This window comes from Longimonas halophila (assembly GCF_002554705.1).
Lineage (GTDB): Bacteria > Bacteroidota > Rhodothermia > Rhodothermales > Salinibacteraceae > Longimonas > Longimonas halophila.
Genome location: NZ_PDEP01000002.1, coordinates 230,686 through 287,041 on the forward strand (window position 1 = coordinate 230,686; position 56,356 = coordinate 287,041).

General features: G+C 60.1%; 53 protein-coding genes, 3 tRNA genes and 1 other RNA gene (2 of these 57 running past the window's edge). 29 read left to right on the forward strand and 28 right to left on the reverse strand.

Annotated elements, in window-relative coordinates:
* Both dnaA and dnaN read left to right on the forward strand, forming a co-directional pair.
* On the forward strand, positions 1–354 hold the end of the coding sequence (dnaA, locus tag CRI93_RS03450) for a chromosomal replication initiator protein DnaA (protein WP_098061216.1). Its footprint begins 1,197 nt before the window's first position; 354 of the gene's 1,551 nt are visible here — the last part of the coding sequence; its start codon lies off the left edge, out of view; the stop codon is at positions 352–354.
* 180 nt (positions 355–534) lie between these two features.
* The gene (gene dnaN, locus CRI93_RS03455; RefSeq protein ID WP_098061217.1) at positions 535–1,674 is read left to right on the forward strand and encodes a DNA polymerase III subunit beta; all 1,140 of its coding nucleotides are present in this window, start codon (positions 535–537) and stop codon (positions 1,672–1,674) included.
* Positions 1,675–1,792: 118 nt separating this feature from the next.
* Here the strand turns inward: dnaN and CRI93_RS03460 are convergent, their stop codons facing one another.
* Positions 1,793–2,908 (reverse strand): hypothetical protein, encoded by a 1,116-nt coding sequence (locus CRI93_RS03460; protein WP_098061218.1) that lies wholly within the window; start codon positions 2,906–2,908, stop codon positions 1,793–1,795.
* A 728-nt stretch (positions 2,909–3,636) separates the two neighbouring features.
* Positions 3,637–4,272, reverse strand: coding sequence for an RNA polymerase sigma factor (locus tag CRI93_RS03465; protein WP_098061219.1), 636 nt, complete (start codon positions 4,270–4,272; stop codon positions 3,637–3,639).
* Between the two features lie 407 nt (positions 4,273–4,679).
* On the opposite strand from CRI93_RS03465, the gene ffs reads away from it, so the two are divergent.
* The 5 genes from ffs to CRI93_RS03485 all read left to right on the forward strand — a co-directional run bounded on the left by ffs (position 4,680) and on the right by CRI93_RS03485 (position 8,312).
* An RNA gene (gene ffs / locus CRI93_RS03470) (signal recognition particle sRNA small type) lies at positions 4,680–4,779 on the forward strand.
* A gap of 174 nt (positions 4,780–4,953) precedes the next feature.
* On the forward strand, positions 4,954–5,292 hold the full coding sequence (yajC, locus tag CRI93_RS03475; RefSeq protein WP_098061220.1) for a preprotein translocase subunit YajC: 339 nt from the start codon (positions 4,954–4,956) through the stop codon (positions 5,290–5,292).
* Positions 5,293–5,426: 134 nt separating this feature from the next.
* On the forward strand, positions 5,427–6,644 hold the full coding sequence (ribB, locus tag CRI93_RS03480) for a 3,4-dihydroxy-2-butanone-4-phosphate synthase (protein ID WP_098061221.1): 1,218 nt from the start codon (positions 5,427–5,429) through the stop codon (positions 6,642–6,644).
* Positions 6,645–6,672: 28 nt separating this feature from the next.
* Positions 6,673–6,849: a hypothetical protein gene (locus tag CRI93_RS15290; RefSeq protein WP_176521661.1), complete on the forward strand. Its 177-nt coding sequence runs from the start codon at positions 6,673–6,675 to the stop codon at positions 6,847–6,849.
* Positions 6,850–7,037: 188 nt separating this feature from the next.
* Positions 7,038–8,312, forward strand: a complete 1,275-nt coding sequence (locus tag CRI93_RS03485) for a glucose-6-phosphate isomerase (protein WP_098061222.1) — start codon at positions 7,038–7,040, stop codon at positions 8,310–8,312.
* A gap of 742 nt (positions 8,313–9,054) precedes the next feature.
* On the opposite strand, the gene CRI93_RS03490 is transcribed toward CRI93_RS03485, so the two are convergent.
* Positions 9,055–11,511: a DNA internalization-related competence protein ComEC/Rec2 gene (locus tag CRI93_RS03490; RefSeq protein ID WP_141491546.1), complete on the reverse strand. Its 2,457-nt coding sequence runs from the start codon at positions 11,509–11,511 to the stop codon at positions 9,055–9,057.
* Positions 11,512–11,721: 210 nt separating this feature from the next.
* On the opposite strand from CRI93_RS03490, the gene nusB reads away from it, so the two are divergent.
* From nusB to ychF, 3 genes are all read left to right on the forward strand, one after another.
* Complete coding sequence (gene nusB, locus CRI93_RS03495) at positions 11,722–12,204, forward strand: transcription antitermination factor NusB (RefSeq protein ID WP_098061224.1); 483 nt, start codon at positions 11,722–11,724, stop codon at positions 12,202–12,204.
* Between the two features lie 278 nt (positions 12,205–12,482).
* Positions 12,483–13,160, forward strand: a complete 678-nt coding sequence (locus tag CRI93_RS03500; protein WP_098061225.1) for a metallophosphoesterase family protein — start codon at positions 12,483–12,485, stop codon at positions 13,158–13,160.
* 185 nt (positions 13,161–13,345) lie between these two features.
* Entirely contained in the window at positions 13,346–14,443 is a 1,098-nt protein-coding gene (gene ychF, locus CRI93_RS03505) for a redox-regulated ATPase YchF (RefSeq protein ID WP_098061226.1), read from the forward strand.
* 88 nt (positions 14,444–14,531) lie between these two features.
* Here ychF and hmgB read toward each other — a convergent pair whose 3' ends face one another.
* Entirely contained in the window at positions 14,532–15,872 is a 1,341-nt protein-coding gene (gene hmgB, locus CRI93_RS03510; protein WP_098061227.1) for a hydroxymethylglutaryl-CoA synthase, read from the reverse strand.
* 228 nt (positions 15,873–16,100) lie between these two features.
* On the opposite strand from hmgB, the gene CRI93_RS03515 reads away from it, so the two are divergent.
* The 8 genes from CRI93_RS03515 to CRI93_RS03545 all read left to right on the forward strand — a co-directional run bounded on the left by CRI93_RS03515 (position 16,101) and on the right by CRI93_RS03545 (position 20,189).
* Positions 16,101–16,952 carry a hypothetical protein gene (locus tag CRI93_RS03515; RefSeq protein ID WP_141491547.1) on the forward strand — a complete coding sequence of 284 codons (852 nt, stop codon included), beginning with the start codon at positions 16,101–16,103 and terminating at the stop codon, positions 16,950–16,952.
* Positions 16,953–17,029: 77 nt separating this feature from the next.
* The gene (locus CRI93_RS03520) at positions 17,030–18,295 is read left to right on the forward strand and encodes an ABC transporter permease (RefSeq protein WP_098061229.1); all 1,266 of its coding nucleotides are present in this window, start codon (positions 17,030–17,032) and stop codon (positions 18,293–18,295) included.
* Between the two features lie 184 nt (positions 18,296–18,479).
* Complete coding sequence (rpmB, locus tag CRI93_RS03525) at positions 18,480–18,716, forward strand: 50S ribosomal protein L28 (protein ID WP_098061230.1); 237 nt, start codon at positions 18,480–18,482, stop codon at positions 18,714–18,716.
* 94 nt (positions 18,717–18,810) lie between these two features.
* A complete protein-coding gene (rpmG, locus tag CRI93_RS03530; RefSeq protein WP_098061231.1) occupies positions 18,811–18,975 on the forward strand; it encodes a 50S ribosomal protein L33 in 165 nt (54 codons plus the stop codon).
* Between the two features lie 2 nt (positions 18,976–18,977).
* Positions 18,978–19,121: a DUF4295 family protein gene (locus CRI93_RS15040; RefSeq protein ID WP_141491548.1), complete on the forward strand. Its 144-nt coding sequence runs from the start codon at positions 18,978–18,980 to the stop codon at positions 19,119–19,121.
* A 64-nt stretch (positions 19,122–19,185) separates the two neighbouring features.
* Positions 19,186–19,260: transfer RNA gene (locus CRI93_RS03535), tRNA-Pro, on the forward strand.
* Between the two features lie 237 nt (positions 19,261–19,497).
* Complete coding sequence (locus tag CRI93_RS15585; RefSeq protein WP_098061232.1) at positions 19,498–19,911, forward strand: group I intron-associated PD-(D/E)XK endonuclease; 414 nt, start codon at positions 19,498–19,500, stop codon at positions 19,909–19,911.
* Positions 19,912–20,118: 207 nt separating this feature from the next.
* Positions 20,119–20,189 (forward strand) — tRNA-Cys (locus CRI93_RS03545).
* Between the two features lie 374 nt (positions 20,190–20,563).
* On the opposite strand, the gene dnaB is transcribed toward CRI93_RS03545, so the two are convergent.
* The 13 genes from dnaB to rplM form a co-directional block, all read right to left on the reverse strand.
* Positions 20,564–23,206, reverse strand: coding sequence for a replicative DNA helicase (dnaB, locus tag CRI93_RS03550; RefSeq protein ID WP_245850292.1), 2,643 nt, complete (start codon positions 23,204–23,206; stop codon positions 20,564–20,566).
* A gap of 135 nt (positions 23,207–23,341) precedes the next feature.
* Positions 23,342–24,121, reverse strand: a complete 780-nt coding sequence (locus CRI93_RS03555; protein WP_098061233.1) for a uracil-DNA glycosylase — start codon at positions 24,119–24,121, stop codon at positions 23,342–23,344.
* Complete coding sequence (coaBC, locus tag CRI93_RS03560) at positions 24,118–25,407, reverse strand: bifunctional phosphopantothenoylcysteine decarboxylase/phosphopantothenate--cysteine ligase CoaBC (RefSeq protein ID WP_098061234.1); 1,290 nt, start codon at positions 25,405–25,407, stop codon at positions 24,118–24,120. Before coaBC ends, CRI93_RS03555 begins: the two co-directional genes overlap by 4 nt.
* A 104-nt stretch (positions 25,408–25,511) precedes the next feature.
* Positions 25,512–25,799, reverse strand: a complete 288-nt coding sequence (locus CRI93_RS03565; protein ID WP_098061235.1) for a DNA-directed RNA polymerase subunit omega — start codon at positions 25,797–25,799, stop codon at positions 25,512–25,514.
* 89 nt (positions 25,800–25,888) lie between these two features.
* The gene (gene gmk, locus CRI93_RS03570; protein ID WP_098061236.1) at positions 25,889–26,455 is read right to left on the reverse strand and encodes a guanylate kinase; all 567 of its coding nucleotides are present in this window, start codon (positions 26,453–26,455) and stop codon (positions 25,889–25,891) included.
* 58 nt (positions 26,456–26,513) lie between these two features.
* Positions 26,514–27,398 carry a YicC/YloC family endoribonuclease gene (locus CRI93_RS03575; RefSeq protein WP_098061237.1) on the reverse strand — a complete coding sequence of 295 codons (885 nt, stop codon included), beginning with the start codon at positions 27,396–27,398 and terminating at the stop codon, positions 26,514–26,516.
* Between the two features lie 105 nt (positions 27,399–27,503).
* Positions 27,504–27,592, reverse strand: a tRNA-Ser gene (locus CRI93_RS03580).
* A 116-nt stretch (positions 27,593–27,708) separates the two neighbouring features.
* A complete protein-coding gene (gene frr, locus CRI93_RS03585) occupies positions 27,709–28,278 on the reverse strand; it encodes a ribosome recycling factor (protein WP_098061238.1) in 570 nt (189 codons plus the stop codon).
* Between the two features lie 76 nt (positions 28,279–28,354).
* Complete coding sequence (gene pyrH, locus CRI93_RS03590; RefSeq protein WP_098061239.1) at positions 28,355–29,119, reverse strand: UMP kinase; 765 nt, start codon at positions 29,117–29,119, stop codon at positions 28,355–28,357.
* A gap of 101 nt (positions 29,120–29,220) precedes the next feature.
* Entirely contained in the window at positions 29,221–30,048 is an 828-nt protein-coding gene (gene tsf / locus CRI93_RS03595; protein WP_098061240.1) for a translation elongation factor Ts, read from the reverse strand.
* Positions 30,049–30,139: 91 nt separating this feature from the next.
* Entirely contained in the window at positions 30,140–31,153 is a 1,014-nt protein-coding gene (gene rpsB, locus CRI93_RS03600; protein WP_098061241.1) for a 30S ribosomal protein S2, read from the reverse strand.
* 176 nt (positions 31,154–31,329) lie between these two features.
* Complete coding sequence (rpsI, locus tag CRI93_RS03605; RefSeq protein ID WP_098061242.1) at positions 31,330–31,728, reverse strand: 30S ribosomal protein S9; 399 nt, start codon at positions 31,726–31,728, stop codon at positions 31,330–31,332.
* A gap of 48 nt (positions 31,729–31,776) precedes the next feature.
* Entirely contained in the window at positions 31,777–32,220 is a 444-nt protein-coding gene (gene rplM, locus CRI93_RS03610) for a 50S ribosomal protein L13 (RefSeq protein ID WP_098061243.1), read from the reverse strand.
* Positions 32,221–33,421: 1,201 nt separating this feature from the next.
* On the opposite strand from rplM, the gene CRI93_RS03615 reads away from it, so the two are divergent.
* The 6 genes from CRI93_RS03615 (at position 33,422) to CRI93_RS03635 (ending at position 38,877) form a co-directional block, all read left to right on the forward strand.
* Positions 33,422–34,669 carry a carboxypeptidase-like regulatory domain-containing protein gene (locus CRI93_RS03615; protein ID WP_176521662.1) on the forward strand — a complete coding sequence of 416 codons (1,248 nt, stop codon included), beginning with the start codon at positions 33,422–33,424 and terminating at the stop codon, positions 34,667–34,669.
* 443 nt (positions 34,670–35,112) lie between these two features.
* Entirely contained in the window at positions 35,113–35,664 is a 552-nt protein-coding gene (locus tag CRI93_RS03620; RefSeq protein WP_141491549.1) for a hypothetical protein, read from the forward strand.
* 176 nt (positions 35,665–35,840) lie between these two features.
* A complete protein-coding gene (locus tag CRI93_RS15045; RefSeq protein WP_141491550.1) occupies positions 35,841–36,095 on the forward strand; it encodes a hypothetical protein in 255 nt (84 codons plus the stop codon).
* Positions 36,096–36,173: 78 nt separating this feature from the next.
* Positions 36,174–37,274 carry a 6-bladed beta-propeller gene (locus tag CRI93_RS03625; protein ID WP_098061246.1) on the forward strand — a complete coding sequence of 367 codons (1,101 nt, stop codon included), beginning with the start codon at positions 36,174–36,176 and terminating at the stop codon, positions 37,272–37,274.
* 144 nt (positions 37,275–37,418) lie between these two features.
* Positions 37,419–37,676 carry a hypothetical protein gene (locus CRI93_RS03630; protein WP_098061247.1) on the forward strand — a complete coding sequence of 86 codons (258 nt, stop codon included), beginning with the start codon at positions 37,419–37,421 and terminating at the stop codon, positions 37,674–37,676.
* A 100-nt stretch (positions 37,677–37,776) separates the two neighbouring features.
* The gene (locus CRI93_RS03635) at positions 37,777–38,877 is read left to right on the forward strand and encodes a 6-bladed beta-propeller (protein WP_098061248.1); all 1,101 of its coding nucleotides are present in this window, start codon (positions 37,777–37,779) and stop codon (positions 38,875–38,877) included.
* 267 nt (positions 38,878–39,144) lie between these two features.
* Here the strand turns inward: CRI93_RS03635 and priA are convergent, their stop codons facing one another.
* Entirely contained in the window at positions 39,145–41,610 is a 2,466-nt protein-coding gene (gene priA / locus CRI93_RS03640; protein ID WP_098061249.1) for a replication restart helicase PriA, read from the reverse strand.
* Positions 41,611–41,823: 213 nt separating this feature from the next.
* On the opposite strand from priA, the gene CRI93_RS03645 reads away from it, so the two are divergent.
* From CRI93_RS03645 to CRI93_RS03660, 4 genes are all read left to right on the forward strand, one after another.
* Positions 41,824–43,731, forward strand: a complete 1,908-nt coding sequence (locus tag CRI93_RS03645; RefSeq protein ID WP_098061250.1) for an ABC transporter ATP-binding protein — start codon at positions 41,824–41,826, stop codon at positions 43,729–43,731.
* Positions 43,732–43,735: 4 nt separating this feature from the next.
* Positions 43,736–44,986 carry a nucleotidyltransferase domain-containing protein gene (locus tag CRI93_RS03650; RefSeq protein WP_098061251.1) on the forward strand — a complete coding sequence of 417 codons (1,251 nt, stop codon included), beginning with the start codon at positions 43,736–43,738 and terminating at the stop codon, positions 44,984–44,986.
* A gap of 15 nt (positions 44,987–45,001) precedes the next feature.
* Positions 45,002–45,442 carry a lasso peptide biosynthesis B2 protein gene (locus tag CRI93_RS03655; protein WP_098061252.1) on the forward strand — a complete coding sequence of 147 codons (441 nt, stop codon included), beginning with the start codon at positions 45,002–45,004 and terminating at the stop codon, positions 45,440–45,442.
* 75 nt (positions 45,443–45,517) lie between these two features.
* Complete coding sequence (locus CRI93_RS03660; RefSeq protein WP_098061253.1) at positions 45,518–45,835, forward strand: PqqD family protein; 318 nt, start codon at positions 45,518–45,520, stop codon at positions 45,833–45,835.
* A 98-nt stretch (positions 45,836–45,933) separates the two neighbouring features.
* Here CRI93_RS03660 and CRI93_RS15295 read toward each other — a convergent pair whose 3' ends face one another.
* From CRI93_RS15295 to CRI93_RS03675, 6 genes are all read right to left on the reverse strand, one after another.
* Positions 45,934–46,083 (reverse strand): hypothetical protein, encoded by a 150-nt coding sequence (locus CRI93_RS15295; protein ID WP_176521663.1) that lies wholly within the window; start codon positions 46,081–46,083, stop codon positions 45,934–45,936.
* A gap of 65 nt (positions 46,084–46,148) precedes the next feature.
* Positions 46,149–46,316 carry a hypothetical protein gene (locus CRI93_RS15300; RefSeq protein WP_176521664.1) on the reverse strand — a complete coding sequence of 56 codons (168 nt, stop codon included), beginning with the start codon at positions 46,314–46,316 and terminating at the stop codon, positions 46,149–46,151.
* Between the two features lie 105 nt (positions 46,317–46,421).
* On the reverse strand, positions 46,422–47,396 hold the full coding sequence (locus tag CRI93_RS03665) for a phosphoenolpyruvate carboxykinase (ATP) (RefSeq protein WP_098061254.1): 975 nt from the start codon (positions 47,394–47,396) through the stop codon (positions 46,422–46,424).
* 65 nt (positions 47,397–47,461) lie between these two features.
* Complete coding sequence (locus CRI93_RS15050) at positions 47,462–47,617, reverse strand: lasso RiPP family leader peptide-containing protein (RefSeq protein ID WP_141491552.1); 156 nt, start codon at positions 47,615–47,617, stop codon at positions 47,462–47,464.
* Positions 47,614–49,605: an asparagine synthase-related protein gene (locus CRI93_RS03670; protein ID WP_098061255.1), complete on the reverse strand. Its 1,992-nt coding sequence runs from the start codon at positions 49,603–49,605 to the stop codon at positions 47,614–47,616. The genes CRI93_RS15050 and CRI93_RS03670 overlap by 4 nt, the downstream gene beginning before the upstream one ends.
* Before the next feature lie 177 nt (positions 49,606–49,782).
* Positions 49,783–50,979, reverse strand: a complete 1,197-nt coding sequence (locus tag CRI93_RS03675) for a TolB family protein (RefSeq protein ID WP_098061256.1) — start codon at positions 50,977–50,979, stop codon at positions 49,783–49,785.
* Between the two features lie 185 nt (positions 50,980–51,164).
* On the opposite strand from CRI93_RS03675, the gene CRI93_RS03680 reads away from it, so the two are divergent.
* Complete coding sequence (locus CRI93_RS03680) at positions 51,165–51,956, forward strand: lysophospholipid acyltransferase family protein (RefSeq protein WP_098061257.1); 792 nt, start codon at positions 51,165–51,167, stop codon at positions 51,954–51,956.
* Between the two features lie 35 nt (positions 51,957–51,991).
* On the opposite strand, the gene CRI93_RS03685 is transcribed toward CRI93_RS03680, so the two are convergent.
* From CRI93_RS03685 to CRI93_RS03700, 4 genes are all read right to left on the reverse strand, one after another.
* Positions 51,992–53,989: a TonB-dependent receptor plug domain-containing protein gene (locus CRI93_RS03685; RefSeq protein WP_098061258.1), complete on the reverse strand. Its 1,998-nt coding sequence runs from the start codon at positions 53,987–53,989 to the stop codon at positions 51,992–51,994.
* Positions 53,990–54,177: 188 nt separating this feature from the next.
* Complete coding sequence (locus tag CRI93_RS03690; protein ID WP_098061259.1) at positions 54,178–54,690, reverse strand: DUF4019 domain-containing protein; 513 nt, start codon at positions 54,688–54,690, stop codon at positions 54,178–54,180.
* A 193-nt stretch (positions 54,691–54,883) separates the two neighbouring features.
* Positions 54,884–55,573 carry an OmpA family protein gene (locus CRI93_RS03695; protein ID WP_098061260.1) on the reverse strand — a complete coding sequence of 230 codons (690 nt, stop codon included), beginning with the start codon at positions 55,571–55,573 and terminating at the stop codon, positions 54,884–54,886.
* A gap of 37 nt (positions 55,574–55,610) precedes the next feature.
* Positions 55,611–56,356: the 3' portion of a DUF368 domain-containing protein gene (locus CRI93_RS03700; RefSeq protein ID WP_245850293.1), read on the reverse strand. It continues 127 nt past the right edge of the window; only the last 746 of its 873 coding nucleotides appear in the window; the start codon falls outside the window, past its right edge; its stop codon occupies positions 55,611–55,613.

Here is a 56,356-nt window from a genome sequence, read left to right on the forward strand (position 1 = left end):
CTGGACCTCGACCTTGCCAAGGAGGTGTTGCGCGACCTCATGCAAGACGTGCAGGTGAACCTCACCATCGAAGAGATTCAACGCATTGTGTGCGAGTACTTCGACATCAACGAGGATCTCATTCGCGCAAAGACGCGCAAGCGCGAGGTGGTGCGTGCTCGTCAGATTGCCATGTACTTCTGCAAGGAAATGACGCAGCATTCGCTCAAAACCATTGGGCTGCACTTTGGCGGACGCGACCACTCCACGGTTATCCACGCCGTAAAAACAGTGGAAGATCAGGTCGACACCGATACGCAGTTTCGGGATGCGGTCGACCAAATCGGACGCAAAATCGAACTACGTTCCCGATAGGATGAGTTGGCACAGCCCCTCCCACAAAGCCCCCTGCGAAAGCACCTACGCAACTCCTTTCCACCTAACGTCCCCCCGCAACGAATCTGCACTGATATTGCGTCTTAGCGAACGGATCTGTTCGCCACCCCCACGGTATACATCGTTCCGAATCTCCCGCGATCTCACGCCGACGTCGCCATGAAATTTTCTGCCTCCAGCGCCGATCTTTTGGACGCCCTCAACACCGTAAAGGGGGCTGTGCCATCCAAGAGCACGTTGCCCATCTTAGAATGCATCTTGTTCGAGCAGAGCGATGACGGCAGTGCGCTGCTGCTGAGCGCGACCGACCTGGAGATTTCGATTGTACGGCGCGTGCCGGTGCAGTTCGCCAGCAACGGTACCAGCACGCCTACACGGATCGCCGTGCCCGCAAAGCGCCTTATCGACACGCTGCGTGCCCTGCCCGACCTGCCGATCTCGTTCACCGCCGACGGCGACTTTGAGATTCAGCTCGAAACTGACCAGGGCCACTACAAAATGGTGGGCCACGACGGCGACGACTTCCCCGACCTCCCCGAAGTGGACGCGGCACACACGCTCTCGGCAGAGGGCGCGCTCGTGCGCGATGCTATCGACAAAACCAGCTTTGCCGTCAGCAAAGATGCGCTTCGTCCAGCCATGATGGGCATCTACTTTCAGCTGGATGCCGAAAACAGCCGCATCGTAGCTACCGATGGGCATCGCCTCGTAAAGCTCGACCGCCCCGCACTGCAGACTGATGGCGACGATGTCTCCTTCATCGTTCCCGAGAAGGCGACCAAACTCGTAAGCCGTATTCTTGATGACGATGCGCTCTGTACCATTGGCGTGAGCGACGGGCACGTGAGTTTCACGATCGACGAGGCGCGCATCATCGCCCGGCTCATCGACGAAACCTACCCGAACTATAATGCGGTTATCCCTGACGAGAACGACCGCCAACTGGTTGTAAATCGTGAGGCGCTGCTCAGTGCCGTAAAGCGTGTCGGGCTCTACTCCAGCAGCATGACCAATCAGATTCGCCTGGCGCTCTCTGAATCCGAAATGACGGTATCTGCAGAAGACATCGAGCGCTCCAGCGAAGCGGAAGAGGTGATTCGCTGCGAATACGATAGCGAAGCCATGGAAATTGGGTTCAACTCGGAGTATCTCACCGAGGTGCTCGGGAATGTAGATAGCGAGGAGGTGCTCTTTCGCCTAAGCTCGCCGAACCGCGCCGGTATCGTTGTCCCCAACAACACCGACGACCCCGACATCTTGATGCTGATTATGCCCGTCATGCTGAATACCTACGCCTAACTCGGGCCGCTCTACCTGCCAAGGACCTCGAACGCAGACATCCTGCCAGCTCTTTACAGATCCCAGCGCGCCTTGACCGGATGCACTGGGTTTTCTTTTGTCCTCACCACGCGAACGCCTACAACTGCGCCCCCTCAGGCAGCGTAGGTTCTTCCATCGGATAATGACGCTGCAGCGATTCGAGCATGCGCGTTGCCTCATCGATACGCCGCCCCTCCCCCATCACCACGCGCTTGAGTGCTTGCCGGGCCGGTTCAATCTCTGACTGTGCCAGGTGGGTCTTTGCGAGAAAGAACGATGCTTCTAACTGCAAAAATGACCCTGCTTCTTCGTTATCCACAACCGTTGTGAGGAGGTTCTGGGCTTCCTGCACCTGGGCTTCGTTGAACTGCGGGAAGAGCCCAAGCGGCGCACTATGAGATGCACGCAGCACCTCAAGAGCCTGTAAGAACCGTTCGTCGTTACTGCGCGGCGCAGCGGTCGCACTGCGCGTGCGCACCTGATATCCTTCAACGTGCATCTCATCGGGGTTGAGCACGGCCATGCGCTCGGCGGGCGCCTGTGTAGCAATGCTTATGCCAAGCAGAACACCATATGCGACAAGGAGAACGGCTGCAATCATCGCTGCATATCGAGCTGCACGCCACACTTGGCCGGATGCGCGGTGCGGCGGCTCGTTCTGCCCTTTGCGTGGTGTTGCCCCGCGACTATCACGCGACGACGATGCGGTGCCCACGCTCGCGTGCCCATTTGTACCGAGCGCGGTGGTAGACGGCCCGTCGTCATTCTCGTTGTTGGAGTCGGACGTGTCGTGAACCGGCACCGCCTCCAGATCAATACCGGTCACTGATTGCAGGTGGTTGGCAACATCGAAGGTGTCGTCGAGCTCCTTCGCACGGTCTATCATCGGCTGCAACCGACGCTGCAAGTCTGTATCATGAGCAAGACGTGCTTCTACCTCTTCAAAAAACGGCTGCAGGGCCTCGCGGTCTGATGCCCGTGCAGAACGGGCTCTGTCGATGGCGTATAGCGCCAATAGCGACAGCGGCACGGATTCGCCCCCCTCTTCCGAAACGTTGGGAAGACGCACGCGACGCAACTCTGCTTCTAACTGTTTGACCTCGGCGAGCAGCGCCTCGTACTCAGGACGCTCGGCCACACGCTTCTCTACGGCGCGCTGCTCTGCATCCGAAAGATCTACATACCGAAAAATATCGTGCTCAAGCGTATTCATGGTCCCTTAGCCGAACTGACCGTTTGTGCCTGAAAGTCGAAATGCCGCTCTCAGCGCGTTCTTGCCTGCGCTCATCGTTCTGTACGCCTCCGATCTGGATGCCGTCAAGGTTATGTGTATTATCATAACTCAGGTTGCCACTTCTGGATTGTTATTCTAAACGTATCCTGACAGCTGCCAGGGGACATCGAAAAATCTTCTATTACGGTGCATGGTCCTCATTGCAGGAAATCCTTCGCCGCTTCGTTCCTTCCAATGACATAGAACGGCAGGTTGATGGCATACCCCGCACCTTTAGTCATCATATATAACGCAAGTTGCCTATAACGAAAGTTGCCACACAGGACTGCCATTTTGTAGTTGGGTCAAAGTATAAGCGTCTACTATGATGCCCATTATTGATCTGCCTATTATCCTCTATCGGCACGAGCTCTTGTCATCAATCAGACGCTCCAAGCCCCTTCACAAGTACCATAAATGCGGAGTCAGGCTGCTTAGAGACATCGTTTCTTGCTATGTGGACGAAGATCTCACATCTACGAAGGTACCTGAAGGTCACAACGTGCCTGAAAACATAACGTCTATCGTTACGCAACACACTTTTTTACGTTATGCCCCGACTGGCATAGAGGAACGCTTTCTTTTCGGTACCCTCCTTGGGCGGATCCTTGGAGACCCGTTCGCGCCCATATCTTCTTTACGGCACACGCTACTTGTAGCCCATTCAGCTATAACCCATCCAGCACGGCCTGGAGTCGCGTGTCTTCGCGGAGTGCTTTGAGCGCACGCGACTTGTATGTGCGAACCACAGGCACGTCTTTGTCGATGCACTCTGCGATTTCTTTGAACGTGCATTCTTTGAAGTAATACAGCTCGGCCACGCGACGAAGGTAAGGCGGCAAGCGCCGAATAGCCGCCTGCAACTGGGTGCGCATCAGTCCCACGTTCGCATCAATCTCCTTAACCGCATCCGCTTGTTTCAGCGTAGGTTGTTGCGGCTCGTGGATCGACGTGGTGTCTACGCGGTGTCGATTCACGTAGTTGATAAACGTGTTCTTGGCAACCACGCTCACCCAGTGGGCATACTTGTCCGGATTCCGGATGCTGTCGCGCCCGTTCTGCACCTTCTCGTAGACCGCCGAGACAAGCTCATCCATATCGGATGTCTGGCGAATGCTACCACCTGCGTATTTTGCAGCCATGTAGCGATATATGTACCCGTAGGTCCACAACTCAATGTATTGCTTTTCGCGCCGCTTCCGCGCCTTGTCACACGATGCATACAGCGCATTGACGGCGTCCGCGTCATCAATAGCGAATGGCAGCCGCTCAGTAATCAGCTGTAGATTGGTTCGGTCAGGCATTCCGCTGATAGGCCGTCTTGAGAGAAACTCTACGGTGGAGACGCCAGCGTACAAAAAGAGCAACGTACAACCTATAAAAAGGTTGATCCGCTGTTTAGTTTTACCTTCATATCACACTACTACGCCCCGAAGCGAACGGCAAAGAATGGTGGTACCATAAGCTATGTGGGAGACGTGGTAGGTGCCAACGTTGGAGGAATCGCTCCAGGCGTCCGGGATCGTGCTCACGCACGACTTCCGTTCCGTGTCCCCGCCTCCAAGCCGTCTATCTTCCATTCCTCATCCCTCCCCCACTTAACGCAATTTTGCTCCGTGGCGCGGTGGGCACGTCCACCAAGGCGGGAACACAGCGCATCCGCAAATAATATGAGTTGGTACCTTTGCGCGGGGACACCCCGCAACGGATTGGGCAAGTCCCACACGGCCAGCTCCCTCTGAACTCCGTCAGGGCCGGAAGGCAGCAGCGGTAGGAGGTCGCAGCGGCGCGATGTGGGTCGCTTGCCCATTTTTTTGTTGCCCTTCTGTTCAATCGCCCCTCTCTTCGCTGAACACCACCCGCCTCCCCTGCACGCAGAGCGTTCGCACGTGCACCCATTTTCGCAGCGCCTGTGCGAACCCGCCTGTGCCCCTTTCGTTTAGGCGGCGGTTGCGTACCGTTTTCCCTTGTGTCTGATGCTTTCTATGATCTCTACGTTGCTTGTTGGGTTGCCTTCGTTCCTGCTCACCGGTGGTGGTACCGATAGCAGCGGCGGTATCTTCGGACTGCTGCTGCCGTTTGTGCTCATCTTCGGCGTATTCTACTTCTTTATCTATCGCCCGCAGCAAAAGCGCGAGCAGGAGCACAACGAAATGGTTGACCAGCTGCAAAGGGGGGACCAGATCGTGACCATCGGCGGGATTCATGGTACCGTGCGCCGCGTCGATGACGACAGCATCCTGGCCCAGGTGGATAGCAACGGCGTTAAGCTACGCATCGACAAGCAAGCCATCTCCAGCGTAGGCGGCCAAGACAACGAGTAGCGTTCTCGGATGCGAATGCGCTGCCCTGTTGCCCATTCGGTCGCAGTATTGCAGCTTGGTTGCACCGCTCCTGAACAGCCTACTTTGTCGCCTCGTTACCCCTATCCGCCGTTTGCCCACGCACACCCGTAGCCATGGCTTCGCCCTCCGCTTCCAACCCGCATGCCTCCGACTTCGACGCCATTGAAACCGCCCTGGCTGCCTTGCAGCGCGGTGAACTTATCATTGTGGTCGACGACGAGGACCGCGAGAACGAGGGCGACTTTATCGGCGTGGCCAGCGAGATTACGCCTGAGCAGATCAACTTCATGGCTACGCGGGGGCGTGGGCTCATCTGCACCGCCATCACGCCCACGCGCGCCGAAGCCCTCGACCTGAACCTGATGGTGGAGTCCAACTCCGAGATCCATCACACGTCGTTTACTGTCTCGGTGGATTACAAGGAAGGCACGACCACCGGCATTTCAGCCAGCGACCGCGCCATCACGATCCGCGCGCTTTCTGATGATAGCGAGCCCGGCCACGCCTTTGCGCGTCCAGGGCATGTCTTTCCACTCATTGCGCGTACCGGGGGCGTATTGCGCCGCGCCGGGCACACCGAAGCCGCTGTCGACCTGGCCCGCCTTGCGGGGCATCCGCCCTGCGGGGCGCTCGTCGAGATCATGAACGAAGACGGCACCATGGCGCGCGTGCCCCAGCTCCTGCCATTGGCCGAAGAGCTGGACATGCCCATCATCACGATTCAGGACCTCATTGCCTACCGCATGCAGCACGAGCGGCTGGTGGAGCGCGTGGGCGAGCACACCCTCGACACCGCGTTTGGCACCTTCCGCATTGTGCCGTTTCGCGATCAGCTGACCGATGAGGTGCACCTGGCGCTCACCAAGGGCCAGTGGCGCGAAGACGAGCCTGTGCTCGTGCGCGTGCATGCGCAGAACGTACTGGGCGACGTGTTCGCCGCGCGCCGCGATCCGCACAGCGAACAGCTTGCCGCCTCCCTTATGATGGTGGAAGATGAAGGCCGTGGCGTGGTGCTCTACATGCGCCAATCCGCCCAGTCATCAACGCTGCTGCAGCGCCTGCAGGCCCTCGACACGCCCGAGGCCGATACCGAAAGCACGATGGACCCGCGCGACTACGGCATCGGCTCGCAGATTCTGCGCAACCTGGGCCTCCGCAAATTGCGCCTGCTTACCAACAACCCGAAAAAGCGCGTGGGCCTGCGCGGCTACGGACTCGAAATGGTCGAAAGCGTGCCCATTGAGGTCCCCGATTCCGCCTCTGAACATCTACTGAATGCTCCCGCCGCAGAACGGATTGTGCACGCACTGCGCCTGCCAACGGCTTCGTAATCTGCCGATCATTGCCCACGACGATGCCATGTCAAATCCACGCCGCTTCTTACCGCTCATCTACCTCCTCATTGCAACGTTTGCAGTCTTCATGGCCGGGTACCGCATCATGGCTGGCATGTGGGGCCGCGGACTGCTCATGGCAGCAGCGGCTGCATTCTGCGCCTATCGGTTCCACCGGCTGCGGACCGAATCCGAAGCGTAGCCGCCCTCTCTCTTCTATTCTCAGTTCTGGTGGATGCGCAGGGCCGTATCCTATCCGCTATACTCGTCTAACTGTAGAGGCACCACGCCACCTGCCGAGTCAGAATCGGCTCCGGAATGGACCTCTTGCTGTTTTGTGCGTTGAGTGCAATACCTATTGTGTTCACTCACTCGACTCCCGCACACTCCATGATTCGCTTAGACGACACCCATGTGCGTCCCTTTCTGGACGACTACAGCAGCTCCGACCTCCCCGAAGCCATCCAAACCGCACACGCCACGGTGCAGCGCGGCGACGGACCCGGTAGCGATTTCTTGGGCTGGCGCACCCTTGCCGAGTCGCCCAACGAAGACCTCATCAGCGAGATCGAGACGCACGCCGAGCGCCTCCACAGCGACGCCGATGCGCTGCTCTGCCTGGGCATCGGCGGCTCCTATCTCGGCGCCAAAGCCGTCATTGATGCCCTTACGCCGTACTTCCCTGCTGGTGATAACGACACCCCCGACGTCTATTTTGCCGGGCACCAAACCAGCGGCGCGTACCTGAAGCAGCTCCTGGCCCACCTCGACGGGCAGTCTGTGTTTGTGAACGTCATCTCAAAGAGCGGCACTACGCTGGAAACGGCGCTGGCTTTCCGCATTGTGCGGCAGTGGATGGAGGAGCGCTTTGACGATGCCGACGACCGCATCATCGCAACGACCAGTCCCGAAGGCGGCGCGCTCAACGCCCTGCGCGAAGACCACGCCTACACCCGCTACGTCATTCCTCCGGATGTAGGCGGACGCTTTTCGGTACTTACGCCGGTCGGTTTGCTCCCCATTGCTGCAGCCGGTATCGACATTCGTGCGCTCATGAACGGCGCATCGGAGATGCACGACCATGTGAACGGTACCACGCCCAACGCTTCGCTTCAGTACGCCGCACTGCGCTATGCGCTGTTGCACGCAGGATACGATGTGGAGGTACTCGCTACATTTGAGCCCAGCCTCGCCAGCATCGGAGGGTGGTGGCAACAGCTCTTTGGCGAAAGCGAAGGGAAAGACGGCAAAGGGCTGTTCCCAGCCAGCGTTGAGTACACCACCGATCTGCACTCGCTTGGCCAGTACATGCAAGACGGCCAGCGCATTGTGATGGAAACCTTCCTGATGGCTGAAGACGCTGGCGAGGATCTGACCGTGCCCACCAGCGAAGCCGACCTCGACGGACTCAACTACGTGGCTGACCGCCCCATGCGCGCTGTTACGCAAGGCGCGTATGAAGGCACCGCTCAGGCTCACACCGATGGCGGCGTACCCAACTGCACGCTCTGGCTCGACGACATCAGTCCGCGATCCGTCGGGGCGCTGATCTACTTCTTTGAGCACGCGGTGGCCGTTAGCGGATATGCCCTTGGCGTCAACCCATTCAACCAGCCTGGGGTGGAAGACTACAAGCGTGAGATGTACCAGCGCCTGGGTCGCTAACCTCAAAGTGCCTGTGCTGAGAAGTGATATACACAGGCCCTGTCTACATGCCGTACGCGTCGCTGAAGCCCCTGAACACCCCGCACATCCCTTCATTTCTGGCCTTCAGCGGCGCTCAGCGGTGATTCCCAAAGTTATCCACAAAATCTGTGGATAACCTGTTGATAACCCGGGGATAACTTGGGGATAACTGCCAAGTTACCAACATCCGATTTCGGCCTGTGGATAAGTGCCGGGTTATCCACAAATGATACCAAGTTATCCACAGTGTGGATAGCTGTGGATAACGTTATCCACAAAACAGCCATTCTACGCCCCACGCTGTGGATAACTACTCAGAATCACCGTTTGCAGGCGTATACCGACTTTGGGAACGCCTTACGCTGTGGATAACCTGTGGATAAGCGCCGTAAGTTATCCACAACCGGCCGATCACGATGTGCATAAATCGGTTATCCACATATCCACAGTCCCTACTACTACAACAACCTTTTATTTTTAAAAACTCAGTATCTATAATATAGGGATGTGGAAAACTTAAATGGACGGCCTAATCAAACCGATCATCACCATTATCCAGATCGGTCAACACGACTATATCAGTCAGAGGCCAACCTGCTCTGGTATGCTGCAACATATCAGAGCATCAGAGACTGGTTTATCTTAAAGGAATATACGGGGCCAATGTGAGAGCGTGGCATTGCTATTGGGGTGTACGTGCTCCTGCCAAGTCGTTGGGTGCCTACCAATCCACACGCCACACGCAATTGCCATCTGTGCGAAGCCACACGGCCCGGTCGGCTGTTTCGTGAACTGCATCAGCCCGATTGCGCCATCGGCCAACAACAGCAGGATTAGGGAAGTCAAACTGATTCTGATCTCCAGCGCTGATCACCGCGTGCGTTTCAGCATGTGTTGTTGCCTCCAAGAACGCAGGCGTACTACTTGTGGAGGATCCGTGATGCGGAACGGTAACCACATCACTGCGAAGCGCATAGCCGTATGTTTCCACAAGCCATCGTTCTGCTTCTGCTTCCACATCCCCAGCAAAAAGCATCTGTACATCGCCGTATTGCAGCGCTGCAACAGCCGAGCGATTATTGGAGGACTGAAGCACTGCATTTGCCTCTGCTGATGGAGGTGCAAAAGCAACAACACGTGCGTGTTTTCCGAGCTGTAGCGTGTCCCCCTGTTCTATGGAGCGATACGGGACATCTGCTACATTAGCCAGATGTGCTGCTTCTTCCTGCAGAGGGCGAGCGGGCAACTGTCCGTTGTCCCATACAGCCTTGGCAACACCGGCACGCAAAAGGGCAGGCAACCCACCCATGTGATCGGTATCGGGGTGCGTAATGAGCACCGCATCGAGCACACTCGTGCCGGTGTAGCGCAGGTGCGGGAGTAGTGCAGATGTTGCGGCGTTGAAATGCGGGGTGCGGTATCCCGCATCAACGAGAAGGTGCTGGCCATCGGGTGTCCGGACGAGCGCGGCATCCGACTGACCTACATCAAAGAAGAGCACATCGAGTGTGGGAGAGAGCGGGCGGGACGTGAGCGGAATCCACACAAGAAAAACCGCTACTGCAAGTCCGGCAGCAAGCCCGTGCCACAGACGCCATGTGCGCATCCCGCCGAATATCAGAAGGCCAGCCACCATAAACGCGACAGCACTGCTCGAAACGTGGGGAACTGCCCACTGCCAGTGCCCAAACCATGCGGCACCTGCTTGGGCAATCAGGAGGAGCAACTGCGTTAGGATGTCAGCAGCCCCTCCAAATAGATGGGCCACCTGTGGAAGTGCACTGGTCGCAACGGTGAGCACGCCCGCGGCCAGGGCAAGTGCTGTAAGTGGGATAGCAGCCACGTTTAGCAGCAGCCCTGCGCCAGAGGCAAATCCAAAGTGTAGGAGCAGAAACGGCGTGGTGCCCAGTAACGCTGCCGTTGACACAGTGACCGACTGGGTGAAAAAACGCCGGGCGGTGCCGTGCGTGAATGCACCGGGGAGAAGACCCATCAGCTTGGGGTTGAACAGCACGATGCCAATGACGGCGGCAAACGAGAGTTGAAAGCCGGGATCGTAGAGCGCTGCAGGACGCATCCACAACAGTACCAGAGCAGCGGCTCCAAGTGCATTGAGCGAGGCGTACACGCGGTTGGTGAGCGTGCCGCCAATGAGCAAGGCCGCCATGAGCGTAGCACGCACAACAGAGGGACGTCCGCCTGTAATGGCCATGTAGGTGAGCAGCAGCATTAGCGTGAATACGGCACGCACGGCATCAACGCGCCGGCGTGACCACCCCAGCCGCATGAGCACAGGACGCAAAAGTTGATACGCAAGCATGCCCACCAAGAGCACATGCAACCCCGACACCGCAAGCAAGTGCATCAGACCCGTGTGCGCAAATGCGGTGCGGTGGGCATCGTCGACTTCGCTCCGGTCGCCCAAGAGCAGCGCGTGCTGAATGCTGCGAGCCACCTCGGTAGGCACATGAGTCTGCAGCGTACGGGATACGTAGCGCCGTGCCTCGTGCACTGTGCGAGCGTATCCCAAAGGAGCTTCCGCCTGCTGCTCTACATCCGCCGGACGATCCACGGCGAGCGTCCAGTGGATGCCATGCTGGCGCAGGTACGCCCCGTAGTCAAAATCGGCCGGATTGCGTGGGGGAGGCGGGGGCTGCAGGCGACCGGTCATGGTCCAGCGATCCCCCGCCACCACGTCGGGAAACGAGGGGGGATCATCGTCCCAAAGTGAAGTCTGCCATCGCACCTGGATGCGGTCGCGGATGTGCAGCGTATCAGTGGAGGTAAGCAATCGTTGAGCTGCAAGCACGAAGCGCGTGCCAGTATCAGCAGAGAAGACCGGCCCTTCTACCGTGCCAACTACTTGCACCGCAGGGGCATCGTGGAGCAGCGAGTCGGGCAGAGTGCGCAGACTGTTTGGAGCAGCGTCTTGCCACGTCAGGTAGCGCGCGCCGCCGGCGGCACACATCACCACGAGCAGTGCCAGCGTGTGGATGAGCGGACCCAGGCTTACAAGGTGATGGCACTGCCAGAGCAGGCCCAGCACACAGGCTCCTGCTGCCCCGAGAAACACGACGCCCCAGAGCATGAATGAGCCCCAGCCCGCTGCTGCCAGGGCAACTCCTGTACCGCACGCCACGGCACATGCTAAGAGTGGAATGGTGTTGAGGTCAGACACAGCAGCACGTTGAGAAGAACCAAACGAATGGAGAAGCGCCACGCGCTACCGTTTACGACACGGAACGACAGGAAAACGCAACGTATGTATCCGTGCCGCTGCGAATCGGATGTGAAACCGAACCGTTTGGCCCCTTGACGTGAATCTGTTTGCCAACACAAAAGATAGCATAGGTCTGCACATGTCCTATACCTGCCAGCCCATCCTTCTATGAGCTCTCGACGAGACGCCCGCGAGCGTGTTATGCAAGCGCTGTACGCTCGCGAATTGGCCGGTGGAAAGCCCCGCCACCATGTGTACACGCTCATTGAACCCGAATTCGAAGACGATCCCGATACGCTCGAATTTGCCCAGTCGTTGTTTGAAACGACCGCCCGCAGCGAGCGGCAGATTGACAATTATCTCGAAACCCATCTGCAGAATTGGGAGCTTGACCGCATCTCAGCCATCGACCGGGCGGTGCTGCGCATGGCCACGTGCGAGCTGCTCCACTTCGAGGACGTGCCGCCCAAGGTAACGATCGACGAGGCTATTGAGATTGTGAAGCGCTTCAGCACCCTCAAAAGCGGTGACTTTGTGAACGGTGTGCTGGATGCTGTGCTCATGGAGCTGTACACGTCGGGAGATCTCAACAAAACAGGTCGAGGTCGCGTGGGGCTGGATGCTATTGCTGAGCGAGCTTCGCAGACATGAGCGAAGGGGGCGACGCAGAAAGCAGTTGTTCGTACCCTGGACGTCTATGTGCTGAAAAGGAAGATTCGAAAACCTTGGTATCTGTTGAACCGAGCCGTCCAACTCTCGTACGAAATCGCCATGCACGTTAAATCAAATCATAACCGTTTTTTATTTTAGCGTGCCAGCGGCTATCTTTAGTACCCGTTGATCATAATCTCCTGCCACCTGCGTGTGCGTTGTAGGAACGCCGTTCGCGCCCACTCCGCCAGTCGCCCGCGCGCAGTTTCCCTGACACTATGGGCCTTATCGCTATCGGAGACATCCACGGATGTGCCGCCTCGCTCGATGCTCTACTCGACGAGATCGACCCGTCAGAAGACGACCACCTCTTGTTTGTTGGCGACTACATTGATCGGGGCCCGCGTTCGAAAGGGGTCATCGACCGGCTTCTGGAGCTGCGTGAAACCTACGAATGTACGTTTCTGCGCGGCAATCACGAGGCGCTCATGCTCGACTATCTCGACATTGGCGCGTTCAACCTGTGGCGCATCAATGGCGGCATTACCACCATGCAGAGCTACATCTCAGAAGACGGCTCGGAGGTTGTCATTCCGGAAGCCCATGAGCAGTTCGTGCGGGATACCAAGCTCTACTACGAAACGGACGACTTCTTCTTTGTGCACGCCGGGCTCAAGGCCGACAGATCGATCAAGCAAAACATCGAAGAGTTTGGCGAAGAGGTGTTCTTGTGGGAGCGTAGCCACCTGGAGGCCAACGACATGGCCTGGGAGAAGCCGGTTGTATGCGGACATACCCCCCATGCCGATCCTATCGACCGTGATAAGCTGCTGATGATTGACACTGGGTGCGTGTATCATGAAGAGCCCGGCATGGGCGTGCTCACTGCGGTACGGCTGCCCGAGCGCACGTTCGTGACGGCCCAGTACGCCGATGGCACGCCCGCTGTGCAATAAGCGCATGCAACGCAGCCGGTAAAGCAAAACGCAGCGTAGAACCGTGCAGCGGGGCACAATCCCGATGAAGATTGTGCCGCAGGGAGGCACGGGGGGAGGCAAAAGGGCACAATTAGCCCGCGGCCTCGTCCGACGTACGTGCGCCTTTCAGCGCGCTCGTATGTTTGAAATCCATCTGCCAGTCTATGTCTCTCCGTTGTGGATTCGTCGGCTTGCCAAATGTAGGCAAGTCTACGCTGTTTAACGCGCTAAGCGATGCCGGGGCCGAATCGGCCAACTATCCGTTCTGCACCATCGAGCCCAATGTGGGCGTGGTACCCGTGCCCGACGACCGGCTGCAGACGCTGGGCGAGCTCGCCGAATCGGCTGAGGTCATTCCGGCCAGCATCGAGTTTGTCGACATTGCGGGGCTGGTTGAAGGCGCTGCCGAAGGCGAGGGGCTGGGCAACCAGTTCCTGGCTAACATCCGTGAGGTCGATGCTATCATCCATGTAGTGCGCTGCTTCGACGACGACAATGTCGTCCACGTATCCGGCAGTGTGGATCCGGCCCGCGACATCGACGTGATTAACACGGAGTTGCTGCTGAAGGATCTCGAAACCGTCGAGAAACGAGTGGAGCGCACGCGCAAGCCGGCAAAGTCGGGCGAGAAGGAGGCACAGCAGAAGCTGGATACGTACGAGCGTCTCTACGACCATCTGGCCGATGGCAACCCGGCCCGCACCTTTCCCGCCAAAGAGCGCGACCGTCCGCTCATCAAAGAGCTCTTCCTGCTCACCAGCAAGCCGGTGCTCTACGCCGCCAACGTGGGCGAAGACAGCCTGCCCGATGGCAACGCGTACGTCGACGAGGTGCGTGACATCGCAGACGAGGATGAAGCCGAGGTTGTAGTCATCTCCGCCGAAATCGAATCGCAGATCGCCGAGTTCGACGACCCCGACGAGCGCACCATGTTCTTGGAGGAGCTGGGGCTGGATACGCCCGGACTGGAGCGCCTCATCCGCGCAGCGTTCGATCTGCTGGGCCTCATCACGTTCTTTACGGCAGGACCCAAGGAGGCACGAGCATGGACGATTCGTCAGGGCACAAAAGCGCCCCAGGCGGCAGGCACCATCCACAGCGACTTTGAGCGCGGCTTCATCCGCGCCGAAACCATTCACTTCACCGATTACGTGGAGGCCGGCTCCGAGTCTGCGGCCCGCGATGCAGGGGTGATGCGTGCTGAGGGCAAAGACTACGAAGTCAAAGACGGCGATGTGATGCTCTTCCGCTTCAATGTGTAGTAGGGACTTCGGACATACTGACGGTGCCTATGCGAGGCAGTAGGAACACGGCGTGCCGTGTCCCTACGTGCGGTTTAGAGCGCCCCAATCAGGCGGACACATAGGCATATTGCCGCTCGCCCATGGCGCCGTAGCCGCTGAAGACAAACTCGTTGTTAGGCGTGGTGAACGGCTCCACGGCGACTTCTACGTCATAGGTGTGGGCCTGATGGACGCGCTCGTATTCGTCGAACGAGAGATCGTACCGTGCATCCAACTGCTCCACGATAGTGAGCGCGTCGATCTCTGCGTGCCAGCCCGGACACACGGTTTCGGTATGCATTTCGGCCTGTGCGCCTGAGCCGTACGATCCCACAAGCATGCGCTGTCCGGCAATGTCAACGTCGTGCTGGGCCGCTTCGAGCAACGCGCTGGCGCGTGCGATGTGCACCGAGCCGGTGTACCAGTTGCCCGTGCGGCGCGAAAGCGAGAGCGTAGGCTGCACCGTAGCCTCATACCATTCGCGGTAGAGCGGCGTCTTGCGAATGGCCTTCTGATGGTCGTAGCGCGCCTTCTTGTACGCCTCGGCATCGTCGAAGGCATCAGCATCGGGGGCTTCACCGACCAGCTCACGAAGCGCATTGGCCTCATCTGTGCCGTCAATGAGGTGGCGATACGTCATGAGTGCCGCTTTGCGCACCATGCCGGGGAACGGCGTGTGGAACGGCAGAAACGCGACATCGGCCTTGTGGATGCGCCCGGCGACCGACTCGTAGTCGTGCAACGCCTCACGTACGCGATCGAGGTACACTCCGATGGAGCGCTTGCCGTCGACGCTTGGAAACTGCTGGTTGGGCTTCAGGAAGTCGGTTTCGTCCTTACTGCCGATGCCCTGCTCGCGCGAGAGCGCAACCACCGACGGCGTTTCGGTGATGTAGATCGCAACCGCTCCTGCGCCCTGCGTAGCTTCCCCCGGATCGTCGCGCTCGTACAGTGCGGTATCCGTAACGACCACAAGCGCGCCGCGTCCGCGATGCCGTCCGGCCCGAATCCAGTTGCAGGCGTCGTCAATGGCCTGCGTGCCCGAGAGGCAGGCAAACTTGCGCTCGCCCTTGTTCGTGTGCGAAAAGTCGCCATCAAACACCTGCTCCAGGCATCCAGCAATATAGGTGGATGCGGGTTTGGAGCGGTCGAACGACGACTCCGTGGCCACGTCGATGCGGCCAATGTCATTCGGGGTAAGGCCCTTGCGCTCCATAAGCCGCTTGCACGCATTGGCGCCCATCGTCACGATGTCTTCGTACACGTCGGGGAGAGAGGAGCCAGTAAGGCCAAGCCCCTTCGTGTACTTCGCGGGCGCTTCGTCTTTTACAGGAGCAAATGTATTGGGGAGATCGAGAACCAGCTTGCCGGTCCAGATCTCCATTGCGTCGATGCCAACAGCAGCCATAGCAGGGAGCAGGTTCAGGGAATGCGGGAGAGCGAGCATGGACAAGGCCGCCTGTACATCTGCATGAACCCACAGATCGCTTTACGGGTAGAGGCAGACGGACCATTCTCGGGGGGCCTTTGCTCAACGAACTGTTGGGGTGCACCCTCCCTTCATGTTGTGGGTTCCGGAGCCTTGCGTACCGGGGTATCCATTACGATTCTGTCGCGTTCATCAACACGTTTTCCTATGCGTATCTGGATCATTTGCGGTTTTTTAGCGGGCATGCTGTGTGCTGCCGGGTGCTCCTCGCCCGAATCCCCCTCGTCACCCAGCGAGCCCTCGGCTGTTGAGCAGTTCACTCCCGAATCGGAAGCGGACTCGCTCGCGCTGCAGGTGTATCGGGCCCACGGCGGGGCGGCATGGGCTCGGGCGCCGTACCTTCGCTTTGACTTTGCTGTTGAGCAGGGACAAGAGGAGGCCGTGGTGGCTCGCCACCTGTGGAACCGCACAACGGGGCAGTATCGCGTTGAGTGGACGAACGAAGGTAGCGACTGGGTAGCCCTGCTCGACCTGCACAGCAGCGAAGAGCCGCCGGTTGGGCGCGTGTTCGAGAACGGCCAGGAGGTGGCCGGAGACGACGCCAACGCGCCGCTTCAGCAGGCGTATCAGCGTTATATCAACGACACCTACTGGCTGCTGGCACCGCTTAAGCTGCTCGATCCCGGTGTAAATCGGTCGATGGGAGACGCTGAGGTGGTGGCTGACAGCACGTTGGGGGCGGATGCGTCGATCTTACATCTCACGTTTGGAGATGTCGGGCTCACGCCGGGCGACCAGTACTGGATACACATCGACCCCGCGACAAACCGCGTGGAGGGGTGGGCCTTTCATCTCCAGAATATGCCCGAGGACGCGGAGCCACGCGCCTTTGACTGGACAGAGGAAACGACGTTTGAGCGCGATGCCGGGACCATCCACCTGCATACGCGCAAGCAGAGCGCTTCGGGCGACATGGCCATTACCATGCCTACACTGCGCCTGCCCAACACGGTAGACGAAGCGCTGTTTGAAGACGGTACGGCGAATCAGTTGCAGTAGGCTCCCACGTTCAGTGTTTCCTGCTGTACACGTTGCATGTTTCACGCATTGGCTGCGCCCCGCATGGGCGGCTCTGTATGGACTACCGGCTTCAGATTGCCGCGCGATACCTGTTTAGCGCCAAGCGCGTTTCGCTGATCTCGCTCATCACCGGACTCTCTACGGTGGGCGTGGCGCTTGGAGTAGCGGCACTTATCGTGGTGTTGTCGGTCATGAACGGGTTCTTTGACTTCGTGCGCGATCTGATGGTAGCGCTCGATCCGCATGTACGGGTAGAGAGTACCGACGCACGCGGACTGGCTGATCCGGGCGAGATTGAGCGTCTGGCGCTGTCGTACGATGAGGTAGCCTCGGCCTCGGCCTTTGTAGAGGGACGTGCTGTGCTCGTGCAGCGCGGGGCATCGGGCCGTGCGAATACGGTTGTGACGGTGCGCGGCGTGGCGCCAGAAGCCACCGCCGGTATGAAAGCAGCCATGCGCACCGGCGCGTTCGACGTCGGCTCTGCAGATGCAGAGAGCGGCGCAGCAGGCGTCGTGCTCAATGCGGGACTGGGGCGAAGTCAGGGACTGGTGCCGCGTGCCGACAACGATGCGCCGCGCATTGGGCTTATTTCGGCCGCCGGTATTGAGCAGAGCCTTACGCAAGTGTTTAGCGTGCCGCGCCTCCACTGGTTTGCCGTGCGCGGACTCTTTTCCATGCAGGCCGCGCAGCAAGACGCTCGTGCCTACATTGGTGTACCTCAGGCACAGCGCCTTTTTCAGATGCAGGGCCGCGTTTCGGGCATCGACGTTCGACTGCACGACATTGAGCAGGCCGATGCCGTCAAAGCACGGCTCCAGCGTGCCCTCGACAGCGAAGCGTTTACTGTGCGCACCTGGTACGACCTGCAGCGTGCCCTCTTCGATGTGATGCAGCTCGAAAAGTGGGGGGCTTGGGCCATTCTGTTTCTGATTGTGATTGTGGCGGCCTTCAACATCGTAGGCTCACTCACCATGGTCGTGATCGAGAAACGGCGTGATGTAGGCGTGCTACAGGCCATGGGCGTCTCCAAGCGGAGCATCCGGCAGATCTTCATGGCAGAAGGGGCTCTCATTGGAGCTGTGGGCACAGGCACAGGTGCTGTGCTGGGACTGGGATTGGCCTGGGCGCAGCAGCAGTACGCGCTGGTGCCTCTGAGTCGCGCCGAATCGTTTCTGATTGATGCCTACCCGGTGGCCATCCAACTGACCGATGTGGTGGCGGTAACCGGCCTCTCGTTTGGGCTGTGCGTAGCCGCAGCGCTCTATCCGGCTACACGCGCGGCCTCGGTTCCCCCGGCGCAGGCCGTTCAAGGGGAGGCATAGCGTCTGCTTTCACAGAAAGAGCAAGGGAACCCGGGTGTATTTTGGTGATTGCACCCCGTCTTAACAAACAAAAAGGTAGGCAGTTGCCTACAAAGAGACTGTCAATCATAATGCGCAACCGTACGTATTGGTCGCGTTGACACGCACTGGCGGCACCTTTTCTGAGTAAACGACGGCCTGCACCATGGCACGTAAAGACGACTTAACGGGCAAAGGACCGGTATCTGGCAATACGGTATCGCGCTCCAATAACAAAAACAAGCGTCGGTTCGAGCGGAACCTGCAGAAGAAGCGGTTCTACATTCCGAGCCAAGATCGCTGGATCACCTTGAAGGTGTCCGCAAAAACGCTGAAGACAATCAACAAGAACGGCATCGAAGCCGTGTTGAAAGAGGCACGGCAGCAGGGTATAAATGTGTAAGGCAGGCCATTGACCTGGCGTATTGCGCTTTGGCACGACCTGCTCACCACCACCTGTTCGACACAGGCTGCAATCATAGGCGAGCGAAAGAGTTATGGCAAAAGGAAACCGCGTTCAAGTGATTCTTGAGTGCACCGAGGCGCCCGGAACGTCGCGGTACCACACCACCAAGAATCGCCGCAACACAACGGATCGGCTTGAACTGAAAAAGTACAACCCGGTCTTGCGTAAGCATACCATTCATCGAGAGAAGAAGTAACCATGGCTAAGAAAGGAGAGAGCGCGAAAAAAATGGCGCGCATTGTCTTTGCTGAGAAAAAAGACAATGGGCACTATAGCTTTCGCCAGAAAATGGTACCGCTTGACTCTGTGAAAGAGAAGCTGAAGCAAGCCCGCGCAAACTGATGCGCGCGGGAGAGGTGCGCATGTCTCAACGAGGCACTGCGTAGCCGACTCCACTACATTTGTTCGGGGCGTGGCGCAGTCCGGTTAGCGCACCTGCTTTGGGAGCAGGGGGTCGCCGGTTCAAATCCGGCCGCCCCGACTATGGAGCACAATCTTGTTCTTGCACGCACTGTCGATCTCGGCAGTTTGCGGGCAAGCCACGGTGTGTTTCCACCCTGCGCCCGTAGCTCAGTTGGATAGAGCAGCGGACTTCAACCAAGGAGCCCTTGCGGGAAAAAAGAACGCGTAAGGTGCACGGTGCTATATCGGGGAAGCCTCAGCGGTTTGGCCGGTGGTAATCCCGAGGGAACGGTGGTTTCCTCATTTGCATGTGGTTATGCGAAATCATCACACGAAGAATAAAGGAGACCTGGGGGTATTAAAGGCGCAAGCTGACCTGGCTGAGCAAGGATTTACGGTTCTCATACCATTAACTGAGCATGCTGCTTTTGACGTGGTCGCGTACCGAACGGGAACGTTCAAGCGAATTCAGGTCAAGTATCGCTCAGCAAAAAATGGGACCGTGAGTGTTCGTTTTCGTAGCACATGGTCAGATAGCAATGGGATGCATACCAAAGAGATCGATAAATCGAAAGTCGATCTTTTCTGCGTTTATTGCCCTGATACTGATGCATGCTACTACTTGGACCCCTGTGATTTCAGTCAAGCCGTCAGATTGCGGGTAAGGCCCCCCAAGAATAATCAGAATGCGAAGGTTAACTTTGCTGACGATTTTCGTACGGTCCCGTAGAGGCCATACGCACCGCGCCTGTGATGGCGAAGAGATGGTCCAGCCCACAAACACTGACATCTGTCCGTGGCAGCAAAAGCTGTAGTGAGGATGCTAATCCGCAGGTCGCAGGTTCGAATCCTGCCGGGCGTGCCTAAAAACAAAGTATTTTTGCAACCGGAACTCTGGTGTGTACGCCTCATTCTGTTAAGGCATATAAACGATTCTGGTGACGTGGCCGAGTGGTTAGGCAGAGGCCTGCAAAGCCTTGTACGGCGGTTCGAATCCGCCCGTCACCTCTGATAAATGGCGACTCAACGAAATGCCTCCACGGAGCCTTGTGCTCGGTGGAGGCATTTTGCTTTGTGGACCCGAAGACAATGTATGGGCGGGCGTGAGAGCGATGCGGACCTGTTGCCTCGCAGCACAATCAGACTGGAGGCGAGGTTGATGTGGTGTTAGAACGGGGCAGAGCCCCTAAATGGAAGCGTCACAAGGCAGAGCCTTGCGACGAGGAGGGCAAGAAGCCGAAAACTCCACGCGATAACGTCCCTTCTCCTGACGGGAGAAGGACAAGATGAGGGACACGTCGCTAAACACGAACAGGCGGAGCCTCGCGACGAGATCGCAGCGAGTAGTCTCCTGTGAGGGGGCGACAAAATCAGGGCGTCCTTTAAAACGGCGCTTCTTCGTCGTCGGGGGGCGGTTCGGGGATGGCCCCGCCGCCGTCGCCGTTGAAGGGCGGGAGGCTGTCGCCGCCCCCGTCGTTGAATCCGCCGCCTTGCCCGGCTCCGCCGCTGTTGTTGTCGTAACGGGTGGTCAGGTTTTCGAAGCGGGCGTAGCGGTCTACAAATGCGAGTTCGACCGTGCCGATTGGGCCGTTGCGTTGCTTCCCAATAATAATCTCGGCGAGGCCCTCGGTCGAATTGCCCTGATCATCGACGGTGATGCCGTAGCGTTCGGCGCGGTAGATGAAGGCCACGACATCGGCGTCCTGCTCGATGCTCCCCGATTCTCTCAAATCGGACAACTGCGGACGCTTGTCGCCGCCTCGGTTTTCGACGCCACGATTGAGCTGCGAGAGCGCGAGCACCGGCACATCCAGCTCTTTGGCCAGGCCCTTCAGCGATCGTGAGATGTGCGCAATCTCTTGCTCGCGGTTCTGCGTGCGCTTGGAGGCGGAGGCCTGCATCAGCTGCAGGTAATCAACAACCACCAGATCGAGGCCGTGCTCGGCCTTCAGGCGACGGCACTTGGCGCGTAGCTCCAGCACGCTCAGTCCGGGCGTGTCGTCAATGAAGAGGCTGGCGTCGGAGAGCTTACCGGCAGCGCGAGCCAGCTTCTGCCAGTCGTCATCTTTCATGCGTCCAGTACGCGCGCGCTGGGCATCGACGCGGGCTTCGGAGGTGAGCAGCCGCTGCGCCAGCTGCTGAGCACCCATCTCCAGCGAAAAGATAGCCACGCTCGCCGGATTCTCCGGATGCGTAGCCGCGTTGAGTCCGCACGCCAGCGAAAAGGCGGTGTTATGCGTAACCGTTCCATCGGCAAGGAGGAAGCGGCCATTGCCATTGAGCGTGAAGCCGTAGTAGTCGCCCACGCCGTCGCGTTCCACCTCGATACCGGTCACCCGCCAGTTGCGCTGGTCGGTCCAGGGGGTAGCCTGCTTCCGCGGGATGCGCACCGGAATCTCGTCGACGTTCCCGTTGAAGCGCACGCGGTAGACTTCCGATTCATATCCGGTTGATGCAATGCGGGCGGTCTTCGCCGTAAGCGATGTGCGGTAGCCCAACGTGTCGCACAAGAACTTGATCTGGTGTGCCAGCTGGTTGCTGGACTGTGTGATTTCGTAGGTGCCACCGTAGCCGCGGTTCAGATGCCCATCGCTGTCGATGAGCCCGGCCAGCAGGCGAAGGCGTTTCGCACGCGAGTTGCCCAGGTAGCACTGCGGAATGTGCTTGTTGTTGAGCAGGTCCAGGTCACGTAGCGTAGCCTGCACAGCGTTGCGTGTAGCCACGGTGCCGCGCTCGCCGCTTTTCACGAGGTACGCCGGACAGGGCCGATGCTCGTCGTGCACACTGACCGTATCGCCCCGCTCCTTGGCAAACGTTTGCAGGTAATCGACCACCTCATCATCCGTTGTGTAGATGCGGGCGTTGTCGGCTTTGCCGTCGCCAAGCCACAGTCCCAAGAAATAGGGATCGAGCGGCACGGGCTGATCAGGAAACGAGGCAGGGGCCTTGAATCCCTTATTATCGTTTTTCCATTTGTCTGATTTCTGGAGGTACTCGTGCACTGGAATGTCCGTGATGCTTCCGCGTGCACGGGCCCCTTCGCTTTGGCTTTTCTTGAGGGATAAGATGTGGCTCTCGTTCACCCGATAGTCTATGCCGCGCTTTTGGCGAACCCAGTACATGGGCTCGCGCCCTCGTGCAAGCGACTGCACGGTGCGCGGGGTGCCGTCGTCGCCCATGAGCTGGTCGCCAACCATGATGGTTTCCACGGGCTTTACGGTGCCATCGGCCATCATAACAGGCGTGCCGCGTCCGAGGCATTTTCCCATGGAGGGCCTGGCCGCAATAATGATCAGGTCGGAGGGCTGCCAGCCGCTTGTCAGGTCGTCGAGCTTGCGGAAGCCGCTGGGTACGCCCGTGATGCCGCCCTCCTGGCCGTGAATCGATTCCAGCTGCTCCAATGTGTCCTTCACGACCTCGTTGATCGGCGAGGCGGCCTTGCGAAGCTGATTATCCGACACCTGAAAGATCTTGCTCTCGGCCTCGTCCAACAGCTCAAACGCATCGGCGCCGGGCTCGTAGGCCTGGCCCACCACCGTCGTCATCGTCTCGATCATCTTGCGCAAGAGCGACTTCTCGGCGATGATGCGGGCATGGTACTCCACATTCGCAGCCGAGGCGACTTCGGTCGTCAGTTCCGAGAGGTAGTAGCCGCCGCCCACGTCGTCGAGATCGTCGTTGCGCTTCAGTTCGTTCGTGAGCGTGACGAGATCGACCGGGTTGCCGCGCTCAAACAGGTTGAGCATGGCCGTGTAGATTTTCTCGTGCTTGGCGCTGTAGAACGCATCGGCCGAGATGACCTGAATGGCTTTCGGGATGGCTTCGCGTTCGAGCATCATGGCGCCCAGCACCGACTTCTCCACATCGACGGCCTGCGGCGGCACGCGTCCGGCTTTGTTGTGCATCTCGTCGGACTGCGAGCGGCTGCGGCTGCGATCGCGCCCGCGCATCTTGTCGAGCGGATACGAGGGCTGCCCAGCGTCGTCGGGGTTGATACTAAAGCGGTCGTTGGAGGAAGAAGCCATAAGTCGGAACCACACAGGGGGATTTGCAGCGGATTGCCGTGTTCAGCACCACAGGCTGCATCCACAAGAACACGCACGAGCATCCAATAAACGAACCTGCCGGTTTAGGAGGTCCGTCGTCTACGACAACACATGTTAACCGGCGGTCAGTTCGTCGTAGCGGGTGCGCAGGAGTTGCACGTCTTCCCAGGTGGGGCGCTTCCAGTTCGGGTTGCGCAGCAGCGCCGCGGGATGGTACGTGGCCATGACGGGAATGCCGTAGAAGTCGTGCTCGTTGCCGCGCAGCGATGACAGCGAGGAGCGGCGGTCGAGCACGGTGTTGGCCGCCACTTTGCCCACGCACAGCATAATCTTGGGCTGGATGAGGGCAATCTGCTTGTACAGCATGGGGATGTGCGCCTCGACCTCGTCCGCCTCGGGATCGCGGTTGCGCGGCGGACGGCTCTTCATGATGTTAGTGATGTAGATGTCTTGCCGCGAAAAGTTGATCGCCTCCATAATCTTGTCGAGCAGCTGCCCAGAGCGACCTACGAAGGGCTCACCTTCTTTGTCCTCGTCGCGGCCCGGAGCCTCACCAATTACGATGAGATCGGCTTCGGGGTCGCCCACGCCAAAGACGGGATTTTCGCGCATCTCGTCGAGCTCGATGAGCACGTTGTTGGCGGCAAACTTCTCTACCGCATCGAGCGTGTCGAGCGCCTTCAGCGTGTCGTAGGGTGGCGTGTCGGGGATGAGCGCGGTGATGCGCTCAGACGGCGGGCGCGACGGGTCTTCAGTCGGGTCGACGGCGTTGCCGAACAGGTCGCGGTTGGGCATGGAGGCAGCAGGGGCATCAGGAAGGGGAACGAAGCGTCCGAACAGCCTGCGTTCGTGCTCGATGGCCTCGCGCAGGGTTCGCAGTGCGTGGGGAGTCATGACGCGGCAGAGGGTTGAAGCGCAGGCGTATGGCGAACAACGTGCGTAACGAGCGCTTCGGCCACCGTGCGTTTGGGGGCGGTGGCGATGGAATGCTCGTGGTCGTTAGGGCCGAAGAGGGTCAGGGCGTTGGTGCCGGTGCCGAAGCCGCTGCCCGCCTCGCTGGCGTTGTTGAGCGCGATCCAGTCGAGGTTTTTGCGTATGCGCTTAGACTGCGCGTTAGCGCGGGCGTTATCGGTTTCGAGGGCAAAGCCGACAAGTACTTGCCCGCTGCGCTTGTGCTGGCCCAGCGTGTGCAAGATATCGGGCGTGCGCTCTAACGTAAGTGTGAGGGGCCCGTCGTCCTTCTTCTGTTTGGTATCAGCGGGATGCGCAGGCGTGTAGTCGGCCACGGCAGCCGCCATGAACACGAGGTCGGCCTCGTGGCGGCGCGACTGCACCGCCTCGTGCATCTCGGCGGCGGTACGCACGTCTACGCGAGTTACGCCCGGCGGGGTGTCGAGATGCGTGGGGCCGCTCACGAGCGTTACGGTTGCGCCGTACGCGGCAGCAGCCTCGGCAAGGGCGAAGCCCATGGTGCCCGTGGAGGGGTTGGTGAGCATGCGTACCGGGTCGATGGGCTCCTCGGTGGGTCCGGCGGTAACGAGCACCTGCGTTCCGCTGAGCGCGTTGGGGGGAAGCGATGAGGATTGACCGGGGTCTGAGGCGGTGCCATCGATCAGGGCGGCTACGCGGGCGGCAATGGCAGGCAATTCGGGCAAGCGGCCCGGCCCTTCAAGTCCGCTGGCGAGCTCGCCATGCTCTGCCGGCATCACCTCGTATCCAAACGAACGAAGCTGCTCGAAATTGGCCTGCGTGGCCGGATGCTGGTACATGTCCAGATCCATGGCCGGGCACACCAGAATGGGGCAACGTGCCGACAGTGCGGTGGCGGTGAGCATGTTGTCGCTGAAGCCGTGTGCCAGCTTGGCTACGGTCTGTGCGGTGGCGGGGGCAATGACAAACGCATCCGCCCACAGGCCGAGCGAGACGTGCTCGGTCCAGCTGTCGGGGTCGTGCTCGGGGAAGATCTCGGTGTGTACCGTGTGCCCCGAGAGCGTGCCCAGCGTAAGGGCCGGGATGAAGCGCTCGGCGCTCTCGGTCATGAGCACGCGCACTTCGGCCCCGGCTTTTTTGAAGAGCCGCACCAGCGGGGCTGTTTTGTAGGCGGCAATGCTGCCCGTAACGCCCAGAATGAGCTTGCATCCGTTGAGCGCAGTGGTGGAAGGCGCATCGGAAGAAGGCATGGGCGAGAGGCCGCCAGGTGGACACGAGAACAGACGGATGCCGCAGCGCTCCCGCCGCATCGCAGTATGCGCGGTACGCAGGCAGCACGCACGTTGAATGCAGGTTACTCGGGCTTGCGGAAGTAGAGCTTGTCGTCGAGGAAGTCCTCAATCGCCATTTCGGTCGGTTCCGGCTTGAGTTCGTACTCGATCGAGATTTCTTCCTGCTCTTCCTGCATGCGTGCGTCCTCCATTTCGGGCCCAAAGCCCTCGAAGTACTGCAGCTTTTCGTCGAGTTCAGAGCGCTCATCCGACGAGATCTGCCGGGCGCGCTTGGCCATAATGGCCACGGCCTCGTAGATGTTGCCTGTGCGGGAGGCGAGTTCGTCGATGTCGAGCGTTTCGATAGCCATAGGTCGAAGCCACAAAAGAGAAATACACAGAACCAGCACCGCCCCATTGATTTGCGGGACTGTCTTTGACTGCCATGGTGCTGTAGACGTTAGCTTGCTATAAACCGATTGATGTGCTGCAAAGTTTCCTGTACGGCGGTGTCGAGGTCGTCGTTGATCACGATCGCATCAAAGTCGTCAGCGCGCTGCATCTCCATGCGGGCGCGATCCAGTCGATCTTGCACGGCCTTGCTGGTTTCGGTGCCGCGCCCGGTGAGGCGGTCCTTGAGTACGCTGAATGAGGGCGGTGCAATGAAAATGACAAGCGCTTCGTCGCCGTAGGTGCGCTTTACGTTGTCGGCACCGCGCACGTCGATGTCGAGGAGCACGGGAGCATCGGGCGAGGAGTCTTCGACCTCCTGCTTGAGCGTGCCATAGAACTGATCGGGATAGACCTCTTCGTATTCGAGCAGATCGCCGTCTTCGATGCGCGCTTTGAATGCATCGGGAGCAAGAAAGTGATAGTCTTCGCCGTCGCTTTCGTTGGGACGCGGGGCCCGCGTGGTGGCTGATACCGAAAAGCGAAGGGCGTTGAGCCGGTCGAGCACGCGGCGGGCAATGGTCGTTTTGCCGGCGCCGCTGGGGGCGGTGAGCACGATGATGGCACGTTCAGGCATAGGCAAGTGGGGACAAACGAAGGGGAGCGCAGAAACAGGTACAGGGGGATGTGAGGGGTTACTCGACGTTGCGGATCTGTTCGCGAATCTGTTCGATGACCTCTTTCATCTGCACGGCGTGCTCGGAGATCGTGGCGTCGTTCGCTTTCGCGCCAATGGTGTTGACCTCCCGCAGCATTTCTTGCATGATGAACTTGAGGCGACGTCCGGCGGGGTCGTCGTCGCTGAGGGCCTCGCGAAACTGGCGGATGTGCGATTGCAGGCGCACGCATTCTTCGTGCACATCGAGCTTGTCGGCAAGCACAGCGATCTCGGTTTCCAGGCGGTCACGGTCGAGGCGCTCATCGCTGAGCAGATCGCTCAGGCGAGCCTGCAGCAGGTCTTGCGCCTCATCGACCCGTACCGGGGCGCGCTTCTCTACAACGCCGAGATGCTCGCTCAGCGCATCAAGCTGGGTGGTCAGGTCGTCGAAGAGCGCGGAGCCTTCGTCGCTGCGCATGGCGTGGAGTCCGTCGAGCGCGTCGGTGAGGGCGTGCTCCACGGCCTGCCAGGTCGCATCGGGGAGCGAGCGGGCGGCAGGGGCTTCGGTGTCGTCTAAAAAGCGGTGGGCCACGTCGAGCACGTGGTCGAGTGTCACCGGGGCGTCGATGCCGGCAGCGTCGCGGAGGGTGCGCAGAGTGTTGGCCACGGCCTGGGCGCGCTCGGGGCCAAGTGGCAAGATGGAAGCTGACTGCGCCTCCAGGTCGACCGACACGCGAAACTGGCCCCGGTTAAACCGGTCTTTGATCGCCTGCTTGATGGCCAGCTCGCGCTCGCCCAGCCCACGCGGTCCGCGCACCGATACGTCGAGGTGGCGTTTGTTCACAGAGCGCACTTCTACGGTCACGGTAGCGGCCTCGTGAGCCGCCTGGCCGCGTCCGAATCCAGTCATGCTATGAATCATCCGAAAGGGAGGGTCAAGTCGGTAGGCAATGATCCGCAGAGGAGTGCGCTGGATACGGCAAAACCGGACTGCCTATAGAGCAGCCCGGTTTGCAGAGAGTTGATGCGGAGAGGGAGGGATTCGAACCCCCGGTACCGCGTAAACGGTACACTCGCTTTCCAGGCGAGCCCCTTCGACCGCTCGGGCACCCCTCCGTTTATGGTAATATCGCTGATGCTAACAGACGCTGCAGAGTGTATCGTGCGGTGCGACATGCGCTGCAGTGTCTAAATGCACGTATCTGGTAAGCCTACGTGCGAGGTTATGTTACTCACACTTCCATGATTTCATCTGCTTTCCGTTCCGTCATGGTGTCGATGCGCTTCACGTACTTGTCGGTAAGCTCCTGTAGGTCTTCTTCGGCTCCGTAGCGCACATCTTCGGACAGGTTCTGCTCCTTTACGATGCGCTGGATGGTGTCTTTAATCTCGCGGCGGATGTTGCGAATGGAGATCTTGGCTTCTTCCGCGCGTTCGCGGGCGGTGCCAGCCAGTTCGCGGCGGCGCTCCTCAGAAAGCGGCGGCACGGGGACACGAATGACGGAGCCGTCGTTTGAGGGATTCAGGCCCAGGTTGGCCATCATGATGCCGCGCTCAATGTCGCTGAGGGCGTTCTGGTCGAACGGCTGCACAATGAGCAGGTCGGCCTGGGGGGCGCTTACGCTGGCTACCTGGTTGAGCGGCGTTTTGCTGCCGTAGTAATCTACTTTGACATTGTCGAGCATAGCGGGGCGGGCGCGCCCAGCGCGAATAGTGTTGAGTTCGCTGCGCAGGTACGATGCCGTTTCCTGCATCTGCTCGTCGGCACTATCGAGTTGGTCCTGGATGGGCGTATCAGACATAGCGAAAAGCCGGTTCAACCGGGTCAGTGAAAAAGCCAGTGGCGGTTTACAGGGGAGTCGGTGCGCGTTGACGCGGCTACAGGGCTGCAGTGACGTAAGGCGCATCGGCCTCTTCGTTCCAGTGAACGCGTGTGCCTATGTCTTCGCCCTGCACAATGCGAGTCAGGTTGCTCTTTACGCCCATGTCGAAGATGCGTAGCGGCATCGACGATTCGCGACACAGAGTGAGCGCCGTCATGTCCATAACCTGCAGGTTGCGACGGATCATCTCGTCGCCGTGGATCTCCACAAATCGTTCTGCAGAATCGTCTTCTTCGGGGTCGGCGGTAAACACGCCGTTTACGCGCGTGCCTTTCAAGATCATTTCGGCATCGATTTCGAGGCCACGCAGCGCAGCGGCGGTGTCGGTCGTGAAGTACGGATTGCCGGTTCCCGACCCGAAAATGACGACGCGTCCTTTCTCCAGATGCCGAATGGCCCGCCGCCGAATGAACGGCTCGGCAATCTCTTCCATCTTGATACTCGACTGCAGCCGGGTCTGTAGTCCCACCTGCTCCAGTGCATCTTGCAGGGCCATGCCGTTGATCATGGTGGCCAGCATACCCATGTAGTCGGCGTGGGCGCGCGTCATGCCCTTCATGGCGTTTTGCACACCGCGAAAGATATTGCCGCCCCCAATTACGATAGCAAGCTCAGCGCCCAGATCGACGGCGCGCTTGATCTCTTGCGCGTAATTGCGAATCACCGTTTCGTCGATGCCAAAGTCGCGGTCGGGGCCTAAGAGCGCCTCACCGCTCAGCTTAAGCAGGATGCGGGTGTGCGCAGGCGAGCCGGTAGACATAGCAGGAGCCGAAAAGTCGGGATTCGAGAGAATAGCGTGGCGTAAGGGCTGTACCCAGCAGCAGGCGCTCGGCGGTGGAGCCCCTGCTGCTGCGGTACGGATTAGTTTCCCAGTGCGTAGCGCACAAAGCCGTGCACCGATACATCTGCATCGTCGAGCATGTCTTGCACCGAGGTCGACGCGTCTTTTACGAAGTCCTGCTCCAAGAGCACATTGTCCTGGAAGTAGCGGTTCAGCTTCCCGTTCACAATGTTCTCGATGACGTGCTCGGGCTTGCCATCGCTAATGGCGGATTCGCGGGCAATCTCCTTCTCCTTTTCCTGTACGGATTCAGGGACTTCATCGCGCGATACAGCCACCGGATTCAGCGCCGCAATCTGCATAGCCACGTCGAGCGGGGCCTGCTCGTCGTCGCCAGTTACGTCCACAAGGACGCCGAGCTTTGAGCCGGGGTGGATGTACGACACGATGTGGCCGTCGTCGCTGGCTTCGATCAGTTCGAAGCGGCGGATCGCGAGCTTCTCGCCAATGCGACCCGTCATGCGAACGAGTTCTTCCTGCACGGTGCGCTCGCCGTTGTAATCGAGGGCATGCAGCGCATCCAGGTCGTCGGGACGCTCCTGCAGAACGAGGTCCGCCACGCGGTCGGCAAACGACGAGAAGTCGTCGTTGCGGGCCACGAAGTCGGTTTCGCAGTTCACTTCAACAATGGCCCCGAGGCGCTGATCGGCAGCGATTGATGTAACAACAAGCCCTTCTTCGGCTTTGCGGTCGGCGCGCTTCTTAACGACTTTCTGGCCTTTTTTGCGGAGCAGCTCAATGGCTTCGTCGAAGTCGCCGTCGGCTTCTTCAAGGGCCTTTTTGCAGTCCATCATGCCCACGCCAGTGGCATCGCGGAGCTCTTTTACGTCTTGGGCGGAAATACTCATGGGATTGGTTGAAATTCAGGGTCATCTAAAAGCAGACAGAGACAATATGCAAGCGGGCCGAATCGCAGTGCGACCCGGCCCGACATGCACACTACGCATTTTGCTTCGCGCTGGCTTTCTTCTTCATCTCACGCTCCTCCAAGCCCTCCTGAATGGCTTCGGTGATCGTGGAGGTGATGAGCTCGATCGAACTGAGCGCATCGTCGTTGGCGGGGATGGGATAGTCGATGTTCGACGGCTCGCCGTTGGTATCCACCATCGCAATGATGGGGATGCCGAGCTTCACCGCTTCGTTCACGGCAATATCCTCGCGCTTCACGTCAACGATGAAGATGGCACCGGGCGTATCGGGCAGATCGCGGATGCCGCCCAGCACGTTTTCGAGCTTCTCATGCTCGCGCAGGCGCGTCAGCTTCTCCTTTTTCTTGAGCTTGTCGAGCGTACCGTCGCGCTCCATCTTTTCGATCTCTTCCATGCGGAAGATGCTCTTCCGGATGGTCTCGAAGTTGGTCATCGTGCCGCCCAACCAGCGGTTTACCATATGCGGCATGTCCACCGACTCGGCGTGCTCGCGCACAATGTCTTGCGCCTGCTTCTTAGTACCGGCGAAGAGAATGTTGCGTCCGCCCCGCGCAAAACGGCGGGCCGCATCGGCGGCGTCGTCGAGCATCGACTGCGTTTGCATCAGGTCGATGATGTGGATGTTGTTCCGCTCCATGAAGATGTACGGCTTCATGCGCGGATTCCACCGGCTGGTAAGGTGGCCGAAGTGCGAACCGGCCTTCAGCAGCTGCTCGATCGTAACGCGGTGCTCAGGCTCGCCGCCGGCCTCGGCCACAGAGGTATCGTCGTCCTCGTCCTCGGCTTCGGTGTCGTCGTCAGCGGGGGCCTCGGCATCTTGCGCTTCAGCATCTGAGGCTTCGGCGTCTGAGGCTTCGGCGTCTTGCGCCTCGTCCTGCTCCGCTTGCGCGTCGTCGCTGGTGTCAGCAGACGCGTCGGGCTGGGCCTCGGCGGTGTCGGATTCAGAGGACGCCTCTTCGGGCGGAGCCTCGGTGGCATCGGTGGAAGCGGCCTCGTCGGCCTTCGGGGTTTCGTCGGTAGCCATAGGTTGGGTGGTAAGCGTGAAAAAACGGGTTTAGGCGACTACGACCGTCGTCTGGCACGCGAAACGACGCGAGAGGCGGAGCGCATGTGCGCGCATCGATCCCCTGAGGGTCGTCAACCCACGTGGCATCGGGCCGTATGATTGATTCGCTTGGAAAGACCAGATTCCGGAACGGATTAACGCTTGGAGTACTGGCTCTTTTTCCGGGCTTTGGGCTGGCCGTACTTTTTGCGTTCGACCATGCGGTCATCGCGGGTCAGGTAGCCAGCGTTGCGCAGGGCCGGGCGCAGCTCTTCGTCGAACTCGACGAGGGCACGGGCAATGCCGAGGCGTGCTGCTTCGGCCTGGCCGGTGAGGCCACCGCCCGATGCATTAACGAGCACATCGAAGTTGCCGACAGTGTCGGTCACCACGAAGGGCTGGTCGAGCTCGCGGCGGCGCCATGCGACCGGGAAGTATTCGGACGCATCTTTGCCGTTTACCGTGAACGAGGTGCCGTCGCCCGGGCGCAGATACACTCGGGCCGTCGACGTCTTGCGTCGCCCAACGGCGTTAAATTGCTTAATAGAAGCCATAATGGAGGGAGGGTTGGTGGTAACGCACAAACGAAAACCCGCTCGTCTTTACCATTCAAGCGGAGTAGGCTGCTGAGCCTCGTGGGGGTGTTCGGGGCCGGTATGCACTTTCAGCTTGGTAAGCATGCGGCGCCCCAGCTTGTTTTTGGGGAGCATGCCCTTCACGGCCATCGTGATGAGGCGCTCAGGATGTTTATCGCGCACTTCGGCGGGCGAAAGCTCTTTCTCGCCGCCGGGATAGCCGCTGTAACTGCGATACGTTTTGTCGGTCTCTTTCTGACCGGTAAAGCGCACCTTATCCGCATTCACCACCACGACAAAGTCGCCGGTGTCCATATGCGGGGTGTACATCGGCTTGTGTTTTCCGCGCAGCACATGGGCAATGCGCGAGGCTAAGCGCCCCACGACCATGTCTGCGGCATCCACGATATGCCAGTCGCGCTCAATGTCGCGCGGTTTGGCGCTGTACGTCTTAAAGCTTTGTGTATTCATAGGTATAGTCCGTCTGCAAAACGCTCGGATCCGAAAGTGTGAAGCGGGCCGCCTCTACCCAGCAGGCGCGGGTGTGGCCTGCGTTGGAACGCTACGAGGGGATCCGCTCCGGCATGTGCGACAACAGGGCCCAATGTGTGTTGCGCAGCGCATGCGAAGGCGGGGCCGGCGGTAGGCTGCAGCACCGGCGCTTGCAACGATGCAAGATCCGCACAGAAGAGGGCCCGCGCCCGCATCACTATGATGGAGGCGCGCTGCCATCTGTTGAGCACGCCCTTCAGGCGCACTCGGGCGGCAGGCCAGGCGAAGCGCTGGGGCGACGCGATGCACAGAGGCTGTGACGCGCCGCAAATCCAGGATACTGCAAAAAAGTATTGCGTTCACACTACAGGCGTATGTGCACGACCAGAGGAAGGTGCAAGTTTTGAGGGTAGAAAGGTATTCCTTTAATCTTGATGCACCAACACGGCGGCACGGACGAGAATCCGTCAGAGTTGAAGAGTAAGCCTGCTCCAAAATACAAAACTCTCGTAGCGTACGTCTCGGTCCCGCTTCACAGCAAATCCAGCGCGTCCCTATCGATCGCGACGTGGTGGTTAGCGGGTGGGCTGCCGCCTCCCACGAAGTCTGTCATGGTGAGCGGAGTCCCGCACCCTGTGGCTCCGACCACTGTCGGAGGAACCATCTCCTCGGCGTTTAGCGGCGACTGTTCGGGACGGCACGGCACGCGTAGCGATCTCGGCTTGACCCAAACAATCACAGGTGACAGAACAACAGAAGGATGGAATGAGCGGTAGACCGCCGTACACGTACGTGATGACGCTTTGAGGTTTGCGTGGCATCTGGCTTTGTGTTAACATGACATGAGCTCAGTCATTCGGTACGCGGTATGCTTTGCCAATTCTATGGCTATTATCGGAGTAAAGTACGAGCCGCCTTCTCTTCGCATGCTTCAATACTCGTCAGACAAATCGTTTTCAGACATGCGGTAGTGGATAGGCGTTAAATGATAGCTCTCCCGATAAAAATCTTTCCTGGGGCGAACGGTCCCCCGTTCGCTTACGCCAGTCCCGCCGGAGACGTCCGCGCCGGGCGGCGCTCCCAGTCTCCGGCTACTGCCATCTTTCCTCCATCACTTAGCGTTGAACCGCTACCAGACATGCCACACCGAGTATATTTGAGGCTTTTGCTCTTTGCCCTTGTGCTGCTCCCATTGGCTACCCGTGGGCAGGCACAACCCCTTCAGATTGAAGGGCGCGTTGTTGATGCGTCTACCGGCGCGTCGCTTCCGTCTACTAACATCAGCATTGGGGGGACATCGCGCGGCACGGCGGCCAACGAGAACGGCGAGTTCGTTCTTGCCGTCGATTCACTTCCGGTCCGGCTAACGGTCAGTCATATCGGATACGAACGCGTAACGCAAGAGGTGACTGAAGCTGCTGCCAATGCTGTAGAGGTCCAGATGGAGCCGACCACAATTGCCCTGGGTGAAGCCGTAGCTACGGGAAGGACCGCCGCGTCTTATGTGCAAAACGCGCTGGAGAGAGTTGAGCACCTCTCTGAAGCGAGAACACGGTACATAAAGGGCGTGAAAGGATTTTATCGCCAGAAAACGGGATTTTACCAGGAGACGCAAGAAGGCCAAGTTACCCGTGCAGATTCCGATACGGTGTATACCGAGTACATGGAAGTGTTTTATAACACGTTCACATCGCCCTCCGGCATCCAGGGAGTGAGTATCGATCAGGCCCGTTATGCGCAATCTGAGGGACCTAACTACCGACTCAAATGGGAAGACTTTTCAGTCATGACGCGAGAGTGGCTGCAAGTGCCCCCTTCTCTGCCGTTAGAGGAGACTTACATGGTGCAGCCGTTTCATCCAGACGTGGAAACCCTCTTTTCGTTTGAGATTGTGGGACGTCTTACGCAAGAGGGGCGCGACATCGTAAAAATAGCATACGAGCCCCGATCCGACCTGGACACCCCGGCGTTTGCGGGCATGTTGTTCATCGACGCAGACACCTATGATCTCTATAGATACGAAGGCGTAGTGCAGAGCTCCGGCTCCTTCTTCTGGAACGTGGGGGGCGACATGGAAAACACGACCCTTCGGGTGGCTGCGGTCTTTCGGCGACTTGACGACCTGTCGGCCACGGTCTTAGACCAGGTCCGGTTTGACCTGTCATATGAGCACGCCGTTGCAGAGTACCGGCGGCGCTACAATACCAGTTCCACGTTCTTTGTCTACGACCACAATCCAACGGATACGTTTGGCACGTCAGATATCGAGAACGACTATGCGGCGATTGACGAAGCAGAGTACGATCCTGCATTCTGGCGTAACAATCCCGTTCTGGCTCGCACCCCAACTGACGAGTCCGTAATTCAGTCGTTCGAGCAAACGGGAGCATTCGGACGCCTTGTAGAGGAGCCTGGCAATTCCGAATAGCAAGAACGCATTGTACGTAATCGCCGAACAGTCTGCGCGATACGTCAGCGATCTTTCCCACACGAGCATTCCTCATGCTCCTCGCGATAATCCCCTGCCACGGAAGCAGGATTCCCTACCTCGTGTCACTTTGAGGCCGCTATGCGGAAGAATCTCAACGCTTCCCTTCCACTAACCACTTGTCATGGTGAGCGAAGGCCGACGGAGGAGCCCCGACCACTGTTGGAAGAACCATCTCCTCGGCGTTTAGCGGAAACTGTTCGGGACGGCACGGCACGCGTAGCGATCTCGGCTTGACCCAAACAATCACACGTGACAGAACAACAGAAGGATGGAATGAGCGGTAGTCTCCGTTCACACTTTGATAACATTTCAGACTTGCATGGCGCTCGCTTTTTTTTTCACGTTAAAAGCGCATCAAGGCACGACAATCAAATCACGTTATGCTTCACCCTTTACACAAGATCGGCATCGGGTGTGTGGTGTTGGCCCTAACCGCTTTGGCCTGGTGGTACTCCGCGGATGGCTCAACCTGGGATGCACCACCCGCCATACATGTTGACGATGTATCGTGGGCTGCTCTTCCGCTCGTTATGGAAGACGAAACCGTAAAGTCGCCTGCCGCTATCTCGTCTGCTGGAAACACAGGGTCGCCGCGCGCTGATCAGATGGTCTTTTTTGTATATCGCCCGCATGACTGCTACACCAATCGGGAGGCGATGGACCGCTGGCATGAGTTGGCGGCTTCGCATGCGCAGGTGCAGGCGATCAATGTGCTCAAGGAGCGCGGTGCAACGCCTGCCCGGCGCTATCTCTCCGAGTTTGCGACGCCGTATCCAACGCGTCTCGACACCACCGAGTGGTTCAACCACACGCTCGGAGTGGATCGTACCCCAGCGGTCGTGCTGGTTTCGGAAGATGAGACGCCGCGTGTTGTATCGCCCTCGGAGCAGCGATCCGACAACGACCGCCGCCGGTTGCTCGATGTGTCATAGGCGCTTGTTCACCAGAATGATTTGACCTATGCCTTGCGTCCAAAACTTCGTTCCAGACATTGATTCCACACCCATCGGCATGGGGGCCGGATGGACAGCGCTTCTGTCTGCTCGGTGCCGAAGACGTATCCCTTCCCCATTCTTCGTATTCTCTATCAATGAACCCTCATAAACCGATGAACAAATCATCTTTATCCAGCCGACTGGCGAACTTTCTGAGTTCGGCATTTCTGGCTCTCGCATTGCTCATGGCTGTTGGGTTTGCTGTTCATAGCATGAGCATGAACGAGGCCACGGCGAAGGCTGAAGCTAATTCTCAAGTCTGTGATACTTGGAATGGTGTGGATGCCTGCCAAGGCCCCCCAACGAATTGCTTCTGTGAGATTGTTATTACACCGGAAGATAAACTCGCAGAAGAGTCTAGTTCGTAACTTTGCAAAATAACGCTATATGCAGCTCTTGCACTATTGAGTGCAAGAGCTGCATTTGATTTAAAAATAGTGAAACGTATGTATCACATTCGACTCTTCGTAATTCTAATTTCTGTTCTTTTCACTATTTCAGCCTGTGTAGGAAAATCCGACTCCGCCTCTGAAGTCCGCACGCTATCAGCAAGCAAGCAACTGGTACCTGTTGACACCATCGCGATTCAAGAGACTGATGAGAGCTTCATCGGTGCGTTTGAATCCATCGGGGTTACAACGGACCCGTTGCGTCTCTATATTGCCGACCGGAAGCTGCATCGTGTAGCTGTGGTAGATGGAGCATCGGGCGAAATCGTGCAGATTATTGGAGAACATGGGCAAGGACCCGGTGAGTTTGATACGCCCGAGCGCGCCATTCGAATTGGGAATCGTATCATTGTAGAAGATGCGCAGGCTCAACTTTCGTTCTTTACAGACGAGGGGCGCTTTTTAGAGCGACATCGTTTGCCAGAGGGCGTCTGGCGAGGAGGACGATGGTCATTAAATGCTCATGAGGGGGATCTTTATATGGCTATCCATGAGGCCGATCCGCGCGCCAGTGGACTAAAAGCAACTCCAGACCAGAGCGTTCTTGCTCGCCTGAATGAGGACGCGGGCATTGCTGAGCGGTTTGGTTCATATCCCATGTTCTATCAAGAGGGTGAGTATGTATGGCAGTTCACCACGCTTGATATTAATCAGAAACATGCTGCTGTAGGGTACTATCTGAGCCCAGATATCCAACTTTATGATATGACGAGTTCAGGGTATCCTCTTGCTAAGACCATTTCGATAGAACACCCACGGTTCATGCGCCCTGATGCGGAACTTCCAATGAGTATGCCGCGAGATGAGCTTCAAGAGCACGCCATTAACACCTCATTTGTATGGCAGACATTTGTATTAAAGAGTGGCGTGGCCGTTCAGGTATTTAATAATCGAACGGAGGCCTTCTATGACGACCTGAGTGAAGAAGAAAGGACTCACTATGCTACACTTGCTCATATCGCTTCGGGAGAACAAGAAAATCTGGAGCTTCCGGGGCGTGTTTTTGCGCGTGATGAAAAAGGTCGACTCTACATCGAGTTGAATCATGTGCCCGACCAGCGTAAAATTGGCGTGTATGAGGTGGCTGGGTGGGAGTAAAAAGTCAGGGTATATCCTGAACATTTACTAATCACTTGAACCATCGGCACGGGGAGCCATTGGGGCAGCGGTTCTGCCTTTGTGGTGCCGACGACGTACCCTCTCCCTAACTCGTCGCTCTTTCTGATAGATACCAACAAACCGATGACTGATTCCTCCTTATCGGGCCGACTGGCCAACTTTCTGAGTTCGGCGTTCCTGGTGCTTGCATTACTCGTTGCTGCTGGGTTTGCTGTTCACAGCATGAGCATGACCGAGGCAACGGCGAAGTCTGATGTAGATCTCCAGATGGATTTCTGCAGTAACGACCTCGTTTTCCCGGGGCAATGTACTGGACAGCCTATCAATTGTCCTTGTTCGGGTACGATTGAGGACGGACTTCTTGAGGAATCTGATTCATAGCAAAATCGAGGTTTTCAATCCTACTATACAAACAATGATGTGCCACAACTCCTGCTCAATCAGGAGTTGTGGCACGTTACACGAATAGTATCTTCGGTGCATGCGGTTTCTTCAAGTTATACTTGCCACAGTCCTCTTTCTTGTAACACTGTCAGCGTGCAGTTCTGATACTTCCCCCGAAGTCCACACGCTATCGGAGAGCGACCAGTTGGTTCCTTTGGACACGATCGCGATTCAAGAGACGGATGAGGACTACATTGGAAACTACGATGTCCTATACATTGCGAATGCCCCCTTTCGTATGTACGTCCCTGACATACAACGTGGACGTATTGCAGTGCTAAACAGGAATGGAACCATTGCACGTTACATCGGAGAGCCTGGCGCAGGACCTGGCGAGCTTAGCGGTCCAGTATCTGTGAAAGTGGCAGGAGACCGTGTCGTGGTTAAACAGTCCAACGGGCAAAGAATAGCTGTTTTCGATACATCGGGCACGTATGTAGACAGCTATCAATTTCCAGAAGGGGTACAAAGTTTGGGCGCTCATGCTTTTTATATCGTAGAGGAAGGATACATCCACGCCGCAACAAGGAGCGAGTCCGTTCTCAATCTTCCAGCGTCTCCTGAACAGCCAACGTTGGCGTATTTCAATGAGCAGTTTGAATTGGAGCACTACTTCGGTTCATATCCTGAGATGTATACAGAGGCGGAATATGCTTTGGGAGAAGCCTCGATTGACGTGCAAGATGGAAAATTGGTCGTCGGGTACAATCTGACGCCCGATGTTCAGGTGTATAATACGGAGAATCGTGCACTCGCAGATGTAAAGCAGCTCTCACATCCCGAATTCAAACATCCATCCGAGTCCCTTTCTATTGACATGGCCCAAAGTGATCGATCCGGTTTTCTCGATCGACTCTCGAATGTCTCATTAGTTCGACGTACCTACGTCACGCCAAATCAGACGCTGGTTCAGGGATTTGAAAACCGAAGCTTGGCCTATTACGAGAACGAGCACGACCCGGCTGAGCGCGAGGACTATGCCATTCTCGCTGACCTCAATTCCGACCAGCAAGAAACCCTGAGGCTACCCGGCCCGATTCTCGCTCGCGACGACGTCAACCGCATCTACGTCGAACTCGACCCCACGCCCGACCAGCGTAAAATTGGCGTGTACGAAGTGGTTGGGTGGGATGATTGAGTGTGGACGTGTGGAGGGATGGAAGTTTGGATGTGTGGAAGTTTGGAGGACGCAGGCTGAAAGCTGCTCTGGCTGGTATAGGCGCTTGCAGTAAAACCTTGCATGTGAATACGAGAGCCCGCTATTCTCAAATAGAAGATATAACCGGACTGCAACTCACCCTTATTTCCGTTTTACCCTGAAAATGGGAATAAGGCGGTGCGCTGTTTTCATCCGCCCATTCACGCTTCCATCCCCCCATCCCCAACGGAGCATGCGGAGTTGGTATCACAACAAATCCAACGCATCCATGTCAATCGACACGTAGTGGTTGGACGGTGGACTGCCGTAGGCGGCGCGGGCGTGGCGCAGGGCGCGTTGCAAGACACGAGGTCCGGCGGTGGTTTTGAGGATCGTGCGGTACCGGAAGTATCGCTGCACGCGCTGGATGAATGCCGGGTTGGGACCCAGAATGTCGATGCGGTCGCTGCGCTCCTGCAGGCGGTTTGTCCACTGGGTGGCGAGGTGCTCGGCCTCCTCCTGCTTGGGCGCGCGGAACTCGACCGAGGCCACGTTGCCAAACGGCGGGTACCGCAGCGCCTTGCGCTCCTCCAGCGCATGCTTGGCGAAGGCGTCGTAGTTGTGCGTGCGGGCAAAGCGCAGCGCGGCATGGTCGGGATTGCGGGTTTGCAGCAGGACCGTGCCCGCCAAATCAGCGCGTCCGGCGCGGCCGGCGACCTGGGTGAGCAGCTGAAATGTGCGCTCTTCGGCGCGGAAGTCTGGGAAGAGCATGCCCACGTCTGCATCCACCACGCCCACCAGCGTAACCCGTGCAAAGTCGAGGCCCTTCGCGATCATCTGCGTGCCGAGCAAGATGTCGCCCGCCTCCCGAAACGCGCTCAAGAGCGCATGGTGCGCGCCCTTCTGCCGCGTGGTGTCGCGGTCCATGCGCAAGACGGTGGCCTGGGGCAGTTCGCGAGCGAGCATCTCCTCCACGCGCTGCGTGCCGGTGCCGATGCGCTGCAGGGCGTCGGAGTCGCACGACGGACAGTGCGACGGCGTCTGGCGTGTGTATCCGCAGTAGTGACAGCGCAGTTGGCGTCCGTGGCTGTGCTCGGTGAGCGACACGGAGCAGTCGGTGCAGTGCGGCACCCAGCCGCAGTCGGCGCACTCGATGACGGGCGCGTAGCCCCGCCGGTTTTGCAGCAGAAGCACCTGCTCATCGCGCTCGATGCGGGTGTGGATCGCCTCCAGCAGCGGATCCGACAGCGGGCCGTTTAGCTGATGCTTCTTGCGCTGCTTCGTGAGGTCGAGGATCTCCACCTCGGGGAGTTGCGCCACCGTGCCGTCGGTCGTGGGCACGCGCTCGGGCATCGACAGGCGGGTGTACTTGCCGCGCCGGGCGTTCATGGTGCTCTCCAGACTGGGCGTGGCTGAGCCCAAGACGCACACGGCATCATTCATGTGGGCGCGCATCACCGCCACGTCGCGGGCGTGATAGCGGGGGGCCGGATCGAACTGCTTGTACGAGGCTTCGTGCTCCTCATCCACCACAATGAGGCCCAGGTTGTCGAGCGGAGCCAGCACCGCCGAGCGCGGCCCAATCACGATCTGCTTGCGTCCGTCGCGTAGCGCCTGCCACGTGTCGAAGCGCTCGCCTGCGCTCATCTGCGAGTGCAGCACCGCCACCGTATCGCCCACATGCGCCCGAAAGCGCTGCACCGTCTGCGGCGTGAGGGCAATTTCGGGCACCAGAATAATGGCGCTGCGCCCGGCCTCAACCACCTGCTTCAGTGCGGCGATGTACACTTCAGTCTTGCCGCTCCCAGTAATGCCGTGCAGCAGAAAGGTATGGTAGGAGGCGTCGGCAATCTTCGCCTTGAGGGCGTCCAGCGCATCCTGCTGAGCCGCATGCAGCGTGTGGTTGGGCGGATCGCCGGGCGGCGGCAGGTCGCTCAGCGGCGAGCGATGCACGCGCTCCTCGGTACGCTCCACCAGTCCCTTTTCGACAAGGCTGTGGATGGTGCTGTACGGCGCATCAAGCGCATCCACGAGGTCGGCCTGCCGCACGGGTGTGCGCTGCTGATCATGCGCGGTGGCCAGTGTACGCACCACCGCTTTCTGCTTATCGCCCCGCAGCGACTCGGCAGCATCGCGGGCGGCACTTCGGGACTGAAACGGGCCTGCGAGCTGCAGATGGGTTTCGGTTTTAGGGGATACGTTGGGATCGCTCAAGGTGGTCGTGAGTCGCACGAGATCCGCATCCGCCCAGTCCCGGATGCGCTGTAACGAAACCGCCATGCCCAGCCGCTTCCGCACGGCACTCAGCGTAGTCGAGTCGTGCTTCGCCAGGTCGCGCCGCACGGACTGCGCGTCGTCATCATCGGGCCAGGCGGCGGCCTCCGCCTCCCCCAGTGCCAGCCGCCGCTCGGTCTGCACCGTGAACCCGGCGGGCAGAGCAGCTTTGAGCGCTTCGCCCCAGCTACACACGTAGTAATCCGCAATCCAGTGCGTCAGGCGCAGCAGTTCGGGCGGACAGGTGGGCTGTTCGTCCAGCACGTCGTCGAGGGGGCGCATCCGGAAGTCGACGTCGTCGGGATCGGGGCCCGCGCCGGTAATGACGCCCGTGAGGCGGCGTCCGCGAAACGGCACCAGCACGCGGCAGCCCGGCTGGGCGTCGGCCTCCAGCGCAGGCGGCACGGCGTAGGAGAACACCTGATCGAGCGGCAGCGGCAGAACGACGTTGACGGTCATGCAGAGGCGGACGTTGGATTTGCAAGGGTAAGTTCGGATGCGGCGCTTCCCCAACGCTCGTGGGAGCGATATGTTGAATCGGCAAGATGCGCGGAATCCCCATAGCCCGAGGGTAGGAATGGATGATAGACCGCACATCCTCCTGCGCGATACTGGACTCACGCATCGTCTGGATGCGCCTGCCCCGTATCTCCTATACCGTTTCCGTTTCGTATGTCCCTTTCTGTTGAGCGGGTAGCCGAGCAGGCCCAGCATGTGCGTGAGCGTCTGGCGTATCTGCCGCGTGCGCTTCGCATGACGTGGAACGCCACGCGTGGATGGACGCTCGCCTGGGCGGTGCTGCTGGTGCTGCAAGGGCTCTTGCCCACGGCATCCGTCTACCTGACCAAGGTGCTTGTGGATCGCATTGCGGAGGCGCTCAATATGGGGCTATCGTGGGAGACGGCGGCGCCGGTGCTCACGCCCGCGGCGCTCATGGCGGGCATTATGGTGACGCTGGAGGTGCTGAAGGCTGTGGGCGCGTGGGTGCAGACGGCGCAGGCGGAGCTGCTGCACGATCACATCAAAGCGGCCATCCACGAGAAAGCTGCCGAGGTGGCGTATGCGTTCTACGAGTCGCCGGCCTACTACGACACCATGGACCGCGCCAACAGCGAGGCGGCGTCGCGGTCGCTCTCGCTGCTGCAGGGCATCGGGACCATTGCGCAGCACACCATTACGCTGGTCGGCGTGGCGGCGCTGCTTATTCCGTACAGCGTGTGGCTGCCGGGGGTGCTCCTCGTTAGCACGCTCCCGGCGCTCTGGGTGGTGGTGCGCCACAAGCAGCGGCACCATAGCTGGTGGGAGGACACCACTGACCAGCGGCGGTGGGCGCACTACTTCGACCGCGTCGTTACGCATCCCGTGCCGGCTGCCGAAGTGCGCCTCTTCGGACTCGGCGAGCGCTTTCGATCCGCCTACACGTCCGTGCGTGAGACGTTGCGCACCGACCGCCTGCGTCTGATGCGCGATCAGAGCCTGGCCACGTTTGGAGCAGGGCTCACGGCGCTTGTCATCACTGGCGGCGCTTTGCTGTGGATTGGTGCGCGTGCGCTGCAGGGGCAGGCCCAACTCGGCGATTTGGCGCTTTTCTACCGCGCGTTCGACCAGGGGCAGAGCCTCATGCGCACCGTGCTCAGCAGCCTGGGCACGCTCTACGCCGATGCGCTCTTCCTGGAGCACCTCTTCACGTTCCTCGACATCGAATCGTCCACCGAAACCGCGCACAAGACGCCTGTGCCCGTACCGCAGACCGTGCAGCACGGCATTACGTTCGAGGGCGTCGGCTTCCGGTATCCGGGCAGCGACGCCTGGGTGCTGCGCGACTTCAGTCTGCACCTGCCTGCCGGGGCGACGGTCGCGGTGGTCGGAGCCAACGGCGCGGGCAAAAGCACGCTCCTGAAGCTGATGTGCCGCTTCTACGATCCGCAAGAGGGACGCATCCTGCTCGACGGCACCGACCTGCGTGACTTCGACCCGACCCCGCTGCGTCGCCGCATCGCGGTCATGTTTCAGTATCCGGTGCAATACATCGCCACAGCCGCCAACAACATTGCACTGGGCGATGTGCAAGTCGATCGCTCCGATGCAGAGGTCCGCAGCGCTGTGCAGCGCGCCGCCCAGGGCGCCGGGGCCGATGCGTTCATCCAGGAGCTGCCCCACGGCTACGACACGCTGCTCAGCAAGCAGTTCGACGGCGGCGTGGAGCTGAGCGGCGGGCAGTGGCAGCGCATCTCGCTGGCGCGGGCCTTCTACCGCGAGGCGCCCATCGTCATCCTCGACGAACCGACCAGCTTCATGGATTCATGGGCCGAGGCCGCCTGGCTCGATCGCTTCCGCACTCTCGTGGATGGGCGCACCGCGCTCATCATTACGCACCGCTTTACCACCGCCATGCGCGCCGACCACATCATTGTGATGGAGCATGGGCAGATCGTAGAGCAGGGCGCGCACGAGGTGCTCCTTGACCAGGGCGGACGCTACGCGCAGTCGTGGCGCACGCAGACTGAGCATCGCGCGCCGCGTCGTCACACGGCCACCGCCTTCCAGACCTCGCCGCCGTTCTCCGCATCCATCTCGTAAGCCCATGTCGACTGCCACTCGTTCTCCGAATGGATCGCCGCCTGCGCATCCCCCCGAAACCGCATTGGTGCAGACCTGCGCGGCCATGCATTCCGCTGCCGATGAATCGCACCTCAACGCGCTCCTTGACCACGACCTGAACTGGGAGGTGGTGCAGATGCATGCGCGGCGGCACGGCGTGGAGGCGATGGTGAACAACCGTATTCATGGAGATGCGCGGGTGCCCGCTGCCGTCCGCGAGGCGCTGGCCGCATCGAGCCGGGCCACTGCCCATTTCAACATGCACCGCCTGCACGTCTTGCTCGACCTACTTCGACGATGTGCAGATGCGGGCTGCCGTGTTGTGCCGTTCAAGGGCGCGGTGCTGGCGCAGCGCTATTACGGCAACCTCGCGTTCCGCCGCTTTGCCGACCTGGACGTGCTCGTGGCGCCCGCCGATCTGCCGGCAGTGAAAGAGATACTGCAGACCATGCACTTTGCCCCATTGCGCACGGGCGACGCCGAAGACCAGGCGCTGCAGGCGCACATCGGCGTAGAGATGCACCGCGCCGCCGACCAGGTGATGGTCGAGCTGCACACGGAGCTCCTCAACAAGACGCTGGCCTACCATCTGGAGGCCGCTGATGTCCTCCAGCGCGCTACGCTGACAACGGTCGGCGGGCAGCCCCTCTACACGATGGCGCCCCACGACCTGCTGCTCTACCTCTGCGCGCATGGCACCAAGCATCACTGGGCGCGCCTGAAGTGGGTCGCCGATGTGGCGCATGTGCTGCATGGGCATCCCGAGCTGGATGCAGAAGCGCTCTGCCAGCATGCGCGTGCGCTCCACTGCGAGCGGGTGCTGCTTCTGGGGCTGCATGTAGCGGAGCGATGGCTGGAGGCGCCGCTTGCTCCAGCATTTCGGGCAGCCATCACAGCCGACCCGATGATAGACGAACTGGCCCGCTTCATCGAAACGAACTGGCTTTGGACCGAGGCCGGGCTCGACCGCACCATCCGGTGGCAGCAGGTGCGCTTTTTTGCGCGCACACGGCGCCGCTGGCGCGATGCCTGGCCCATGTGGATCGAGTACCTGCGTCGTGGCCTGAAGCCCAGCCCGCAAGACCGTGCCTTTGTCGACCTTCCGCGTCCGCTTACGCCGCTGTACGCGCTGGTGCGCCCGGTGCGCATATGGCGCGACTGGCGGCGCGGTCCGGTGCCTGAATCCGCCGAGACTGCCCCCGCATCTACACGCTCCGACCTCGTATCCGCCTAACGTGTGCTGGCTCTGATGGCTTTATTCAATCGACTGTATAGTCTGGCGCGTGTGGCGTGGCATGTCCCGTGGCGCCGCCGCCGTGCGCTGGCACAGGCCCTCGTTGCCGTGCCCCTGGCCTGGGCAGCGCTGCGTTTGGTTCCGTTTCAGCGGGTGGTGCAGGCCAGCGCGCCGCAGCCTCGCCGGACGGCAGATGAGCGTGAACTCGGGCGACGCGTGTGGGCCGGGGCGGTGGTAAGTCACGCGCTTTTCCCGCGGCGTCCGTGCCTGCCGCAGTCGCTGGCCACGCGCTACCTGCTGGCGCGGGCGGGCTGCCCAACCGCGCTGCGTATTGGCGTGCAGCGCCGGGGAGCGGGGCTTGCTGCCCACGCCTGGCTGGAGCGCGACGGCGTGCCGATCACTGACCCCGACGGGCCGACCTCTTTTGCTCCATTGCAGGCGCCCTCTGCGCTGTAACCCGGCGATGCAGACTGCACCGCCTGCTCCGATGACTTCGTTCCATCCTCTACAATCCAACCCTTTCGCATCCCCATGACTGATACATCCTTGACCCCCGACGCCCTGACCGATGATACGCTCGTGCGCGCCTCCGACACCCACGTGTCTTCCGATCTGGCGGGCGAGGAGGTGATTCTGAACCTGAGCAACGGCGTGTACTACGGACTCAACCCCGTGGGCAGCCAGATCTGGGCACTCATTCAGACGCCGCAGCCGGTCGCCGATCTGTGCGCCGCACTGCAGGACACGTATCCCGACGTTGATCCTGAGGTGTTGGGCCGCGACGTGCGTGCGCTTTTGATAGAGCTGCACGAAGCCGAGTTGCTGACCGTCGTCGATGAGGCCGCCTAATGCATCTGCAATGCCCATGCATACCTACGAAAAAGCGCCCTGGGCTGTGCAAGCCGAGGGCGCTTTTTTTTGCAGTGGAAAACTGAACCGACCGTGCGTTACGAGCAGTCGAAGACCGGGTTATCTGGGCGTCCTTGACCGGGAGGGCAGTCGAAGGGCGGGCCCTCGCCCCGACCGGGCACGGCGGTGATGTCTTCGACGGAGCCGTAGGTGGTGAGCGTGGGCGGCGTGTATGTAGAGCGTTTCATATCAGAGAGTACGTTGGGATAGTGGGTAAACGAAAAAGACGGCACAGGTACGACTCGGACGGCTGTTATGAGCAATCCGTGATAGGCAGCGAGAATTCGTGTCCACCAATGGAAAAGCTGAAATCGCTGGGCGCGCCGATCTGCTTGCCAAAGGCGCAGCCGCGTGCGGTGAGCGTGGCCACTGAGCCGTACGTTGTAAGGCGTGGTGGTGTGTAAGGGGCGGTATTAGGCATGAGACAGTAATTGATTGGAGTGTAGCGTACGGAAGCGTGCTGAACAGCAGAAGCACGTTGCCTAAACATACACGGAGCCGAATAGCGATACTATCTGACAATTGCTCAAGGCAGGGGCGCCATCGTGTGTGTGGGCATATGCGCTACTGGCGCATCGGGACTCGTATCGAGAGAGGTTTTCGGGGAATCGGTGAGCAGGGCCACCAAGTCGGGCAGTTGCGTTAGGTCGCGGGGGCGCTCCAGCTGGTACACAGGCACGTGGCGCACCAGCTCGGCGAGCTGGTGGAAATGATTGGCGCCGGTGCCGTGGCGGCCTACAAAGCGCGGCGCGTAGGTCTCAGACAGCACGGACACAAACGCCTCGCGTGCATCCAGTTGAGTACATGCGAGCGCATCGCCAAAACCGAGTACGTAGATGGCGCGCAGCGGGTGGGCGTGGGAGGCAAAGCGGTCGGGGGCGCGCCACGCGCGTTTCGGGAGGCGGGGCGCAATGGTATCTAACCGGTCGGGCGTCTGCCCTACCGCCTGGGCGGCGTCGGGCCAGAGCTTGATCTGCGGAAACGCGGGCTCAATGGCTACGGGCGTATCGGGAGCCGGGCGCACAAGCGCCAGCACGTCGTCGGAGAGCAGCGGATAGCCGGCTTCTTGCAGCGCTGCTGCGGTGGTCGACTTGCCCGCGCCTTTGGGTCCGATGAAGGCCGCTGCGCCGTGTGGAAGAGCGATTGCGCTTCCGTGTAGCGTGCACGTGCCCCGCTGGTGCAGAATCAGGCCCATCATCACGCCCAACAGCGGAAGACGCTGCATCGCTGGTGTAGCCGTTGGAGCCGGGCAAAATCGGATGCACGTGCCGCTGTCAGCAGCATATGTGCCTAAGTTAGTCCAGTGGGCATAAACAGTTGAGCCGGTAGTACGCACTTGCACCGAACGCTCCGGGGCAAATGCCGGAGCGTCGGTCAAGGCATCACGCAGAATGGTCAGGTCGGCAGCCTGTGCAGCGGGCGCCACCATCAGTTCAGGGAACGGAATGGACGACCGGATGCGCAGTCCGTATGCGCGGTAATGATGCATGGCATGAAGCATGGAATCAGAGCAGAGTACGAAACAGGCTGCCGAGGCCTGAGACTGTGCCGCCGAAGCGGCAGCAGCTATGAACAGTCGGATACGAAATTGCCGTGCGTGAACAGCCCGTCTTTCGGGCCACTGGTAGCCTTGCAGATGCGGGTCTGGTCGCGCGTCAGCTTTTCGACGGACCCGAAGGTCGTGAGCGTGGGTGCTTCGTAGGAAACGGGCTTCTTGGTCATGATACCGTAGAGGGTAGGGATGAAGAATGCGATGCATCGACAAGCGGGGACACGTCTTGCCGCAAGGGGCTTGACGATGCAGAGTAAGGGGCGGCAAGATCAGGCAGCGCGTCGAACCAGGCTGCTACGCCCAGTATGCGCCAGCAGGTGGTGGCATCGCCTGCCGCACGGGCCGCAGCCAATGCGCCAGGGGCCAGGTAGTCGGTGAGTTGGGGATGCGCAGCAGCGGCGTCGAGGCGAGGGGCGGCGTCACGCAGTAAGTTGCGCTCAAAGGTGGGGGCCAGATTCGACTTGCCGGCCCGCCAACGGATTGCAGTGGGCATGTCGGGCGCCATGGCGGTGCGCAAGACCCAGCGCGTCCACCCGTGGCGGAGTTTCTGGGTGGGCGGCAGCGCCAGGCAGTACTCCAGCACACGCCGGTCGTAGAACGGGTGGCGGCGCTCCATGCCGTCCGCAGCAGCCAGGTGGTTAATCTCAGCCAAGACGGCGCCGGTCGCAGCATCGGCCACGCGGAGCGACTGGGCGTGGGCCTCGCGCTCGGTCCGTGGCAGGGGCGGTTCGGGGGATTCGGGAAGCAGGGCGGCCCGCTCGGGACGAACGAGCGCGGCAGCTATTGAGGGCGAGTCGCCTCCCATCACGCAGCGCATCCAGAGCGCCTTGCGTGATACACCAAGCGCGCGGTGCAGCAGCCAGGCGGCCTGTAGTCCGCTGGCCTTGTGTAAAGCGATGTGCTCGCGCAGATAGGGCGCGCCAAAAGCCCAGAATAGATCGGGGCCGCGTGCGCCCCCAATGCGATGTACCAGCGCCTTTACCTCGTCAATGAACGCTGTCCAGTGCCGGGCAGCGGCCAGCTCCGAGAGCCATCCGAAGCCATGCGATACGGCGACGTCGCCTTCGGAGCCGTCGAGGAGCACGGTGCAGCCGGCCTGGCGCGCGGCGCGGTGGATGTGGCGTTGCAGGTACAGGTTGCAGATGTGGGGCGGCGCGGCCAACTCGCGTACGGTGTCGTCGAGATGCGCCGCCGGGTTGAGGTGATCTACCGGCAACTGGTGCGTGCGGAAGCGTCCGGTACGCGTGAGGTGATTGAGGTACGTGCGCTCGTCGCTGCGGCGGCGCAGGTTGGGCGGCAGGTTCGGAAACGTAGCGGCAAAAAGCGGAAGCGGGGCCGCACTGGACTGAGCGATATGGGCCAGGCATGCCACTGCCGAGGAGTCGAGTCCGCCACTGGCCGACACGCCGGTGCCCAAGCCCGCCATGCGGTCGTTGACGGCGCGTTGGAGCACGGTGCGCAAGCCACGGGCACAGGCGCTATCAGAGCTGAAATCGGATGACGGAGGGGCTGGGGCCTGGGCCTCCGCCTGCCAGTAGCGGTGCGATGTTGTGCCTGTTGAGGTGAGCACAAGTGCGTGGGCGGGCGGTACCGCGCGTATCCCTTCGAAAAACGTGTCGAGGCCGCCTGTGGTAGCGCGCACCAGGTAGCGGGTCACGGCCTCCTCGTTGACGCGAGGGGCGACCTGCGGGTGCGCAAGCAGGGCGCGCACGGTAGAGGCAACAACGACTCCGCCAGGTGTGTGCGTATAAAAGAGCGGACAGATGCCGATGGCGTCGCGGATGAGTACGAGGCGGTGCTGACGGGCATCCCAGAGGGCGATGGCATAATCCCCCAGCACATGGCGGCCCAGGTCGGCGCCCCAGCGCGTGTAGGCCCGTGCAATGAGGTGCGCGGGCGACGGCGGCATGGCCGGATCGGTCGATGTCCGAAGCGTGTGCCAGAGCGTTTGCACATCGTCGAGACGCGCATCGGCGGCGACGTATATCTGGGTGTCGCGCAGGTGGTGGATGCCCGCGTAGGTCGCACTCCCTATGGTCGCGTGCGGCGTTTGCAGCAGCGGCACAGGGGGATGCGGCGTGGCATCCGAAAGGATGTGCGCGACCCAAGCGTGGGCCGGGGCGGCATGCCAGGAAAGATGGCCGGCAAGGAGGCGCATGTGCGTGGACTCCGAAAACGGACAAGTAGCAGAGGGATATCGAGCAACCTGCTGTCAGTATATCGGAGGGCGCAGAACGGGGCTATCGGCTTCTGTTGGTGTACACGTGCGCTTTTGGCGCATGGCGAACCGGAAAAGGGCTGTGCGCGAGCCGCTGGAGACGTACGCGCCTTGTCGTCATTCGGAGTTGGGCGCGGCATTAGCGGGCCAGGCGCCGACGAGCGTGGTTTCGTCGGGTAGCGTATGGAGCGGCGATCCGTTGAGGTCGAGGAGGGTGAGTCCGTCGCTGGTCGGCACGACGAGAGTTTGGGCATCGACCCAGCCCCACACGGGACCGGTGGCAGGCTGGAGTAGGTCGGTGGATCCGGCCTGGCGGACAGCGGCTTGCAGGCGGTTCCCGGTGGCCAGTGTAAAGGCGACGGCATCGCCGGTGGGCGACCAGTGCGGGTGTTGCTGAGCGCCTTCGGGAGCCGTAGCTGGGGGAACGAGAAAGGTGGTTTCGTCGGATTCGACGCTGTACACGACGAGGCGGCGTCGTCCCTCTTCAAGCACGCTGGCTGCGAGCTCGGGCGTGTTCGGTGCCCAGGTGGCGTGGCGCGGCGCACGGTCATCGCCAAAGAGCCGGGTTTCTTGCGTTCCCGCGGCGTTGCTCACGTACAGCGTAGAGTCGGGCTGGTAGGCATCGGCCTCGCGGTTGTATTCGAGCGTGCGGTAGATGTAGGCCATGCGGGTGCGCGAGGCGTCGTACGTCATGTGGTAGTGCCGCCGGATGTCGAGGGTGGCTTCGGTGGCGCAGCCGTTGGCGGCCACGAGGTAGAGGTTGTCGTCGTTGCGAACGGCCAGCTGAGCATTGGAGAGCCAGGCCAGCACCTCGGTCGATGCGCTGCATCCCACCGAACGCGTGGTGCCGTTTTCCGCAATGCGAAGGGTGCCGGGGCCGCGATTGCCATCGGCGGTGGGGGTGTAGACGCCATAGGCAAAGGCGTTGCGTTCGGGATGCCAGCCGATGGAGTACGTAGCCGGCTGGGCCCGGGCATCTACCTCTTCGATGCGATCGTGGCCCAGGGTGTAGCGCGCCAGGTGCACCGAGTCGGGCGTGGTGTAGGTGAAGGCCACGGCGTTGCGGGTGGGCGCGTCTACGTGTTGCTTGATGCGTGTGACGCCGGAGCGGACCGCGCGCTGGGCATCGGTGCGCAGGTGGTGCACGCTGAGGGTATCATTGGCGTGCGAAAGGAGCGTGTAGGCGGGGCCTGTGGGTTCTTCAGGCGCGTTGTCGGCCTCGGTGGTGGGGGATGACGACGCACAGTGCAGGTTCAGGAGGGCGGCTCCTGTAATCAGCAGAAGCAGGCAGGCAGACGAGAGAAATCGGCGCATAGGCAGCCATGCAGAAAAACGAAGCAGAATAAAACCATTGCAACATAGCCACTGGCAGCCACAGAAGAGAAAAGAATGGCTGAAAACAGACCGTGGGAAACGGAGCTGTGGGATGCGTCATAGAGAACACTACGACGCCATGTGACCGTATGGCTTTCATGCTCTGATCGTTTTTGGTGGTGCCCATGCGCAATCTGCTCCGCTATACCGGATCGGCTCTCTTCCTGCTGTTTATCGTGGTTACGTGCGTTCTTTTCTATGTGGGTGCGGTGCTGGTGTGGGCGGTTACGAGGCCGTTCGACCCTCGGCTGAAGGGGTTGCATCTCTACTCTTCGTTCTGGGCGTCGTTTTATCTGTGGACGAACCCCCTGTGGTCGGTAACGGTGGAGGGCCGCGAGCATGTGCGTTCGAATCAGCCGTACGTAATCGTATCCAACCACCAGTCGGCCCTCGACATTCTGGTGGCGTTTCGGCTGTTCATTCCGTTTAAGTGGGTGTCGAAGATCGAGATCTTCAAGGTGCCTATTCTGGGATGGAATATGCGCATGAACGATTATGTGGCGCTGCGGCGCGGCGATAGTAAGAGCATTGGGCAGATGATGGAGGCGTGCCGCACGCATTTGCGCAACGGGAGCAGCGTGTTCATTTTTCCGGAGGGTACGCGCTCGCGCACTGGCGAGCTGCGGCGGTTTAAACATGGCGCCTTTACCCTTGCGAAAGAGATGAACGTGCCTATTCTGCCGGTGGCGATCAGCGGAACGAGCAATGCGCTGCCTAAGAAGAGTATGATGTTGCAGGGGGCACATGACATGCACATCCAGGTGCTGCCCGAGATTCCGCCCGAGCAGTTTGTAGATACGGAGCCCAATGAGTTAGCCGCTGACGTGCGCAACGTGATTGCCCCGCATGTCCCCGAGCATCAGGCGGCAACGCAGCCGGCTCCCTCGCCTAAGCGGGATTCGCAGGAGGCGGTATGAATGATTCTATGTGATGCATGCGGTCTACAGCCGCTTTACAGATCGACGGATAGACCGAGCAGCCACCAGCGTTCGGGCATGGGGGCATTGAAGACTTCGCTGTACTCGCGGTTGAAGATATTGCGCACCTCGAACGAAACCGTGGCTTCTGAATCCAGCGCATTAATCGCGTAGAACAGGCGGGCGTTCGTTACGCTGTAGGAGAGATCCGCAGGCTCAGGCGCGTCGAGGCGCTCTTTCCACTGCGTTTGCAGGCTGCCGCCCACAGCACCCCACTGCACGCGGGCCGTTCCCTGCACGTGATGCCGTGCGGCGCTTGCAGCATAGGTGTAGAGCACGCCCTCGCCCACATCGCCAAGCGAGGCGTCGAGCCCGGTGTAGGCGAGCGTCCATGTGGTGTGGCCGCGTGCGCCCCAGGACTGCTGCCAGCGCGTTTCAGCCTCCAGGCCGTACGTATCGACCGAAAGCACATTGCGCGACCGAAACAGCTCCTCGCCGGGCGACTGCGCAAAGTCGATGAGTCCATCGGTGGTACGCGCAAAGCCCGTCACGTGCAGCGCAAGCGAGCGCGTGGGGTAGAGGTCTGCGCCTACTTCGTACGACCAGGCGCGCTCGGCCCGCAGGTTGGGCGTGCCTACGCTTCCGTCGGGAGGCGAATCGAGTTCGGTGTTGTAGTAGCGCTCCACATAATTGGGCGCCCGCACGGCACGCCCGGCGCCAGCGCGGAGCGTGTAGTGGGGCTTCGACCAGGCTGCGTAGAACTGTGGCGTAAGCTCGGTGCCAAAGGCGTGGTCGGCATCCAGGCGCAGGCTGCCGGTAAGGGTAAGCGGCTCGGTGGGCGACCAGCGCAGCCGGGTGAAGGCCCCACCGGCTTCATCGGCATGATCGCCAAGGTTGTTCGAGTCGATGCTGCGCGCTTGCCCCGACACGCCGCCGCTAAGCTGCCAGCGTTCGCTCAAGGCGTGCTGAATCTGCCCATGGGCGGTCAGCAGGCGGCTGGTGTGCTCGTTGGGCGGTGTGCTGGGCGTGAAGCGATAGCTGTCTTCGTGCTGTTTGGCGGCCACCTGTGCACGCAGTTGGGTGGATGCCGAGAGCCGTCCCTGATACCGCGTCTGGGCCCAGTACGTCGCGGTCGACTCGCGGGCGTTGTCGGAGGGGAGGCTGGTGTAGAACTGATACGCGGTAAACCGCCGGTCGTCGATTCCGGCGCGAGTGAAGAGGGAGTGGCCCTCAGCCAGGCGCTGCGTCCACGCCAGCGAACCGGCCGTGCGGCGGAAGTCGGTGCGCACACGTCCATCGCTATCGGTTACGGGCTCGCCGCCGGGCGTGCTGATGGGCTGGCCGTCGCTGCCCTGCGTGGCGAAGGAGGCGCTTACGAAGGTGCCGCCCCGGGCCAGGCGCGCAGTGCCCTCCACGTCGTACAGGCCGTGGCGGCCCACCTGGGCCTGGGCGCTCGCGTTTGCATTGGAGCCTGTGGGGGCTCCTTGTTCCTGATGGAGGCCCGCATGTGTAAAGAGCTGTACCACACCGCCGAGTGCGTCGGGGCCGTACAGGGCCGAGGCCGGACCGCGCAGCACCTCGATGCGGGCAATCTCGCTTATGGGCACCGGCATATCAGCGAGGAAGTGCCCGGTCATCGGGTCGTTGATGCGGGCGCCATCCAGCAGCACGAGCACGCCGTTAAAAGTGGAGCCACGCATCGTAATGTCGCTCTGCACGCCGAAGCCGCCGCGACTCTGCACATCGACCCCGCTCACGGTGCGAAGCAGTTCGTCGTACGACGAGGCCGGGAGTGCCTCGATCGCTTCTTGCGTCCACACCGACACGCGGCGTCCCGATTGGGCGGCCGGTTCGGCAATGCGGGATGCGGTAACAACCACCGTATCCGGGATGGCCACGGTCATGGCGACATCAGCGGTGTCCGCGTCAGGGGCAGATTGACCGTGAGCTGCTTTGGGGCTGAGGCCAAGTGTGCTCAAGCAGAGCATGACAGCGGCGATCCAGCTTCCAATGACGCCAACGGTGATTCGCATGCGTATCCTCAAGACTAATGGTTAAGGGCAACGCAAGAATATAGCGCGTCCAACTGTGCGATCTCAACCCCCACACAGGGGTTAATCGTGTGTTCATTGCGGCACGGTTGCCCCCCAACAACACAAAAGCGCGGCCCGTGCCGGTAGGCCACGAGCCGCGCTGACGTTCAATAATGGTTAGACCGCCCTTAGTTGTTTGGGGGCTGCTGTTGGGGCGGTTGTTGCTGAGGCTGCTGTGGCTGAGCAGGACGCATGGTGTATCCCGCGATTTTCCAGGACCCGTCTTCTTTCGCAACGGCCACAATTTCGTTCAGGGGCTGATCGAAGTTAGAGGCGCTGGCCTCGTAGATCAAGAAGACATACTCCCCTTCAGGCAGGTTCTGGGGATTCTCCTGATACTGCTCCCGCATCAGCGAGCGTTCCTCGACGCTTCCCACCTGGGAATTGATCTGTTCCGACTGTTGCACCCACTCATCTTGAGTGACCTGGTCTTGCAGCATCGCAGCTGCTTCGTCCCAGCTTTCGCTGAAGGAGCCGGCATCGGTAAGAGCAAGCCAGTCCTCAGCGGCGGTGCGGGCTTCCTCAACGGCTTCAGGATTTTCAGGGCTCTGTTCCGGCATATTCTGAGCCTGGGCGGGGGCGGTCCACACGAGGGCAGCCGCCAGCAGCACAAGACTCATAACGCGCGATAACGTACTCATAAACAGGTACCAATAAGGATAAAGGGGATGGGTGCAAGCAGGGGATAGCCATCGGCTGCGTGCCTCATAGCATGCCAAAAGCCTGCTTGCTCATTCGCGTAGGGGCACGACGAATGTCAAACCTTGTTTGTTAATCATTGGTCAATAAAGTAATTTGCTGAGCTACTAAGACGTTGGTGCAGGAGAGCAAATCCTACCAAGCGGTTTCGTAGGGATGCGTAATGCGGTACGCTTGGGGGAGCACCGTAATGCGGATGCGACGGTTGCGGGCTTGCCCAGCAGACGTTTCGTTAGAGGCCGCCGGACGGGTGTCTCCGTAGGCGACAGCCTGAAACTGAGACGGCGCGCGATTGCTAAGGTCCACGAGTGCATCCACAATGGCTGCAGCATGCCCGGCAGACAGGGCACGTGCCGAGGAGTAAGGGCTATCGGCAGGGAGCGATGCGTCGGTGTAGCTTTCGACGCGCACAGTGCGCTTGCGGTATGTGGTACGCAGTTGGGTGGCCACCGTACGCAGGCGGTCGTGTGCGTTGGTCTTAAGATGCGCTGTACCACTCTCAAAGAGCACATCGGTCGCCAGCGTGGCAACGACATACCCGCCCTCGCGGAGCAACTGGACTTCGTACGCGATGCGTGTGAGGTCGTCTTGCAGGGCCCGTCGCTCGCGCCGGTACTGCCCAGACTGAATGTCGTCGTAGAACTGCAGGGAATCGGAGAGCAGGCGCACGCGGGCTTCCAGCCGCTCGTTCGCTGTTTTCAGGGAATCAACGCGTGCTGCAGACGATGACGATGAGTGTGTTCCTGCCGAAGAGGCACATCCAACCAGGGCCGCACCTGCAAGTCCGAGGAGGCACGCCACAAGCAGTGTGTTGCATCGCATCATAAGGCAAGCAGGCCAGTGATGAGCAGGACGGGAGCGGTTACGGCGTGCGTGACCCGGCCGTTGCCTCGGCAGGGTCGCCACGATGCTCGCGCGTGTGGCCCCACCAAATGAGTAGGCCGATGAAAGCGGCTCCGCCTACAGCCAGGATAATGACGAGGCCAACGGGGTCGCTTTCAGTGGGCCAGCGCAGGCTACGGTCGGACTCCAGAAACGGCCACAGAGCTCGCAGTGCGCCCGCAATAAGGCCAATGAGCACAGCCATCGTGGCGTCGTAATAATGCTGAAGCACGTAATGCAACAGGCGGGCAAAGCCACCAAGTCCGACAGCGGCACCGGCGGCAAATGTGGCAAGATAGACGAGGTCGCGCGCATTGATGGCGTCGAGCGTGGCGGTGTATAGGCCAAACACTTCGAGCAGAAATGCGCCACTCACCCCCGGAACGATCATCGCGCAGATGGCCACAGCTGCCGTTGCAAAGACCCGAAGGAGCGCAGGATCGCCGCCGTCAGCGGTAGGAAGTCCTGCAAGGAGAAAGGCAACTCCTGCGGCGCCAAGAGCAAGCACTGCGTAGCGGGAGCGCCAGGCAGATAGGCGAAGCAGGGGAATGGCCAGCGAGGCCCCCACGAGTCCCAAGAACAGTCCACGCATCGGGGCCGGATGCGCTTCAAGAAGCGGCGGCAGAACACGAGCCCCTACTGCAATGGCAGCAACAATGCCAGTCGCAAGGGGAAGCAGCAGGCCCAGATGCATGCGCTGCAGGTGGCGTCGGGCTACGGGCCACC

Excerpts from the sequence above, each read along its gene's own strand:
- dnaN (WP_098061217.1), top strand. The coding sequence starts at position 535 with ATGAAATTTTCTGCCTCCAGCGCCGATCTTTTGGACGCCCTCAACACC.
- CRI93_RS03460 (WP_098061218.1), bottom strand. The coding sequence starts at position 2,908 with ATGAATACGCTTGAGCACGATATTTTTCGGTATGTAGATCTTTCGGAT.
- CRI93_RS03465 (WP_098061219.1), bottom strand. The coding sequence starts at position 4,272 with ATGCCTGACCGAACCAATCTACAGCTGATTACTGAGCGGCTGCCATTC.
- yajC (WP_098061220.1), top strand. The coding sequence starts at position 4,954 with ATGATCTCTACGTTGCTTGTTGGGTTGCCTTCGTTCCTGCTCACCGGT.
- ribB (WP_098061221.1), top strand. The coding sequence starts at position 5,427 with ATGGCTTCGCCCTCCGCTTCCAACCCGCATGCCTCCGACTTCGACGCC.
- CRI93_RS15290 (WP_176521661.1), top strand. The coding sequence starts at position 6,673 with ATGTCAAATCCACGCCGCTTCTTACCGCTCATCTACCTCCTCATTGCA.
- CRI93_RS03485 (WP_098061222.1), top strand. The coding sequence starts at position 7,038 with ATGATTCGCTTAGACGACACCCATGTGCGTCCCTTTCTGGACGACTAC.
- nusB (WP_098061224.1), top strand. The coding sequence starts at position 11,722 with ATGAGCTCTCGACGAGACGCCCGCGAGCGTGTTATGCAAGCGCTGTAC.
- CRI93_RS03500 (WP_098061225.1), top strand. The coding sequence starts at position 12,483 with ATGGGCCTTATCGCTATCGGAGACATCCACGGATGTGCCGCCTCGCTC.
- ychF (WP_098061226.1), top strand. The coding sequence starts at position 13,346 with ATGTCTCTCCGTTGTGGATTCGTCGGCTTGCCAAATGTAGGCAAGTCT.
- hmgB (WP_098061227.1), bottom strand. The coding sequence starts at position 15,872 with ATGGCTGCTGTTGGCATCGACGCAATGGAGATCTGGACCGGCAAGCTG.
- CRI93_RS03515 (WP_141491547.1), top strand. The coding sequence starts at position 16,101 with ATGCGTATCTGGATCATTTGCGGTTTTTTAGCGGGCATGCTGTGTGCT.
- CRI93_RS03520 (WP_098061229.1), top strand. The coding sequence starts at position 17,030 with ATGGACTACCGGCTTCAGATTGCCGCGCGATACCTGTTTAGCGCCAAG.
- rpmB (WP_098061230.1), top strand. The coding sequence starts at position 18,480 with ATGGCACGTAAAGACGACTTAACGGGCAAAGGACCGGTATCTGGCAAT.
- rpmG (WP_098061231.1), top strand. The coding sequence starts at position 18,811 with ATGGCAAAAGGAAACCGCGTTCAAGTGATTCTTGAGTGCACCGAGGCG.
- CRI93_RS15040 (WP_141491548.1), top strand. The coding sequence starts at position 18,978 with ATGGCTAAGAAAGGAGAGAGCGCGAAAAAAATGGCGCGCATTGTCTTT.
- CRI93_RS15585 (WP_098061232.1), top strand. The coding sequence starts at position 19,498 with ATGCGAAATCATCACACGAAGAATAAAGGAGACCTGGGGGTATTAAAG.
- dnaB (WP_245850292.1), bottom strand. The coding sequence starts at position 23,206 with ATGGCTTCTTCCTCCAACGACCGCTTTAGTATCAACCCCGACGACGCT.
- CRI93_RS03555 (WP_098061233.1), bottom strand. The coding sequence starts at position 24,121 with ATGACTCCCCACGCACTGCGAACCCTGCGCGAGGCCATCGAGCACGAA.
- coaBC (WP_098061234.1), bottom strand. The coding sequence starts at position 25,407 with ATGCCTTCTTCCGATGCGCCTTCCACCACTGCGCTCAACGGATGCAAG.
- CRI93_RS03565 (WP_098061235.1), bottom strand. The coding sequence starts at position 25,799 with ATGGCTATCGAAACGCTCGACATCGACGAACTCGCCTCCCGCACAGGC.
- gmk (WP_098061236.1), bottom strand. The coding sequence starts at position 26,455 with ATGCCTGAACGTGCCATCATCGTGCTCACCGCCCCCAGCGGCGCCGGC.
- CRI93_RS03575 (WP_098061237.1), bottom strand. The coding sequence starts at position 27,398 with ATGATTCATAGCATGACTGGATTCGGACGCGGCCAGGCGGCTCACGAG.
- frr (WP_098061238.1), bottom strand. The coding sequence starts at position 28,278 with ATGTCTGATACGCCCATCCAGGACCAACTCGATAGTGCCGACGAGCAG.
- pyrH (WP_098061239.1), bottom strand. The coding sequence starts at position 29,119 with ATGTCTACCGGCTCGCCTGCGCACACCCGCATCCTGCTTAAGCTGAGC.
- tsf (WP_098061240.1), bottom strand. The coding sequence starts at position 30,048 with ATGAGTATTTCCGCCCAAGACGTAAAAGAGCTCCGCGATGCCACTGGC.
- rpsB (WP_098061241.1), bottom strand. The coding sequence starts at position 31,153 with ATGGCTACCGACGAAACCCCGAAGGCCGACGAGGCCGCTTCCACCGAT.
- rpsI (WP_098061242.1), bottom strand. The coding sequence starts at position 31,728 with ATGGCTTCTATTAAGCAATTTAACGCCGTTGGGCGACGCAAGACGTCG.
- rplM (WP_098061243.1), bottom strand. The coding sequence starts at position 32,220 with ATGAATACACAAAGCTTTAAGACGTACAGCGCCAAACCGCGCGACATT.
- CRI93_RS03620 (WP_141491549.1), top strand. The coding sequence starts at position 35,113 with ATGCTTCACCCTTTACACAAGATCGGCATCGGGTGTGTGGTGTTGGCC.
- CRI93_RS15045 (WP_141491550.1), top strand. The coding sequence starts at position 35,841 with ATGAACAAATCATCTTTATCCAGCCGACTGGCGAACTTTCTGAGTTCG.
- CRI93_RS03625 (WP_098061246.1), top strand. The coding sequence starts at position 36,174 with ATGTATCACATTCGACTCTTCGTAATTCTAATTTCTGTTCTTTTCACT.
- CRI93_RS03630 (WP_098061247.1), top strand. The coding sequence starts at position 37,419 with ATGACTGATTCCTCCTTATCGGGCCGACTGGCCAACTTTCTGAGTTCG.
- CRI93_RS03635 (WP_098061248.1), top strand. The coding sequence starts at position 37,777 with ATGCGGTTTCTTCAAGTTATACTTGCCACAGTCCTCTTTCTTGTAACA.
- priA (WP_098061249.1), bottom strand. The coding sequence starts at position 41,610 with ATGACCGTCAACGTCGTTCTGCCGCTGCCGCTCGATCAGGTGTTCTCC.
- CRI93_RS03645 (WP_098061250.1), top strand. The coding sequence starts at position 41,824 with ATGTCCCTTTCTGTTGAGCGGGTAGCCGAGCAGGCCCAGCATGTGCGT.
- CRI93_RS03650 (WP_098061251.1), top strand. The coding sequence starts at position 43,736 with ATGTCGACTGCCACTCGTTCTCCGAATGGATCGCCGCCTGCGCATCCC.
- CRI93_RS03655 (WP_098061252.1), top strand. The coding sequence starts at position 45,002 with ATGGCTTTATTCAATCGACTGTATAGTCTGGCGCGTGTGGCGTGGCAT.
- CRI93_RS03660 (WP_098061253.1), top strand. The coding sequence starts at position 45,518 with ATGACTGATACATCCTTGACCCCCGACGCCCTGACCGATGATACGCTC.
- CRI93_RS15295 (WP_176521663.1), bottom strand. The coding sequence starts at position 46,083 with ATGAAACGCTCTACATACACGCCGCCCACGCTCACCACCTACGGCTCC.
- CRI93_RS15300 (WP_176521664.1), bottom strand. The coding sequence starts at position 46,316 with ATGCCTAATACCGCCCCTTACACACCACCACGCCTTACAACGTACGGC.
- CRI93_RS03665 (WP_098061254.1), bottom strand. The coding sequence starts at position 47,396 with ATGCTTCATGCCATGCATCATTACCGCGCATACGGACTGCGCATCCGG.
- CRI93_RS15050 (WP_141491552.1), bottom strand. The coding sequence starts at position 47,617 with ATGACCAAGAAGCCCGTTTCCTACGAAGCACCCACGCTCACGACCTTC.
- CRI93_RS03670 (WP_098061255.1), bottom strand. The coding sequence starts at position 49,605 with ATGCGCCTCCTTGCCGGCCATCTTTCCTGGCATGCCGCCCCGGCCCAC.
- CRI93_RS03675 (WP_098061256.1), bottom strand. The coding sequence starts at position 50,979 with ATGCGCCGATTTCTCTCGTCTGCCTGCCTGCTTCTGCTGATTACAGGA.
- CRI93_RS03680 (WP_098061257.1), top strand. The coding sequence starts at position 51,165 with ATGCGCAATCTGCTCCGCTATACCGGATCGGCTCTCTTCCTGCTGTTT.
- CRI93_RS03685 (WP_098061258.1), bottom strand. The coding sequence starts at position 53,989 with ATGCGAATCACCGTTGGCGTCATTGGAAGCTGGATCGCCGCTGTCATG.
- CRI93_RS03690 (WP_098061259.1), bottom strand. The coding sequence starts at position 54,690 with ATGAGTACGTTATCGCGCGTTATGAGTCTTGTGCTGCTGGCGGCTGCC.
- CRI93_RS03695 (WP_098061260.1), bottom strand. The coding sequence starts at position 55,573 with ATGATGCGATGCAACACACTGCTTGTGGCGTGCCTCCTCGGACTTGCA.